The 57,671-nt window shown below is 68.0% G+C and carries 48 protein-coding genes (1 of these 48 running past the window's edge); 13 read left to right on the top strand and 35 right to left on the bottom strand.

Translation table 11 applies throughout. The annotated features are described in order from the left end of the window. A protein-coding gene (locus AC099J_RS27960) for an MFS transporter (protein WP_479618585.1) crosses the window boundary here: on the top strand, positions 1-1,954 show its 3' portion. 449 nt of this gene lie to the left of the window's left edge; the window shows 1,954 of its 2,403 coding nt (coding positions 450-2,403); its start codon lies beyond the left edge, outside the window; its stop codon occupies positions 1,952-1,954. 123 nt (positions 1,955-2,077) lie between these two features. Here AC099J_RS27960 and AC099J_RS27955 read toward each other — a convergent pair whose 3' ends face one another. From AC099J_RS27955 to cyoA, 20 genes are all read right to left on the bottom strand, one after another. Further along, positions 2,078-3,607 carry an alanine/glycine:cation symporter family protein gene (locus tag AC099J_RS27955; RefSeq protein ID WP_479618584.1) on the bottom strand — a complete coding sequence of 510 codons (1,530 nt, stop codon included), beginning with the start codon at positions 3,605-3,607 and terminating at the stop codon, positions 2,078-2,080. A gap of 137 nt (positions 3,608-3,744) precedes the next feature. Further along, complete coding sequence (locus AC099J_RS27950) at positions 3,745-3,909, bottom strand: hypothetical protein (protein WP_479618583.1); 165 nt, start codon at positions 3,907-3,909, stop codon at positions 3,745-3,747. A 146-nt stretch (positions 3,910-4,055) separates the two neighbouring features. After that, a complete protein-coding gene (locus AC099J_RS27945) occupies positions 4,056-5,078 on the bottom strand; it encodes a LysR family transcriptional regulator (protein ID WP_479618582.1) in 1,023 nt (340 codons plus the stop codon). 75 nt (positions 5,079-5,153) lie between these two features. Beyond that, positions 5,154-5,936, bottom strand: a complete 783-nt coding sequence (locus AC099J_RS27940; RefSeq protein WP_479618581.1) for an alpha/beta fold hydrolase — start codon at positions 5,934-5,936, stop codon at positions 5,154-5,156. Continuing rightward, a complete protein-coding gene (locus tag AC099J_RS27935; protein ID WP_479618580.1) occupies positions 5,933-7,234 on the bottom strand; it encodes a TRAP transporter large permease in 1,302 nt (433 codons plus the stop codon). Before AC099J_RS27935 ends, AC099J_RS27940 begins: the two co-directional genes overlap by 4 nt. A 13-nt stretch (positions 7,235-7,247) precedes the next feature. Continuing rightward, entirely contained in the window at positions 7,248-7,754 is a 507-nt protein-coding gene (locus AC099J_RS27930) for a TRAP transporter small permease (protein ID WP_479618579.1), read from the bottom strand. A gap of 6 nt (positions 7,755-7,760) precedes the next feature. Next, positions 7,761-8,759, bottom strand: a complete 999-nt coding sequence (gene dctP / locus AC099J_RS27925) for a TRAP transporter substrate-binding protein DctP (protein ID WP_479618578.1) — start codon at positions 8,757-8,759, stop codon at positions 7,761-7,763. Between the two features lie 27 nt (positions 8,760-8,786). Continuing rightward, a complete protein-coding gene (cuyA, locus tag AC099J_RS27920) occupies positions 8,787-9,851 on the bottom strand; it encodes a D-cysteate sulfo-lyase (protein ID WP_479618577.1) in 1,065 nt (354 codons plus the stop codon). A gap of 194 nt (positions 9,852-10,045) precedes the next feature. Beyond that, positions 10,046-10,984, bottom strand: a complete 939-nt coding sequence (locus AC099J_RS27915; protein WP_479618576.1) for a glycoside hydrolase family 17 protein — start codon at positions 10,982-10,984, stop codon at positions 10,046-10,048. A 182-nt stretch (positions 10,985-11,166) separates the two neighbouring features. Next, positions 11,167-12,171, bottom strand: coding sequence for a glycoside hydrolase family 17 protein (locus AC099J_RS27910; protein ID WP_479618575.1), 1,005 nt, complete (start codon positions 12,169-12,171; stop codon positions 11,167-11,169). A gap of 61 nt (positions 12,172-12,232) precedes the next feature. Then, complete coding sequence (locus AC099J_RS27905; protein WP_479618574.1) at positions 12,233-13,186, bottom strand: glycoside hydrolase family 16 protein; 954 nt, start codon at positions 13,184-13,186, stop codon at positions 12,233-12,235. 16 nt (positions 13,187-13,202) lie between these two features. Beyond that, positions 13,203-14,558, bottom strand: a complete 1,356-nt coding sequence (locus AC099J_RS27900; RefSeq protein WP_479618573.1) for a GH1 family beta-glucosidase — start codon at positions 14,556-14,558, stop codon at positions 13,203-13,205. A 180-nt stretch (positions 14,559-14,738) separates the two neighbouring features. Then, positions 14,739-15,803, bottom strand: coding sequence for a LacI family DNA-binding transcriptional regulator (locus tag AC099J_RS27895; protein ID WP_479618572.1), 1,065 nt, complete (start codon positions 15,801-15,803; stop codon positions 14,739-14,741). A 234-nt stretch (positions 15,804-16,037) separates the two neighbouring features. Next, a complete protein-coding gene (locus AC099J_RS27890) occupies positions 16,038-16,583 on the bottom strand; it encodes a response regulator transcription factor (RefSeq protein ID WP_479618571.1) in 546 nt (181 codons plus the stop codon). Then, positions 16,573-17,913 (bottom strand): ATP-binding protein, encoded by a 1,341-nt coding sequence (locus AC099J_RS27885; RefSeq protein ID WP_479618570.1) that lies wholly within the window; start codon positions 17,911-17,913, stop codon positions 16,573-16,575. Before AC099J_RS27885 ends, AC099J_RS27890 begins: the two co-directional genes overlap by 11 nt. Positions 17,914-17,962: 49 nt before the next feature. Beyond that, positions 17,963-18,697, bottom strand: a complete 735-nt coding sequence (locus AC099J_RS27880) for an SURF1 family protein (RefSeq protein WP_479618569.1) — start codon at positions 18,695-18,697, stop codon at positions 17,963-17,965. Continuing rightward, a complete protein-coding gene (gene cyoD, locus AC099J_RS27875) occupies positions 18,694-19,122 on the bottom strand; it encodes a cytochrome o ubiquinol oxidase subunit IV (protein WP_479618568.1) in 429 nt (142 codons plus the stop codon). Before cyoD ends, AC099J_RS27880 begins: the two co-directional genes overlap by 4 nt. Positions 19,123-19,180: 58 nt before the next feature. After that, a complete protein-coding gene (gene cyoC / locus AC099J_RS27870) occupies positions 19,181-19,864 on the bottom strand; it encodes a cytochrome o ubiquinol oxidase subunit III (RefSeq protein WP_479618567.1) in 684 nt (227 codons plus the stop codon). Then, a complete protein-coding gene (gene cyoB, locus AC099J_RS27865) occupies positions 19,857-21,863 on the bottom strand; it encodes a cytochrome o ubiquinol oxidase subunit I (RefSeq protein ID WP_479618566.1) in 2,007 nt (668 codons plus the stop codon). The genes cyoC and cyoB overlap by 8 nt, the downstream gene beginning before the upstream one ends. Positions 21,864-21,869: 6 nt before the next feature. Continuing rightward, on the bottom strand, positions 21,870-22,868 hold the full coding sequence (cyoA, locus tag AC099J_RS27860; RefSeq protein ID WP_479618565.1) for a ubiquinol oxidase subunit II: 999 nt from the start codon (positions 22,866-22,868) through the stop codon (positions 21,870-21,872). A 188-nt stretch (positions 22,869-23,056) separates the two neighbouring features. On the opposite strand from cyoA, the gene AC099J_RS27855 reads away from it, so the two are divergent. Continuing rightward, entirely contained in the window at positions 23,057-24,388 is a 1,332-nt protein-coding gene (locus AC099J_RS27855; RefSeq protein WP_479618564.1) for an MFS transporter, read from the top strand. A gap of 266 nt (positions 24,389-24,654) precedes the next feature. Further along, positions 24,655-25,527 (top strand): pirin family protein, encoded by an 873-nt coding sequence (locus AC099J_RS27850; protein WP_479618563.1) that lies wholly within the window; start codon positions 24,655-24,657, stop codon positions 25,525-25,527. A gap of 39 nt (positions 25,528-25,566) precedes the next feature. Here AC099J_RS27850 and AC099J_RS27845 read toward each other — a convergent pair whose 3' ends face one another. Together AC099J_RS27845 and AC099J_RS27840 are read right to left on the bottom strand one after the other, a co-directional pair. Then, positions 25,567-25,872: a YkvA family protein gene (locus AC099J_RS27845; protein WP_479618562.1), complete on the bottom strand. Its 306-nt coding sequence runs from the start codon at positions 25,870-25,872 to the stop codon at positions 25,567-25,569. Positions 25,873-25,959: 87 nt separating this feature from the next. Then, positions 25,960-27,966: a diguanylate cyclase domain-containing protein gene (locus AC099J_RS27840; RefSeq protein WP_479618561.1), complete on the bottom strand. Its 2,007-nt coding sequence runs from the start codon at positions 27,964-27,966 to the stop codon at positions 25,960-25,962. A gap of 313 nt (positions 27,967-28,279) precedes the next feature. Here AC099J_RS27840 and AC099J_RS27835 point away from each other — a divergent pair, with 313 nt between their 5' ends. Then, entirely contained in the window at positions 28,280-28,654 is a 375-nt protein-coding gene (locus AC099J_RS27835) for a YbaN family protein (protein ID WP_479618560.1), read from the top strand. Between the two features lie 213 nt (positions 28,655-28,867). After that, complete coding sequence (locus tag AC099J_RS27830; RefSeq protein WP_479618559.1) at positions 28,868-29,863, top strand: SGNH/GDSL hydrolase family protein; 996 nt, start codon at positions 28,868-28,870, stop codon at positions 29,861-29,863. Between the two features lie 125 nt (positions 29,864-29,988). On the opposite strand, the gene AC099J_RS27825 is transcribed toward AC099J_RS27830, so the two are convergent. From AC099J_RS27825 to AC099J_RS27805, 5 genes are all read right to left on the bottom strand, one after another. Further along, the gene (locus AC099J_RS27825) at positions 29,989-31,461 is read right to left on the bottom strand and encodes an efflux transporter outer membrane subunit (protein ID WP_479618558.1); all 1,473 of its coding nucleotides are present in this window, start codon (positions 31,459-31,461) and stop codon (positions 29,989-29,991) included. Between the two features lie 5 nt (positions 31,462-31,466). Then, positions 31,467-34,598 (bottom strand): efflux RND transporter permease subunit, encoded by a 3,132-nt coding sequence (locus AC099J_RS27820; RefSeq protein WP_479618557.1) that lies wholly within the window; start codon positions 34,596-34,598, stop codon positions 31,467-31,469. A 34-nt stretch (positions 34,599-34,632) separates the two neighbouring features. Further along, positions 34,633-37,851 carry an efflux RND transporter permease subunit gene (locus AC099J_RS27815; RefSeq protein WP_479618556.1) on the bottom strand — a complete coding sequence of 1,073 codons (3,219 nt, stop codon included), beginning with the start codon at positions 37,849-37,851 and terminating at the stop codon, positions 34,633-34,635. 2 nt (positions 37,852-37,853) lie between these two features. Beyond that, the gene (locus tag AC099J_RS27810; protein WP_479618555.1) at positions 37,854-39,083 is read right to left on the bottom strand and encodes an efflux RND transporter periplasmic adaptor subunit; all 1,230 of its coding nucleotides are present in this window, start codon (positions 39,081-39,083) and stop codon (positions 37,854-37,856) included. 193 nt (positions 39,084-39,276) lie between these two features. Beyond that, positions 39,277-39,714 (bottom strand): universal stress protein, encoded by a 438-nt coding sequence (locus tag AC099J_RS27805; RefSeq protein WP_479618554.1) that lies wholly within the window; start codon positions 39,712-39,714, stop codon positions 39,277-39,279. A 251-nt stretch (positions 39,715-39,965) separates the two neighbouring features. On the opposite strand from AC099J_RS27805, the gene egtB reads away from it, so the two are divergent. From egtB to AC099J_RS27790, 3 genes are read left to right on the top strand one after another with little or no spacing between them, the layout of a single operon-like run. Next, complete coding sequence (gene egtB, locus AC099J_RS27800) at positions 39,966-41,291, top strand: ergothioneine biosynthesis protein EgtB (protein WP_479618553.1); 1,326 nt, start codon at positions 39,966-39,968, stop codon at positions 41,289-41,291. Continuing rightward, positions 41,288-42,274 carry an L-histidine N(alpha)-methyltransferase gene (gene egtD / locus AC099J_RS27795; protein ID WP_479618552.1) on the top strand — a complete coding sequence of 329 codons (987 nt, stop codon included), beginning with the start codon at positions 41,288-41,290 and terminating at the stop codon, positions 42,272-42,274. The genes egtB and egtD overlap by 4 nt, the downstream gene beginning before the upstream one ends. A gap of 30 nt (positions 42,275-42,304) precedes the next feature. Further along, positions 42,305-42,586, top strand: coding sequence for a DUF427 domain-containing protein (locus AC099J_RS27790; protein WP_479618551.1), 282 nt, complete (start codon positions 42,305-42,307; stop codon positions 42,584-42,586). Between the two features lie 18 nt (positions 42,587-42,604). Here AC099J_RS27790 and AC099J_RS27785 read toward each other — a convergent pair whose 3' ends face one another. Next, the gene (locus tag AC099J_RS27785) at positions 42,605-43,402 is read right to left on the bottom strand and encodes an SDR family NAD(P)-dependent oxidoreductase (RefSeq protein WP_479618550.1); all 798 of its coding nucleotides are present in this window, start codon (positions 43,400-43,402) and stop codon (positions 42,605-42,607) included. Between the two features lie 118 nt (positions 43,403-43,520). On the opposite strand from AC099J_RS27785, the gene AC099J_RS27780 reads away from it, so the two are divergent. Further along, a complete protein-coding gene (locus AC099J_RS27780; protein WP_479618549.1) occupies positions 43,521-44,285 on the top strand; it encodes a 2OG-Fe dioxygenase family protein in 765 nt (254 codons plus the stop codon). A gap of 124 nt (positions 44,286-44,409) precedes the next feature. Further along, complete coding sequence (locus AC099J_RS27775; protein WP_479618548.1) at positions 44,410-45,309, top strand: NAD-dependent epimerase/dehydratase family protein; 900 nt, start codon at positions 44,410-44,412, stop codon at positions 45,307-45,309. Between the two features lie 105 nt (positions 45,310-45,414). Here the strand turns inward: AC099J_RS27775 and AC099J_RS27770 are convergent, their stop codons facing one another. Next, positions 45,415-46,359 carry a LysR family transcriptional regulator gene (locus tag AC099J_RS27770; protein ID WP_479618547.1) on the bottom strand — a complete coding sequence of 315 codons (945 nt, stop codon included), beginning with the start codon at positions 46,357-46,359 and terminating at the stop codon, positions 45,415-45,417. Between the two features lie 111 nt (positions 46,360-46,470). Here AC099J_RS27770 and AC099J_RS27765 point away from each other — a divergent pair, with 111 nt between their 5' ends. Together AC099J_RS27765 and AC099J_RS27760 are read left to right on the top strand one after the other, a co-directional pair. Next, on the top strand, positions 46,471-47,889 hold the full coding sequence (locus AC099J_RS27765) for a M20 family metallopeptidase (protein WP_479618546.1): 1,419 nt from the start codon (positions 46,471-46,473) through the stop codon (positions 47,887-47,889). A gap of 34 nt (positions 47,890-47,923) precedes the next feature. Continuing rightward, positions 47,924-48,898 (top strand): Bug family tripartite tricarboxylate transporter substrate binding protein, encoded by a 975-nt coding sequence (locus AC099J_RS27760; RefSeq protein WP_479618545.1) that lies wholly within the window; start codon positions 47,924-47,926, stop codon positions 48,896-48,898. 43 nt (positions 48,899-48,941) lie between these two features. Here the strand turns inward: AC099J_RS27760 and tssA are convergent, their stop codons facing one another. The 6 genes from tssA to tssJ all read right to left on the bottom strand — a co-directional run bounded on the left by tssA (position 48,942) and on the right by tssJ (position 56,580). Next, positions 48,942-49,976 (bottom strand): type VI secretion system protein TssA, encoded by a 1,035-nt coding sequence (gene tssA / locus AC099J_RS27755; RefSeq protein WP_479618544.1) that lies wholly within the window; start codon positions 49,974-49,976, stop codon positions 48,942-48,944. Positions 49,977-50,022: 46 nt separating this feature from the next. Then, positions 50,023-50,790 carry a hypothetical protein gene (locus AC099J_RS27750; RefSeq protein WP_479618543.1) on the bottom strand — a complete coding sequence of 256 codons (768 nt, stop codon included), beginning with the start codon at positions 50,788-50,790 and terminating at the stop codon, positions 50,023-50,025. 109 nt (positions 50,791-50,899) lie between these two features. Further along, on the bottom strand, positions 50,900-53,650 hold the full coding sequence (locus AC099J_RS27745) for a type VI secretion system Vgr family protein (RefSeq protein WP_479618542.1): 2,751 nt from the start codon (positions 53,648-53,650) through the stop codon (positions 50,900-50,902). A gap of 12 nt (positions 53,651-53,662) precedes the next feature. Then, positions 53,663-54,448 (bottom strand): DotU family type IV/VI secretion system protein, encoded by a 786-nt coding sequence (locus AC099J_RS27740; protein WP_479618541.1) that lies wholly within the window; start codon positions 54,446-54,448, stop codon positions 53,663-53,665. Between the two features lie 44 nt (positions 54,449-54,492). Next, positions 54,493-55,842, bottom strand: coding sequence for a type VI secretion system baseplate subunit TssK (gene tssK / locus AC099J_RS27735; protein ID WP_479618540.1), 1,350 nt, complete (start codon positions 55,840-55,842; stop codon positions 54,493-54,495). A 30-nt stretch (positions 55,843-55,872) separates the two neighbouring features. Then, complete coding sequence (tssJ, locus tag AC099J_RS27730) at positions 55,873-56,580, bottom strand: type VI secretion system lipoprotein TssJ (RefSeq protein WP_479618539.1); 708 nt, start codon at positions 56,578-56,580, stop codon at positions 55,873-55,875. A 257-nt stretch (positions 56,581-56,837) separates the two neighbouring features. Here tssJ and AC099J_RS27725 point away from each other — a divergent pair, with 257 nt between their 5' ends. After that, positions 56,838-57,461 carry a hypothetical protein gene (locus AC099J_RS27725; RefSeq protein ID WP_479618538.1) on the top strand — a complete coding sequence of 208 codons (624 nt, stop codon included), beginning with the start codon at positions 56,838-56,840 and terminating at the stop codon, positions 57,459-57,461. Positions 57,462-57,671 lie beyond the last annotated feature (210 nt).

The following is a 57,671-nucleotide window of genomic DNA, read 5'->3' as shown; positions in this document are numbered from 1 at the left end:
TGTCGCCATGGGCTACGAGATGAGCGATGACTTCCACGAGCGCACCAGCATCATGGCCGTGTCGCAGTGGATCGGCCAGTGGGCCTGGGTGATCGCGCCGTGGTTCTGGGTCGTGATGTACGACCCGAAGTGGTTCGAGAACGCCGACGCGGCCACGCGCACGCTGTCGATCTGGGTCGGCGTGATCTGCATGCTGCTGGCCATGGTGCCGGCGCTGTTCATCCCCAGCCGCTCCAGCAAGGACGACACGCACCTGATCCCGCTGACCTGGAGCAACTTCGGCGGCGGCATGCGCGAGATCCTGAAGGGCTTCGTGGAAGCCTTCAGCTCTGTGCCGTTCCGCAAGCTGTGCTACGCCACCTTCCTGATCTTCAACGCCTTCAACACGGTGGCGGCGTTCTCGTTCTTCATCGTGGTCTACCACCTGTTCGGCGGCAATGCGCCGTCCGCCGGCATCTGGCCAACCCTGTTCGGCAGTGTGGGTGCGCTGATCACCACCTTCGCGGTGATCCCCACGGTGGCGTGGATGTCGCGCAAGATGGGCAAGAAGAATGCCTTTTTGCTGTCGCAGGGCATCTCTCTCATCGGCTACGTGCTGCTGTGGTTCCTGATGGTGCCGGGCAAGCCATACATGTTCATGTTCGCGCTGCCGTTCTTCTCGTTCGGCATCGGCGGCTTGTTCACGCTGATGATGTCGATGACGGCCGACGTCTGCGACCTCGACGAGCTGGCCACCGGCAAGCGGCGCGAGGGCATCTTCGGCGCCATCTACTGGTGGATGGTGAAGTTCGGCTTTGCCATCGCGGGCCTGCTCAGCGGCGCGATCATGTCTTTCGTCGGGTTCACGCCGGGTGTGGCCGTGCAGCCTGACGGCGCCGTCGATGGGCTGCGGCTGTTCTATTCCGGCGTGCCCATCTTCGGCACCTTGCTGGCAATGTGGGTCATGCGCGACTACGACTTGGACGAGCAGCGGGCCACCGACGTGCAGGCCGAGCTTGCGCGGCGCAAGCAGCCTGCCGTCCCCGCGTCGTCGCAAGGCCCCAGCGGGCGCACGTCGCCGCACCTGCAGGCGCTGGACCTGTCGGCAGTGCCAGAGTCGCGCCTGGCAGGCCAGACGCCGCAGCAGATCGGCGCGCTGTTCTCGCAGGTGCTGGCAGGCCGCATGCATGGCCTGTGCTTCAGCCCGTATGCAGAAGGGCAGGGCACGGGCGATCAGTTGAGCGAGGCGCAGATCCGCCGCCGCCTGGACATCGTGGCGCCCAGCACGCAGTGGTTGCGTTCGTTCTCGTGCACCGAGGGCCACGAGCAGATGGCCCGGCTGGCCCGTGCCAAGGGATTGAAGACGATGGTGGGCGCCTGGATCGGCCACGACCGCGCACGCAACGAGCGTGAGATCCTGGCCCTGGTGCGGTTGGCCGAAGAGGGCCTGGTGGACATTGCGGCGGTGGGCAACGAGGTGCTGCTGCGCAGCGAGCTGCCGGAGCACGAACTGCTGGGCGCCATACGCCGCGTCAAGGCGCTGCTGCCGGCCCACATTCCGGTGGGCTGTGTCGATGCCTATTCCGCGTTCCTGGACAGGCCGGCGCTGGTCGAGGCCTGCGACGTGTTGTTGCCCAACTGCTACCCCTTCTGGGAGGGCGCAGACATCGCCTATGCGCCGCTGTTGCTGCAGCACATGCACGCGCAGGTGCGCGACGTTGCCGGGGGCAGGCGCGTCATCGTGGCCGAGACGGGATGGCCCGGTGCGGGGCAGTCGGTCGCCGCTGCCGTGCCGTCGCCCGAGAACGCGATGCGCTACTTCATCGAAGTGCAGGAATGGGCCTGGCGCGAGAGCGTGGAGCTGTTCTACTTTTCCTCGTTCGACGAGCCGTGGAAGCGCGGGCAGGAGGGCGAAGTGGGCACGCAGTGGGGGCTGTGGGACAAGGACGAGCGGGCGAAGTACGGGCGGCGTTAGCCCGGCATCCTGCGGTGGGCCGGCACCTGCGATGGATTCGACCGCGCGCAGGTCGGACCGGCGTCAGCAGACCATGCCGGGTGCGCGCGGGCGCCCGTGGCAGCCGCCCGCGCCCACGGTCGCTCAGCGGTAGCGCCTGACCTCGCCACTCTCGATCTTGGCAAGGAACTGCTTGAGTTCCTGCTTGACGACCGGCATCAGCAGGTACAGGCCGATGATGTTGAAGATGCCCATGGCGAAGATCGCCGCGTCGGAGAAGTCGATCACCGCGCCGAAGCTGATCGAGCAGCCGATCACCACGAACACGCAGAACATCAGCTTGTAAATCAGCTCGCTGGCCTTGCCTTCGCCAAACAGGTAGGTCCAGGCCTTCAGGCCGTAGTAGGACCACGAGATCATGGTCGAGATGGCGAACATGCACACCGCCACCGCCAGCGGGAACTTGAGCCAGTCGAACGTGGCCTGGAACGAGGCCGAGGTCAGGGCCACGCCGGTCAGGCCGGCCGGGTTCGGGTACGGGCCGGCGTTCAGCCCGGCGATGGTGATGACCAGCGCCGTCATGGTGCAGATGATCACGGTGTCGATGAAGGGTTCGAGCAGCGAGACCAGGCCCTCGGTCACCGGTTCGTTGGTCTTCACCGCGCTGTGCGCGATGGCGGCGGAGCCGACGCCGGCCTCGTTGGAGAAGGTCGCCCGTTTGAGGCCCTGGATCAGCGCGCCGATGAAGCCCCCGGCCACGCCTTCGCCGGTGAAGGCGCCGTTGAAGATGGCCGCGAACGCCGGGCCGATCTGGTCCAGGTTGAGCACGATCACCAGCACCGACATGCCCAGGTAGAGCGCAGCCATGAATGGCACCAGCTTTTCCGTGACGGACGCGATGGACGGCATGCCGCCGACGATGACCGAGAACACCAGCGCGGCCAGCAGCAGGCCGGTGACCCAGCCGTAGCCGTCGGGCAGGCCGAAGGTGGACACCAGCATGGCGTTGGCCTGGTTGCCCTGGAACATGTTGCCGCCGCCCAGCGCGCCCAGGATGGTCATGATGGCGAACATCACGGCGAGCACGCGGCCCAGGCCGGCCATGCCGCGCTCGGCCAGGCCACGGCTCAGGTAGTACATGGGGCCGCCGGACACCGAGCCCGAAGGCAGGATGGTGCGGTACTTCACGCCCAATGTGCATTCGGTGAACTTCGACGCCATGCCGAGCAGGCCGACGATGATCATCCAGAAGGTGGCGCCCGGCCCGCCGATCGCCAGCGCCGCGCCCACACCGGCGATGTTGCCCAGCCCGACGGTGCCGGACAGCGCCGTGGCCAGCGCCTGGAAGTGCGAGATCTCGCCGGCCTCCTTCTTGTTCGGGTCGGAGTAGCGGCCGCTCACGATGTCAATCGCCAGTTTGAACTTGCGGATCTGGATCAGCCCGAAATACACCGTGAACACCAGCGCTGCGACCAACAGCCAGCCAGCGATCAGCGGGAAGCTGGTGCCGCCCACGGGCACCGACGTGAAGATCAGCGAGGCGAACCAGCCGAGGTTGTCGTTGAAGAATTTGTCGATGGCAGCATCGATGCCTTGGGCCTGTGCACCGGTGCACCAGCACAGCAATGCCAGGGTGGTGGCAATGGCGGTGCCGGAACGTCGTCCTCGCGTCATGAAAAACTCCTTGTTGGTCTGTTGTATCGAAGTGCTCGCGCACAAGCACTGCCTTCACGAATGCAACCGCCATGCCATGCATGCAACGCTGGCGGCCATCTGTTGGCGTGTGCATTGTGCGAAGCAGGCGCCTGCCGTCACACTGTGTTACGCGCAACTGCAGCCCACCTCAGCGGCTTGCCGGGGTTGGCGGCGGCCACGGCCGCCAAGTCGGCCTGGGTGTGGGCCAGCGCCTCTTCCACCGGCCGGCCTTCCCAGACCGGGCAGCTGTGGACGGACAGGAGATGCAGCTCGGCCTCCACTGGCTGCAGCGTGCGTGGTGCGCCAGGGCACGTGGTTCTCGCACACCGTGACGGGCCGCCGCCGTGCGCGGCCCGCTACAGCAGGCCGCGCGTGGCGGCGGCGATCAGGGATCCATGGCCAGACCTCAGCGTGCAGGGCCGCAGGTTCAGCGGATCCTTGTCGTGCGTGATCGCCTGGCTGGCGCCGTCGGCAGCTTGCCTTTGCCGCCCTGCATGCCGATACCGGCCCGGCGCCGCACCTTGGCCCGGACAGCGGCCACGCTCTGCGGCCGCGCATCGCTACGCAGCAGTTCGAAGCTGCGTCGCAGCTGGTCGCCCTTGTCACCAGGGAGCATGGCAAAGAAGGCGACGATGTCCATCGGGACCGGGCGCCCCAGGCGTTGCAGCGGCAGCAGACGCGCGTTTGCCAGGTCGTCCTGGATCAGCGAGGCCGGCAGCCATGCGGCACCCTGGTCGACCAGGGCCAGTTCTCGCAGCCCCATGGCGAATTCGCTCACGCAGCGCACCGCGACCTGCTGGCGCCGCATCATCTCGGGCAACGCCTCGGTGCGCAGCGCCTGGCCGAAGAAGCTGTCGGGCGGATAGCACAGCAGCGGGACGGTGCCGCCTTCGGCGATCCGCCGCAGGTTCCGGTGCAGTGGCGGGCTTGCCACCAACACCAGCGCGTCCTGCCCGAGCAACTGGCGCGCGGCCAGTTGCTCAGGGATGTGGCAGGGGGACTGGGGTGTTTCGTAGGTGATGAGAATCTCTGCCTCCCCGCGCAGCAGCAGGGCCAGGCCCTCCGCACGGTTGTCCGAGCGGATCCTGAAGTTCTGGTCGGGATCGGTCTGGCGCAGCCGTGCCAGCAGGCCTGGCACGTAGGCTGCTGCCAGCGTGTGTTGCGCGGCCATGGTGATGTCGGCGCTGTCCAGCGATTCGGACTTGAGCACCGCGCGAAACTCGTAGATGCGCGCCACCAGGTTGCGAAATGCGAGCTGGTTGTCCCGCGCCACGGGCGTGAACTGCAAGGGCTTGCGCGTGCGGTCGATCAGGGTGACGCCCAGCCAGTCTTCCAGCATCTGGATGCGGCGCGAGAACGCCGGTTGCGACACATGGCGGCGCGTGGCTGCCGCCGAGAAGTTGCCGGTCTCGATCAGTGCGATGTAGTCGTCAAGCCACTTCAGTTCCATGGTCTGCTGCCCTCCGAGGGACGGCCATTGTCAGCGCGGCCGCCGTTGCCGCTGACGCGGGCCGTGGATCCTGCTTCACCGTGCCGGATCCGGCCGCAGGAACTCCAGCAGCAGCGTGTGGAACAGCGTCGGGCGCTCAAGGTGCAGGGCGTGGCAGCAGTCGGGCAGCACGGCCAGGGCGGCCCCGGGGATGCCGCGCCACAGAGCCTCGATCTGTGGCCAGGTGTAGGAGCGGTCCTGGTCGCCCCAGACCACCAGCGTGCGCTGGCGGATAGTGGCCAGGCGGTGGCGGCCGTCCCAGCCTTCCATCGCATGCAGGCCCGCCAGCGCGGCCTGTTCGCTGGCGCAGGTGGCCAGCAGGGCCAGGGCCTCATAGGCCGGCGATGCTTCGCGATCACGCAGCCAGACGGCGCTGATGCGCCTGGCGGTGCGCTCCACGCCGTCGGCGCCTAAGCGTTCGCGCGAGCGCGCCAGGGTCTCGAAGCGGCCCGGGATGCTGCCCTGCGGACCGGTGGCATAGAGCACCAGCCGCTGCACGCGTGCGGGCGCCTGGTGCACCATCTCCTGCACCACCATGCCGCCCATGGAGTGGCCCAGCAGGTGGAAGCGGTCTACGCCCAGCTGGTCCAGCGTGGCCAGCACGGCACGGGCGTGGTCGGCGATGTCGGTGGGTGCGGCGAGCTGGTTCGCGTCGCCGTAGCCGGCCAGGTCCACCGCGATCACGTCCAGGTGCTGACACAGGAACGCGATCTCGGCCTCCCATTGGCGTGCGCCGCCCAGGTAGCCATGCACCAGCACCAGCGTTTCGCCGGCGCCGGCCCGTCGGTGCGGCAGGTGGGGCAGGAGAGGCGTGGTCATTTCATCGCCGCCGGCAGCCAGATCGCCGTCTCCGGCAGGGCGATCAGCAGCGCGATCAGCACCACCATGCTGGCGATGAAGGGCAGGCAGCCGGTGATCACCTCGCCGATGCTGATGCTGCCCCGGCTGATGCCCTGGATCACGTACAGGTTCAGGCCCACCGGCGGCGTCAGCACTGCGATCTCCATCGTGATGGTGTAGACGATGCCGAACCACACCATGTCGTAGCCGGCCGCCTGCATCAGCGGGAAGATGGTCGGAAGCGTGATGAAGGTCATCGACACCGGCTCAAGGAACATGCCCAGCACGATGTAGAAGGCGATCACGATGGCCAGCACCGCGTAGGGGCTGAGCTGGTAGGACATGAACAGTTCGGTGAACTGCTGCGGCACCCGGTAGTAGGTCATGACGAAGCCGAACAGCACGCCGGCCGACAGCAGCAGGCCCAGGTACCCCATGGTGCGCATGGTGGCCATCAGCGCGGCCTTGAAGCCGGCGATGTCCAGCCCGCCCACGCCAAACGCCAGGATCACGGTCAGCAAGGCGGCCACGGCGGCGGCTTCGGTCGGCGTGGTGATGCCGGTATAGATCGACAGCGTGATGACCAGCCCGATCAGGAAGATCGGCCCGACCGACACCAGCATCTGCCGCAGGCTGGTACGCGCTGCCTTGTCGGCATCGGGAATGTGCGAGGGATGCAGCCGGCCCCAGACGTAGACCACCAGACAGAACAGCAGCACCAGCACCACGCCGGGCACGATGCCGGCGATGAACAGCTCGCCGATGGAGGTGTCGGTGACGATGCCATAAAACAGCAGGATCAGGCTGGGCGGGATCAGCACGCTGAGCGTGCCGCCGGCGGCCAGCACGCCGCTGGACAAGCGGTTGTCGTAGCCCAGCTTCTTCATCTCCGGCAGCGCCACGCCGCCGATCGTCAGCGAGCCGACCATCGAGGAGCCGCACACCGCACCAAAGCCCGCGCAGGCGGCGATGCTGCCGTAGGCTGCCGACCCGCGCACCCGCACGCCGCGGTGCATGAACTGGAACAGGTTGGGCCCGATGCTGGAGCGCCCGATCAGCTCGCCCAGGAACACGAACAGCGGCACTGAGATCAGGATGTAGTCGATCCACACGCCCCACAACTTGAGCTCGCTGCTGACCAGGGCGGTCGACCAGCCCTGGATGTAAAACAGGAACGGCAGCGAGGCCGCCGCCAGCGCAAACGGGATCGACAAGCCGATGCCGATGAACACCACCAGCAAGGCCATCAGACCGATGCCGACGTGATACCACTCCATGAGGACTCCCGATTCAGCCGCGCGGGCCGGATTCTGCGTTGCGGGCCGTCAGCAGGACGGCCAGCTTGACCATGACGTAGAGGGTGAACACCACCAGGGCCAGCGCCCCGGGTGCCCAGAACAGGTAGCGCGGCCAGAGCAGGATCTCCGAGGCCGCACCCGACTCGAACGAGTTGCGCGTGGCGTCGACGGCGGCGATGGCGAAGAAGCCACCGACCGCGGTCATCAGCACCAGGTTGAGCATCTCCAGCCTGCGCCGGCCCCTGGGGCTCAGCGCATCGGGCAGGAAGGTGACCTTGGGGTAGGCGTCTTCCTTCAGCGCAAAGGCCAGGCCCAGGAAGGCGGCAGGGAACAGCAGTAGCGCCGTGGCCTCGGTGACCGTGCCGTCGGGGTCGGACAGCACGTAGCGGCGGAACACACCGTACGAGATCCACAGCATCTGCAGCACGATGATGGCCGCCCCCACGCCGGCCAACCAGACACCCAGCCGCTCGATGCGGACCAGCAGGTTCTGCAGCATGACCGCTTACAGCGCGTTCTGGTCGAACAGCGTGCGCACCTTGTTCGACAGCTCGGGCCCGCAGGCGCCGTCCACCTCGCCCTTCCACTTGGTGGCGATGGACTGCACCATCGCCTTGCGCTTGGCCGGGTCGACCGCTGTGACGGTGCCGCCTTGCTTGACGGCATCGGCGATGCTGGCATCCACCGACTTCTCGTACGCGGGCTTGAGCCAGACCTCGGACTCGCGCGCGGCGGCCAGCACGGCGCTCTGGTCGGCCGGGCTCAGGCCCTCGAACTTGCGCTTGTTGACCATGTAGACGATGTTGCCGTAGAACAGGTTGGACTTGACCATGTGCGGCATCACGCCCCACAGCTTCCAGGCGCTGTAGGTGGCCACGCCCATGTTGATGCCGTCGACCACCCCGCGCTCGGCGGACTGGAACACCTCTTTGGGGGCGATGAACACCGGCTTGCCGCCCCAGGTCTCGATCATCATGGACACCAGCGGCCCGATGGAGCGCACCAGCTTGCCGTCCAGCTTGCCCAGGTCGGCGCCCGGGGTCTTGAACCACCATTCCTGGTCGTAGGAGTAGTTGGAGTTGATCAGCGGCACCAGGCCAGCCTTGGCCGCCTCGGCCTTCATCAGCGCCGAGTAGGCGGCGTCCAGTTCGATCTGCTTGCCCATGTCCACCACCATCGGGTAGAGCGAGGTCATGCGGTAGCACGGCAGGCGCTTGTCGGCCGGCATCCAGCTGATGTCGGCCACGCCGCCCAGTACGGCATCGATGCCTTCGCTCCAGCCATGCAGCGTGGACGAGGCGAAGACCTCGACCTTGACCCTGCCCGCAGTCTTTGCGGCGGTGAGCTCGGCGAACTTCTTGAAACCTTGGTAGCGAATATCCACCTCGTTGACGTAGGTGGACAGGCGCAGCGTGGTCTGGGCGCTGGCCGATGTGGCGCAGGCGGCGGCCAGCAGCGAGAGGGCGCCAAGGCGCAGCAGGGTGGTGGGGCGGCAGTGGGTCACGGTGGTTCTCCTTGGAACGGGCAGATGTCAGGAAGTGGGTAGGCCAAAGGCATCGGGGTAGCTGAACAGTGCAGCCGATCCACCGGTGTGCAGGAACACGATGTTCCGGTCCTTGGCGAAGTGGCCCTTGCGCACCAGGTCGATCAGGCCGGCCATGCCCTTGCCGGAGTACACCGGGTCGAGCAGGATGCCCTCGGTGCGGGCCAGCAAGGTGATCGCCTCGGCCATGCCCGGCGTCGGCAAGCCGTAGCCTGCGCCAACGTAGTCGCAGTTGGCCTGCACCGCGCTGCGCGGCAACTCGCCACGCAGGCCCAGCAGCGACCAGGTGCGGCAGGCCAGGTCGTACACCATGGTTTCCTGCTTGTCGCGTGGCGCACGCACGCCGATACCGAGCAGTCCGATGGAGCTGTGCATGGCCTGCAGGCCGGCAACCAGGCCGGCCTGGGTACCGGCGCTACCGGTGGCGTGGACCAGGTGATCGATGCGCAGCCCCATGTCGGACGACTGGTTCACCAGCTCCAGCGCGGCCTGGGCATAGCCCAATGCACCCAGCGGGTTCGAGCCTCCGCCTGGAATCACGTAGGGGCGGCGACCGGCCTGCGTCAGCCGTGCGGCAACGGCCTGCATTTCGGCCTGCATGTCGCTGCCGCCGGCGCGGCGCTCGACGGTGGCGCCGTGCAACCGGTCCAGCAGCACGTTGCCGTTGTGGACGTAGTCGGACCGGGTGTAGCCGGTGCGGTCTTCCAGCAGGATGTGGCACTGCATGCCGAGCTTCGCTGCGGCCGCAGCGGTCTGGCGCGCGTGGTTGGATTGCGTGGCGCCCTGGGTGATCACCACATCGGCGTTCTGCGCCTGCGCCTCGGCCATCAGGAACTCGAGCTTGCGGGTCTTGTTGCCGCCGGTCGACAGGCCGGTGCAGTCGTCACGCTTGATCCACAAGCGCGGACCACCGAGGGCGCGCGTGAGGTTGTCCATGGGTTCGAGTGGCGTCGGGAAGTGGCCGAGCCGGATGCGGGGGAATTGGGCGATGTCCACGGCGGTGTCCAGGAAGTTGGTACGTGAATAGTCGAGCGTGGTGTGCAGCGTGTCCAATCGTTTGATTGAGGGCTATTTTTCGTTTTGCGCATAGTGCGGCTGGCCCACCGACGACGCGGCGCCGTCGGCTGCTCCGATGCCGCCGCCATGGGCCTGGGCAGTGCGCTGCAGCCATGCCGCGCACACGGTGCGTCGCGCACATGGGGCGCCGGGCGGGACAACGCGCCTGGCGCAGCGAGCGCGTGGGAATGTCAGGCTGCGGCCGGTGCCGTCCACACCCGCATCGCCGGCTTGGCCTGCCGGTCCACGCCGAACACGCCCCAGTGCTTCTCCGGCTCCAGCGGATCGCTCGACCCTTTCCAGGGCTCGTCGAAGGCTTCAAACAGAAAGCACAGCACGCCGGAGGGGCGGCTCCAATCGCGCAGCTGTGCCAGGTAGATCGCCTGGGCATGGGCGCTGGCATGGTGCGCGGGAAAGCCGCGCCCGTTGGCGGCCGTGCACCAGCCCACCTCGGACAGCACCAGCGGCTTGCCGGGGTTGGCGGCGGCCACGGCCGCCAGGTCGGCCTGGGTGTGGGCTAGCGCCTCTTCCACAGGCCGGCCTTCCCAGACCGGATAGCTGTGCACGGACAGGAAGTCCAGCTCGGCCGCCAGTGGCTGCAGCGTGGTGCGCCAGGGCACGTGGTTCTCGCACACCGTGACCGGCTGGGCCACATGTTGCTTCACGAAGTGCACGGCCTCCAGCATGCGCGGCAGCGGTACGAGGTGGTCGGTCCAGTCGACCAGCGCCTCGTTGCCGACGGCCACCGCGAACACGGTCTGTGGGTGGCGTGCGGCCAGGGCCACGAGCCGGTCGAGTTCGGCGTCGTTCTCCAGCCGCTGTTCGGCGAGTTGCGCGTCGGCATAGTGCGCACCCCAGGGGCAGCCTGGGTTGCTGGCCTCGGCGCCCATGTGCGCGCCCAGCAGCACGCGCAGCGGCAGCCTGTCTTCTTCGATGATCTGCAGCACCCGCTCGGCATGCGGGCTGCAGTCGTACAGGCGGAGCAGCTGGAAGTGGGGCGCCAGCAGGTGCAGGTCCTGGCGGATCTCGGCCACGCTGGGGTAGGTGCGGGTGGCAGGGCTCTGGCCTTCGCGGTAGCCGGAGTAGCAGATGGCGTTGCCGCGTGGCAGGTCGAGTGCTTGTGTCGTCATGGGAATACCTCCGGCTTCGCCTGCGGTGCGAGCTTGCCTGGGGCGGCCCGGCGCGCGCTCATAGGAATACCTCCGGCTTCGCCTGCGGTGCGAGCTTGCTTGGGGCGGCCCGGCGCGCGCTCATAGGAGTACCTCCGGCTTCGCCTGCGGTGCGAGCTTGCTTGGGGCGGCCCGGCGCGCGCTCATGCACCGAACTTCCGCCGTGCGTGCTGATCCCAGATGCCCCAGAACGCGCCCACGTCGCCCTCGGCGGCGATCTTCCAGGCTTCGTCAAAAGCCGCGAAGTGAAACCACTCGATGCCCTCGCGCGTGGCCCAGGCGTCGGTGTCCAGCAAATACTGCATGGCAGCTTCGTGGCCGGGCACGGCGGCGTGGAAGGCGCTGCCCTGGTCGGGCCAGCCGGTCTCGCTGATGACGATGCGCTTGCCGGGCGCAGCGGCACGCACGCGCTCGAACATGGTCTGCATGTAGGCCAGTGATTGCTCGCGCGGGCAGCCTTCCCAGAACGGGTAGCAGTTGATCAGCAGCACGTCGCAGGCGGCCGCCACGCGCGGGTGCTTCTCGAACAGGAAGTACGCGTCCACGTAGCCTACCGTCGCGCCGGGCAAAGCCTGCTTGACGCGCTCGATGGTGGCGATGAGCTGGTCTTCTTCCATGTCGCCGCGTAGCAGCACTTCGTTGCCGACGGCGACGATGTCGGCATGGCCGGCACGGGCGACGTCGATCAAGCCCTCGATCTCACGCTCGTTGATGGCGGCATCGGTGCCCAGCCAGCCGCCGACGAGGGTTTTCAATCCCATCTCGTGGGCGATGCGCGGCGTCTGTTCATGGCCGTCTGTGCAGGAGAAGCTGCGCACCCAGCGCGTGTGCGGGCGCACGATGGCCAGGCGTTCGCGGATCTGCGCTTCGCCGATCTGGTCGCCCGGCTGCTGGCCGTCCAGGTAGGGGCTGAAACACAGGCCGTGCAGGCCGCGCTGCAGCAGCGCACCGATGGCGTCATCGAGCTGGGCCCGGGCGCTGGGGCTGAGCGGTGGCGGTGCAGCGGCCGGCCTGGTGCCAGCGTTGGCCATCCCTGGCGCATGGCCGGCTGCGGGGCCGGGTGCGGGGGCCAGTGCAAAAGCGGGCTGCGCAGGGGCCGAGCTGCTGCGGACGGCGGGCTCGGTGGCGAGAGCGGGCGAGGTGAGCATGGTGGACTCCGGAACAAGTGCCCCGCGAAGGGCGGACGGTGCGGGCGCGTGGTCGCCGCGGTCAGTTCGAGCTGCGCTTGCCGGCCAGTGGCACGGCCTGGCGCTCGGCTTCGTGCCCGGGCTCCCAGGGCATCACGCCGGGGCCGCGCGGTGTGGCCGGCCCATAGCCACCGACCTTGTCGTACACGCGCACCCAGTCCACCACCAGCTCGGCTGGAAAGCGGGTCTGCGCGTCGGGCTTGCCGGGAAAGTTGCCACCCACGGCCACGTTCATGAGCAGGTAGAAGCGCTGGTCGAAGGGCGCAGGCCAGGGGTGCAGGTCGGCCTCTGAGGTGGCCTCCAGGCCCTGGCCGCCTTCGGTCAGGCCGCAGCTCCACCAGTGGTCGTAGCGGCAGGTCGGCTCGCCGTCGACGTAGAAGCGGATCTCGCCCGGTTCCCACTCCACGGCGTAGGTGTGCCAGTCGGACACGCGTTGCCCCGGCGGCAGCGGATGCGTGGCGGTGATCAGCGTGCGCCGTGGCGCTGCCGAACCGAAGTGCAGGCTGCTGAGCACCTGCTCGGGCCGCTCGCCCACGATCTCCATCAGGTCGATCTCGCCGCTGGCGGCCCAGCCGCCGTAGGCATCGTCCACCGGCAACATCCACAGCGCGGGCCACAGGCCCTTGCCCCAGGGCACGCGCGCGCGGAACGCGATGCGGCCGTACTGCTTGGCGAACAACACGCGGCCGTCGCGCGCCTTGCTGCGCAGCCGCGCCGATGTGTAGCCGCAGCCATGCAGGGCCGACTTCACCGCGCGGATCTTCAGGCAGCTGTTCTGCACCACCACGTTCTCGGGCTCGCCGGTGTAGTACTGCAGTTCCTCGTTGCCCCAGCCGGGCACCCACACATGGTTGCGGTAGTCGTAGAAGCCGTTGCCGATGTCGAAGTCCCACTTCGTGCGGTCCACGGCATCGCCCTCGAATTCGTCGGCCCAGACCAGGCTCCATTCGGCCGGGCGGGGATGCGGGTCGTTCATGTGCGTTCGTCTCCGTTCAGGCGGCGCGCAGCGCCTTTTGCCGGCGCAGGAAGTCGCGGTACCACAGTGCGCTGGCCTTGGGCGTGCGCTTCTGGGTCTCGTAGTCCACGTGCACGATGCCAAAGCGCTTGGCATAGCCGCTGGCCCACTCGAAGTTGTCCATCAGGCTCCACACCATGTAGCCGGCCATGGGCACGCCATGGGCCAGTGCATCGGCCACGGCGGCAATGTGGTTGGCGATGTACAGCTTGCGTTCCACGTCGTGCACTTCGCCATCGACCAGCTGGTCCTGGAATGCAGCACCGTTCTCCTTGATGTAGAGCGGCGGCAGTGTCCAGTCGCGGTGCATGCGCACCAGCAGGTCGGTCAGGCCCTCGGGCACGATCTCCCAGCCCATGTCGGTCAGGGCCTTGCCGCTGGTGTGCACGCTGAAGGCGCCGCTGGCGCTGGCGACGCCGCGCGTGTAGTAGTTGATGCCGAGAAAGTCCATCGGCGTCGCGATGGCCTGCAAATCGCCCGGCTGCACGGCGGGGGCGTCGGCGCCCAGGTCGTCCCACACGTCCTGCGGGTACTGGCCCTTGAACAGCGGGTCCATGTACCAGCGCACGGAGTGGCCGTCCTGCAGGCGGGCGGCCGCTACGTCCTCGGCACTGTCGGTGGCCGGCACGATGGGCGACAGATTCAGCACGATGCCCAGGCGGCTTTTGCAGCCCTGGGCACGCAGCGCCTGCAGTGCCAGTCCGTGGCTCAGCAACAGGTGGTGGGCCACCTGCATGGCGACGCCACGGTTCTGCACGCCGGGCGCGAAGATGCCCTGCTGGTGGCCCAACACGGCCACCACCCAGGGCTCGTTGTGGGTGGTGATGGCCGCCACGCGGTCGCCCAGGCGGGCTGCGACATGGCAGGCGTATTCGACGAAACGGTGCACGGTGTCGCGCGCCGCCCAGCCACCGGCGTCCTGCAGCGCTGCCGGCAGATCCCAGTGGTTCAGGGTGACGTAGGGCTGAATGCCGCGCGCGAGCAAGCCATCGACCAGCCGCTCGTAGAAAGCCATGCCGGCTGCGTTGAACGCGCCGTGGCCCAGCGGCTGCACGCGCGGCCAGGAGATGGAGAAACGGTAGGCGTCAACGCCCAGGTCGGCGATCAGGTCCAGGTCCGATTCCCAGCGGTGGTAGTGGTCGCAGGCGGTTTGACCGTCGCTGCCGTCGGCAATGGCGCCGGGTACGCGGCAAAAGCGGTCCCAGATCGATTCGCCCTTGCCATCGGCCGTGGCGGCGCCCTCGATCTGGTAGGCGCTGGTGGCCACGCCCCAGACGAAATCGGGCGGGAAATGGTGGGTGCGGTCGGCCAGGGCGGCGGAGTCGTGGGTCATGGGGTCGTTCGTAAGGGGTTGGAGACGGCTCGATGGGGAAGCTCCGAGGGGAAACGGCAGCCATCGAACGGATCCAATTATGAAAGCGCTTTCAAAGTGTCGCGGGCCCGTCTTCAACCGTCAATCTAGGGTTAACGCGTGTGCGGTGGGTGCGGGGGGTTTGGCGGCTGGCTGACGGATTCAGCGCGAGCCCACAGGCGTGCGGGGTGCAGTGGACTCGCGCGCGATGAGCTGCGGCGCCGGCAGGGCCAGCGCGGGCTTCTCACCTGCGAGCAGCTGCAGCATGGCCTTGGCGGCCAGCTTGCCGAGCTCGTGCACCGGGTGGTGCACGGTGCTCATGGGCGGCGTGGCGTAGACGGCCCCGGCGATGTCGTCGAAGCCGACCAGCGAGACGTCCTCGGGCACACGCAACTTGCGTCGGTACAGCGCCAGGGCCGCGCCGAAGGCCATCTGGTCGTTGGCCGCGAAGATGGCGCTGAAGGGCTCGCGGCGCTCGATCAGCCGTTCGGCAGCAGCCAGGCCGCTGGCTTCGGTGAAGTCGCCGCGCTCGACGAGCGCGTCGTCATACGCGATGCCCGCTGCCTCCAGCGCCTCGCGGTAACCACGCAGGCGCTGGGCGCCGTCGGCGTGGCGCAGGTCGCCGGCGATGAAGGCAATGCGCCGGTGCCCCAGGTCCAGCAAGTGCCGGGTGGCCAGGCGCGCGCCCTCGACGTTGTCGAAGTCCAGCGCGAACAGGCCGGGCGCTTGCAGCGTGCGCCCGGTCACCACCACCGGCAGGTCGCGCGCGCAGCGGGTCAGGGCCGCATCGCTGAGGCGCCCGGTCAGCACGATGATGCCGTCCACGCGCCGCGTGCGCAGGGTGTCGATGCAGCGCGCCTCGTGCGTGGCGCTCCATTGCCCGCTGACGAACAGCGCGTTGTAGCCCGAGCGGCCGAGCTGCTCTTCGATGCCGCGCAGCGCGCCGCCGTAGAAGGGGCTGTCGATGGCCTGCGTCACGACGCCGATGCTCAGCGTGCGCCCGCCCGCCAGGCTGCGGGCGGCCGGGTCGGGCACGAAGCCCAGGCGCGCGATGGCTTCGTCCACGGCCTGGCGCTTGTCCTCGCGCACACCTGCCGTGCCATTCAGGATGCGCGACACGGTGGCGGCCGACACACCGGCCGCGTCCGCCACCGCCTGCAGGTTGGGCTTGCCGGCGGTCTTGGACGGGGAGCGACGTCTGCTGGCCCCCGGGGAAGCGCTGCTCATGGCGACGGGCTCTGGCGTCGCGAAGCTCCACCGTACGAGGTGCCGAAGCACGCACGCACGGCCGCTCGGACTAGAAGGCTGCTACACGGTTTCACGAACGTACCGGTCGGGCGTCTCAAAGCAGCGTTGAAGTCATCCATGGGCACGTGTAGTTCTCGGGGGCGCGGGCAGTTTATCCGCAGGGCTTGCGCGCAGTCGACAGGCGCGCAGTGGCCGCCGCCGCCGGGCGCGCCGCTACTTCACCTGCTGCTTTTCCAGCTTGCGCGCCAGCGTGCGCCGGTGCATGCCCAGCCGCCGCGCGGTCTCGGAGATGTTGAAGTCGGTCTCGGCCAGCATCTGGTGGATGCGCTCCCACTCCAGCGTCTTGATCGACGTGGGGCGCCCCGTCAGCTCGACCTCGGTCGTGCCCTCGGCACGGCCGAAGGCGGCTTCGATGTCGTCGGTGTTCGATGGCTTGGCCAGGTAGTGGCAGGCGCCGAGCTTGATGGCCTCCACAGCCGTGGCGATGCTGGCAAAGCCGGTGAGCACGACGATCAACATGGCCTCGTCGCGCGCGCTCAACGCACGCACGCAGGCCAGGCCCGACGACTCGCCGGCCAGTTTCAGGTCGACCACGGCATGCGTGGGTGCGAAGTCCTGCAGCTGCACCAGCAAGGTTTCCAGGCTGGTGGCGGTGCGCACGGCATAGCCGCGGCGATCGAACGAACGGGCAAGCGTGCGCGCAAACGCTGCGTCGTCTTCGACGATCAGCAGCCGGCGTTCCAGGGTTTCATCGTGCATCGTGCGCATCTTCCTCCGGCAGCGCAATGGCTGCCAACGGAAGGGTGATGCGCAGTTCCGCGCCTGCGCTTTCCAGGTTGCGCGCGCTGACGTGGCCACCCAGCGTACGCGCCACGTTGACGACCAGGAACAACCCCAGCCCGCCGCCGGGCCGGCCTTTGCTGGACTGGTAGGGCTTGCCCAGCTGCTGCAGCATGTGCGGCGCAAAGCCGGGGCCACGGTCGCGCACTGTCAGCACCAGCGCGTCGCCTTCGCGCGTGGCCTGGAAGTGCACGGCAGCGGGCGAGGCTTCGACGGCGTTATCCAGCACGTTGCCGATCATTTGCTGCACGGCCGAGTCCGACACCATCGGCAGGTCGGCCCCGAAGCGGTTCTCGTAGACGAAGCCGGCACATGGCCGGCGGCCGCGCCAACGGGCGACGACCTCGTCCAGAAAGGTGTTCAGCGTGGTGGCGCTGGACGACTCGCCACGCGCCTCGCCGGCCGACAGCAGGATGCCGCTGACGATGGCCTTGCAGCGCGCGACCTGGGCCTGCATCTCCGCCACGTCGGTGGCCAGCTCGGGCTCGGAGCTGAAATGCGGCAGATGCTGCCAGTCGCCCAGGATCACGGCCAGCGTGGACAGCGGCGTGCCCAGCTCGTGCGCTGCACCGGAGGCCAGCAGGCCCATGCGCACGATGTGCTCCTCTTCGGCGGCGCGCTGGCGCAGCGCGGCCAGGCGCTCGTCGCGCTCGCGCAGATTGCCGACGATGCGCGCAATGAAGGTGACCAGCAGCACCGCGTTCAGCGCAAAGCACAGCAGCGTGCCCAGCATGTAGGGGCTGGCCAGGCCACGGTGGTGGTCGAGCGGCAGGGCCAGCGGCGGCGCCAGCCAGGCCAGGCCGGTGAAGCACAGCGTGGTGACGGCCACCACCGTCCAGGTGGCCCAGTTGGGCAGCAGCACGGCGCTCAGGATCACCTGCAGCAAGTACAGAAACACGAACGGGTTGGTCGCACCGCCGGACAGGTAGAGCTGGGCCGTGAGGGCGGCGACATCGACCAGCATGGCGAAGAGCAGCTCGGCGCTGGTGACGTGGCGCCCGGTGCGCCAGCGCAGCTGTGACAGCACGTTGAACGCCACCAGCGCGGCCAGCAGTGTCAGCATGGCCTGCAGCGGAATCGCAATGCGCAGCCCGTAATGCACCACCTCGATCGTGAGCACCTGGCCGAACACGGCGATCCAGCGCAGCTGGATCAGCTGCTGCAGGTTCTTCAGGCCGGCGGCCTTGTCGGGGCTGGTGCTGCGGGCTGCGGCGGGCGGCGGCAGGGTGGCAGGTGGGGTCAGCGGCATGGGGGCGGATTGTCACGGCATGCGCCGCAGGGCGCGCAAGCCCGTGGCGTCACTGCGCAGGGTGGCGGCCACTGCGCAGCACGTAGACGCCGGCTGCCGCCACCATCAGTGCCAGCACATACCAGGTCAGCGCATAGACCAGGTGGTTGTCGGTGAAGCGCAGCACCGTCAGTCCACCGGCCGGCCACTGGCCCGGCGGCAGTGTGGATTCGGCATCGACGAAGTAGGGCGCCACGCGTTCGGTGGGCAGCTTGCGCGCGGCGGCGATGGCGGCCACGTCGCGTGAGTGCCAGCGGTCGGCGGCCGGGTCGTTCTCGCGCAGAAATCCGCCACCGGGTTCGCTCAGGCGCAGCAAACCCTCCACCGTGACGGGGCCATGTGGCGCCACGGCTTCGCGGCGGGCGGGATCACGCCGATCCGGCGGCACGAAGCCGCGATTCACCAGCACCACGCTGCCGTCTGCCAAGCGCAGCGGCGTCAGCACCCAGAAGCCGGCGCCCAGGTCGGTGGTGGCCTGCACCAGCGCCTCGTCGGCATGCTGGAACTCGCCCTGCAGGCGTACGCGGCGGTATTCGAAGGCTTGCGGGTCGGCCTGCAGCGCGGGCCAGTCGTCGGAGGCTGGCGGTGCGGCGGGTGGGGCGCCGATGCGTGCCTCGATGCGCGCAATCAGGTCGTGCTTCCAACCCATGCGTTGCAGCTGCCACGTGCCCAGCGCGGCAAACCCTGCGCACAGCATCGCGGCAGCCAACACGACCAGCCAGGGCAGGCCCCGGCCAGGTTTCATTTGGGCCCGTGCTGCTGGTGCTGCAGGTTCTGCTGGTACTGGTCGTGCGAGGGCATCATGTTGGTGTTCATGTGGAACATGACCCACAGCGTGCCGGCAATGGCAATGGCCACGAAGACCACCGTGAAGATGGTGGACAGCATGGTCCAGCCGCCTTCCACCTTGCCGTTCATGTGCAGGAAAAAGACCATGTGCACCAGAATCTGCACGACAGCAAAACCGCCCAGCACCAGCACGGCAACGGTGCGGTTGCTGATGACGTCGGCCATGACCAGCCAGAACGGAATGGCCGTCAGCACGACCGACAGCAAAAAGCCGATCACGTACTCGCGCATCGTGCTGTGCGGCGCGCCGTCATGGTGGTCGTCGTGGTGGTCGTCGTGCCCGTGTCCAGCGTGCGCGTCGTGCGTTGCGTGCGTGCTCATAGATACTCTCCGGCCTTGCGGCCTGCGATGCGAGCCCCTTCGGGCGGCCGGGCGGTGCTCACAGCACTCCCATCAGGTAGACAAAGGTGAAGACGCCGATCCAGACCACGTCCAGGAAGTGCCAGAACATCGACAGGCACATCAGCCGGCGCTTGTTCTCGCGGATCAGGCCGTGCTTCTTGATCTGCACCATGAGCACCACCAGCCAGATGCTGCCGAAGGTGACGTGCAGGCCGTGGGTGCCGACCAGCGTGAAGAAGGCCGACATGGCGGCGCTGCTCTGCGGCGTGGCGCCCACGTGGATCAGGTGATAGAACTCGTAGAGCTCCACGGCCAGGAAGCACAGGCCGAATAGGCCTGTCACGGCCAGCCAGCCCAGCGTGCCGCCTACCTTGTTCTGCTGCTTTTGCAACATCGCAAAGCCGAAGGTGATGGAAGACAGCAGCAGGAAGGCTGTGTTGATGGCCACCAGCTTCAGATCGAACAGCTCGGCACCACCGGCGCCGCCGGCGTAGTTGCGGCCCAGCACGCCGTAGGTGGCGAACAGCGCGGCAAAGATGAGGCAGTCGCTCATCAGGTACATCCAGAAGCCCAGCGCGGTGCCGTTCTCTGGATGCGGTTCGTGCTCCAGGTGGTAGACGCGCACGACCGGCGCAGCAGGTGCGGCCGGCGCACGGTGCGAACCGGCCACGCCGGTGGTGCGGGCGCCGGCCAGGCCGGCAGGGTGGACGAGTTCAGACATGGCGTGCCAGCAGTTGGGTATGCGCGTGTTCGGTCGAAGTCACTTCGTTCGCCGGGATGTAGTAGTCGCGCTTGTAGTTGAACGTGTGCGCAATGGAGGCCACCACGATGGCCGCGAACGAGCCGATGGCCAGCGGCCACATGTGCCAGATCAGCGCAAAGCCCCAGACCAGCGACAGCATCGAGATGACGACACCGGAGGCGGTGTTCAGCGGCATGTGGATGGCCTTGAAGCCCTGCAGCGGACGCTGGTAGCCGTGCTTCTTCATGTCCCACCAGGCGTCCACGTCATGCACCACCGGCGTGAAGGCGAAGTTGTACTGCGGCGGGGGCGACGAGGTGGCCCATTCCAGCGTGCGTGCGTCCCACGGGTCGCCCGTGTGGTCAAGCAGTTCCTCGCGCCGCATGAAGCTCACGACCAGTTGCACCAGGAAGCAGCCGATGCCCAGGGCGACCAGGAAGGCGCCGAGGGCCGCGATCTGGAACCAGATCTGCAAGGACTGGTCTTCGAAGTGGTTGGCGCGCCGCGTGACGCCCATCAGCCCCAGGATGTACAGCGGCGCGAACGCGACCCAGAAGCCCACCAGCCAGAACCAGAACGAGCACTTGCCCCAGAACTCGTCGAGCTTGTAGCCGAAGGCCTTGGGGTACCAGTAGTTGATGCCGGCGAACATCGCGAACACCACGCCGCCGATGATCACGTTGTGGAAGTGCGCAATCAGGAACAGGCTGTTGTGCAGCACGAAGTCGGCTGGCGGCACGGCCAGCAGCACGCCCGTCATGCCACCGATGGCGAAGGTGACCATGAAGCCGACCGTCCACAGCATCGGCACCGTGAAGCGGATGCGGCCGCGGTACATGGTGAACAGCCAGTTGAAGATCTTCGCCCCGGTCGGGATCGAGATGATCATCGTCGTGATGCCGAAGAACGAGTTCACGCTGGCACCCGAGCCCATGGTGAAGAAGTGGTGCAGCCACACCAGGTACGACAGGATGGTGATACACACCGTGGCGTAGACCATCGAGGTGTAGCCGAACAAGCGCTTGCGGCTGAACGTGGCCACCACTTCGGAGAACACGCCGAAGGCCGGCAGGATCAGGATGTAGACCTCCGGGTGGCCCCAGATCCAGATCAGGTTCACGTACAGCATGGGGTTGCCGCCCAGGTCGTTCGTGAAGAAGTTCGTGCCGACGTAACGGTCCAGGCTCATCAGCACCAGGGCCGCCGTGAGGATGGGGAACGAGGCCACGATCAGCGCGTTGGTGCACAGCGCGGTCCACGTGAAGATCGGCATCTTCATGAGGTCCATGCCGGGCGCGCGCATCTTGACGATGGTGACCAGCAGGTTGATGCCCGACAGCGTGGTGCCCACCCCCGCGATCTGCAGCGCCCAGATGTAGTAGTCCAGCCCCACACCCGGGTTCTGATTGCCCAGGTTGGACAGCGCCAGCCAACCGGAGGTGGAGAACTCGCCGATGAACAGCGACATCATCACCAGGATGGCGCCGGCGGTGGTCATCCAGAAGCTGAAGTTGTTCAGGAACGGGAAGGCCACATCGCGCGCGCCGATCTGAAGCGGCACCAGGTAGTTCATGAGCCCGGTGACCAGCGGCATGGCGACGAAGAAGATCATGATCACGCCGTGCGCCGTGAAGATCTGGTCGTAGTGGTGCGGCGGCAAATAGCCCATGTTGTCGCCGAAGGCGATGGCTTGCTGCAGCCGCATCATCACCGCGTCGGCAAAGCCGCGCAGCAGCATCACGACGCCCAGCACCATGTACATGATGCCGATGCGCTTGTGGTCGATGCTGCAGAACCAGTCGCGCCACAGCGGGCCCCACAGGCGGAACTTGGTCAGCACGGCGAGCGTGGCCAGGCCGCCCAGCGCGACCATGATGAAGGTCACCAGAATGATGGGGTCGTGCGTCATCGGGATCGAATCCCAGGTGACGCGCCCCAGCAGCCAGTGGGCAGGCACGGAAGTATTTTCAACAGACATGACGGGTCACTCGATGATGGTCTCGGGCGTGCAGATCGACTGCTCAGCGGCGGCGGTCAGGGCGCGATCGCTGGCGTGGGCACGGTTGCGGGCGGCGTCCTTGGCCATGGTCTCGTGCATGCAGGGCTTGCCATCGGCCACGCACAGGTTCAACACACGGTCGTACAGATCGGCATCGACCGAGGCGAAGCGCACCACGGGGTTGCGCTCGCTCGGGCGCTCCAGTTCCTGGTAGACGGCGCGGGTCAGGGGCTTGCCCTCGGCCTTGGCCTGGGCGACCCATTTGTCGAAGTCTTCGATGCTCAGGCCATGGAACTTGAAGGTCATGCCCGAGAAGCCGGCACCGCTGTAATGCGTGGACAAGCCCTTGTACACGCCGACCTTGTTGATCACGGCATTCAGCTCGGTCTGCATGCCCGGCATGGTGTAGATCATGCCGGCCAGATCGGGAATGTAGAACGCGTTCATCGTGCTGCTGGACGTGAGCTTGAAGCGGATCGGCCGGTCCACCGGCGCGGCCAGTTCGTTGACGGTGGCGATGCCCAGCTCGGGCATCAGGAACAGCCACTTCCAGTCCATCGACACCACCTGCACTTCAAGCGGCTTGATGCCCTCGACGACCGGCTGGCCAGGCGCGATGCGGTCCAGCGGGCGGTACGGGTCGAGCTGGTGCGTGCTGATCCAGGTGACAGCGCCCAGTGCGATCACGATCACCAGCGGCGCCGCCCAGATCACCAGCTCCAGCTTGGTGGAGTGGTGCCAGTCGGGGTCGTACTCGGTCAGGGTGTGCTGGCCATCCTGGCGGTAGCGCCAGGCGAACAGAAAGATGAGGACGATCACCGGGATGATGATCACCAGCATCAGCACCGTGGCGATGACGACCAACTGGCCTTGCTGGGCCGCGATGTCGCCGGCGGGGTTGAGCACGACCAGTTTGCTGCAACCGGTCAGAAGACCGGTGAAGGCGAGCAGAAGCGGTCCTCTGAGTAGATTCTTGAGGCGCATGCTGAGCAGTACAGGGTTATCAAAGACCGCACGCGGGTAACCCCGGGTTGCGATGGGAAGGGCAAATGTATCGCCGCGCCGTACCGAGCGCCATAGGACGTTTTGTCCTATATCAAGGCGCTCGAGCCCATGAGAAGATACGCAGTCTATTGAAGACGTCCGGCCAAGTGCCGTCTGGAGAACGTTCGATGTCCAGCATCAGCCAAGCGACTCATACCGCTCCCGTGATCGAGAGCCCCGCACCACGTTACCCCGAGTCGGAACACCACGTCGACCCTGGCGACATCGCCGTCGGCGTGGTCATCGGCCGCACGTCGGAGTACTTCGATTTCTTCGTCTACGGCATCGCTTCGGTGCTGGTGTTCCCGCCGGTTTTCTTCCCGGACATGGCGCGTCTGGACGGCACGCTGTGGGCTTTCGCGATCTTCTCGCTGGCCTTCATCGCGCGGCCCATCGGCACCGTGTTGTCGATGGCGGTGCAGCGCCGTTGGGGCCGCGCGACCAAGCTGACCATCGCGCTGTTTCTGTTGGGCAGCTCGACGGCCGGCATCGCCTTCCTGCCCAGCACCGCCAGCCTGGGTGTGGCGTCGGTGTGGCTGCTGGCGGCGTTCCGCATTGGCCAGGGGCTGGCACTCGGCGGTTCGTGGGACGGCCTGCCGTCTCTGCTGGCACTCAATGCACCCAGAGGTCGCCGCGGGTGGTATGCCATGCTGGGCCAGCTGGGCGCGCCGGTCGGCTTCATCTTGGCCAGCGGTTTGTTTGCCTATCTGTACGCCAGTTTGTCGCTGGCCGACTTCCTGTCCTGGGGCTGGCGCTACCCGTTCTTCGTGGCCTTCGCCATCAACGTGGTGGCGCTGTTTGCGCGTCTGCGGCTGGTCGTGGCCGAAGAGTACGAAGAGCAGTTGAACCAGCGCGAATTGGAGCCGGTGTCCGCCGCCGAACTGGTGCGCACGCAGGGCGGCAACATCTTCATTGGTGCATTTGCGGCGCTAGCAAGTTACGCACTGTTTCACCTGGTCACGGTGTTTCCGTTGTCGTGGATCCAGCTCTACACCGAGCAGTCCATCGTCGGCTTTCTGATGATCCAGGTGCTGGGCGGCTTCCTGTGCGCCGGCGGCATCGTGGCCTCCGGCTGGCTGGCCGACCGCTTCGGCCGGCGCCGCACGCTGGGCCATCTGGCAGCGTTGATCGCCGTGTTCAGCGGCTTCGCGCCGACGCTGCTGGACGGCGGCACGCTGGGGCAGGACGTGTTCATCCTGATCGGCTTCATCTTGCTCGGCCTGTCCTATGGCCAGTCGTCGGGCACTGTCACGGCGAACTTCGCTCCGCGCTACCGCTACACCGGCGCAGCGTTGACGGCCGACGTCGCCTGGCTGTTCGGCGCTGCGTTCGCGCCGCTGGTGGCGCTGGGCCTGTCGGCCAATTTCGGGCTGGGCTATGTCAGCGTGTACCTGCTGTCCGGTGCCGTGTGCACGCTGGGCGCACTGGGCCTGAACCGGGCGTTGGAATCGCGCGACTGACGGCTTGCCGACAAGCGCCCGACAAGGCCTCGCCGTCGCAAGACGGCGAGGCTTTTTGCTTCAGGCTTTGGATGTCACGTCGATGGCATCGATGCTGTGTGCCACTGGCACTCTCGCACACGCCGCCAGCTTCTTCAGCGCGTGAGGGTTCGTTCCACGCATGGAACGGTCTGGCCGGCCGGCGGCACCTGTGCAAACCTGCCGGCGCCCTCATCTTCACAATCTGTGCTGCAGCCATCGCTGCGGCCGCATGAGGAGAAACAACGATGAAGAAGACCCTGGGCATCCACAGCGCACCGCGCCCGCATTGGGTGGGTGACGGGTTTCCCGTCCGCTCGCTGTTCGGTTACGACGGCCTGGGGCGCGAGCTGAGCCCCTTTCTGCTGCTGGACCATGCCGCGCCCTCCCAGTTCGACCCGGCGCCGCGGCCGCGTGGCGTCGGCGCGCATCCGCACCGCGGCTTCGAGACCGTGACCATCGTCTACCAGGGCGAGCTGGCGCACCGCGATTCCACCGGCGCAGGCGGGTTGATCGGCCCGGGCGATGTGCAGTGGATGACGGCGGCGGGCGGCATCGTGCACGAAGAGTTTCATTCGCCCGCGTTCACGCAACGCGGCGGCACGCTCGAGATGGTGCAGCTGTGGGTCAACCTGCCGGCCAAGGACAAGCTGGCGCCGGCCGGCTACCAGACTTTGCTGGACACGCAGATTCCGTCGGTCGACTTGCCCGATGGCGCGGGCCGCGTGCGCGTGATCGCCGGCAGCTTCGGTGGCGCGCACGGCCCGGCGCGTACCTTCACGCCGATCGATGTCTGGGATGTGCGCCTGGCCGCCGGTGGCACGGGCCGCTTCACGGCGCAGCCCGGCCATACGCTGGCGCTGGTGGTGCTGCATGGCACTGTGCGGGTCAACGGCGGCGAGGCGGCGCGCGCCGGTCAGCTGGTGCATCTGGCGCGTGAGGGCGAGGGCGTGAACATCGAGGCCGAGCACGAGGCCACCGTGCTGTGGCTCGCAGGCGAGCCGATCGAAGAGCCGGTGGTCGGCTATGGCCCGTTCGTCATGAACACCGAGGCCGAGATCCACCAGGCCATTGCCGATTTCAACGGCGGGCGTTTCGGCCGCATGCCGCAAGCGGGTTGACCGTCTGCTGGCGCGGCGCGGGCGCCGGGCAGCGCCTGGTCAGCCTGCCCGGCCGGACATGCTGTCCCCGTGCTGCGCGGCACGCGCCTGCAGATCCGCGCGCAGGCCCTCTGGCAGTTTGCCCAGCAGCCAGCGGATCGCCAGGGGCAGCAGCACCACGTCGTCCATCACGCCCAGGAAGGGGATGGCGTCGGGCAGCAGATCGATCGGCGAGATCAGGTAGAGCACCAGGCCGGCGGTGGCGGCCTTCAACCAGCCGGGGGCGCGCGGGTCGCGCAGCGCCCACCACAGTTTGAGCAGGTCACCACGGACCAGGGTCCACAGCAGGGACAGGCGTTTCCACATCGGCGTTTCCTCATGCGGGCCATGCAGCCCTGAACAGCGGACATGGGGCCACCGGCCCGGCCTGCAAGCGGTGCAGATGTAACGGTCCTAGCGCTGGGCGCTGCCAGCCCGCTTGGCGGCGTACATCGCCGAGTCGGCGCCGGACAGCAGCTGCTCTGCGCTGCGGCCGCTGCGCGGCGGGTAGACGGCGCCGCCGATGCTGATGGAGATGCTGACTATGGCCGCCTCCAGTGCGAAGGGCTCGGCGATGGCGGATTCGATCTTGGCCGCCACCCGCTGCGCGTCGGCCCGTGCATCGGCCACGGGCTCCAGCACCAGCACGAACTCATCGCCCGCCAGTCGGGCCACGGTGTCGGTCTTGCGCACCGAAGCCTTCAGCCGCGCGCCGACCTGGCGCAGCAGCTCGTCACCGGCTTCGTGGCCGTGGCGGTCGTTGACCGTTTTGAAGCCGTTCAGGTCCAGGAACAGCAGGCACAGGCTGTGGTCCAGCCGGTCGGCGCGGGCCAGGGCGTGCGGCAGGTTCTTGAGCAGATAGCGCCTGTTGGGCAGGCCGGTCAGCACATCGTGTGTGGCCTCGGCCTCCAGCCGCTGCTCCAGCTCTTTCGCCGAGGTCACATCGAACACCAGCGCGTGAAAGCCGTCGAACTGGCCCTGGGCATCGCGCCGGGGAATGTAGGTGGCGCTGGTGAACTGGCGCCGGCCGTGCACCGTCATGCAGCGCTCGAATTGCACCTTCTCGCCGCGCAGCACCCGCTCCAGCTCGGGCTGCCAATCGCGCATCGCCTCGTCGCCATACAGCGAGGCCATCGTGTTGCCCAGCAACGCGGCCGGGTCGACGCCGAACCAGTCCTGGTAGGTCTTGTTGGCAAAGCGATAGCGCAGCCCGCGGTCGACATCGGCGACCAGCGCCGGCATGTTGTCCGCCATGGTCCGCAGGCGTTCCTGGCCGATCTGCAGTTCGGCGGTGCGCTCCTCGATGCGGCGCTCCAGGCTGGCGTTCACGCGCTCGAGCTCACTGCGGTGGCGCGTGGTCTCCTCGACGGCCTCGCACAGCGCGCGCGACAGTAGGTCGACCTCGCGGTAGTCGTGCAGCAGGGGCACCGGGTCGGCGCCGCCCTGTGCACGCGCGGCCACGGCGCTGGTGAGCTGGCGCAGCGGGCGCGTCAGCCGGCGTGCCACCAGCGGCGCACACAGGGCCGCCAGCAGACACACCGCCAGGCCGCCGAGCAGCATCTCGCGCTGCAGCTGCTGGTAGTCCGCCAGCGCTGCCTGCCGGGCCTGGCGGACCACCACCGTCCAGCCCAGGCCGGGGTAGTTGCCGTGGCCCACCGTCGGCACGATGGCCGTGGCGTAGTGCTCGCCGTCGTCCCACGCTCGCACGTCCGCACCAGCGGCGCGGCGCAGGTCGCCGGCGCTGGCCAGCGCCAGGGGCTTGTTCTCGGTGCCTTGCGGCCCCAGCAGCACCTGGCCTGCGGTGTCCACCACGAACAGCTGCACGCCGTATCGGGCCCCGGTCGGCGCCATCAGGCTGCGTTGCAGGTCGCGCGCCCACTCCCAGCTGAGGTGCGCGCCCAGCACGTATTGCACGTCCCCCTGCGCATCGGTGACGGGCATGGCGATGTCGACGAAGCGCCAGGGCTCGTCCCGGTCGGGCAGCAGCTTGCTGAGCAGGACGGCCGTGTGCACATCACCGACGAAAGCGCCCTGGACGCCGCGCTGGAACCAGGGCCGCGCGCTGACGTTCAAGCCGGCCAGCATGTCGTTGGTGGCAGCGGCGACCACGCCATCGCGGTGGACGTAGCCCAGCCACGCATACAGCGGAAAGCTCTCCTGCACGCGCTCCAGCACGGCGCGTACCTGCGCGGGCGGCGCACCGGCCTGCAAATCGCGCATGCCGGCGAGGATGCGCAGCTCTTCATAGCGGTAGGCCATGCCGCGGTCCAGTTGGTCCCGCATCTGCCAGCCGATCTGTTCCAGCGCCGAGACCGCCATTCGCGTGGCATGGCGACCGGCATAGCGCTCGACCAGGGCCAGCAGGACCAGGCTGCCGATCAGTACCGCCAGCGCCAACGCGGCCGCGATCCAGACCGCCAAAGCCCGGTGCCGCCCCGGACTGGGGCCGTCCAGCGACTCAGGTGCTCCATTTTCAGACGAAGAATTGACCATATAGGTTTCATAACCGAGCGAATCTGCGCATGCGGCGGCATTGTGCCGAACCGGTGCACCGGGTTGAGGTTTTGGGCGGCGGTGCCGAGGCCACAGCGGGCTCTGGTCCAGAATGGCCGTCCGCATGCCACGACCGAACGCGCCGCCCGCCGACGACACCGCCCCGACGCACGCCCCGACGCCGGCTGGCGCTCTGCCAGCGACAGCCCAGTCATGTGCGACTGTGGTTGGGCCCCGACCCTTGCCGGCCCCCTGGCGTTGGCTGCTGATCCTGCTGGCCTGCATTTCTCTGGCCACAGGGGTGGTGGGTATCTTCGTGCCCGGCTTGCCGACCACCGTGTTCGTATTGATCGCAGCCTGGGCGGCGGCCCGCAGTTCCCCGCGCCTGCACCGCTGGCTGCTGTCGCACCGCGTCTTCGGCAAGCTGATCGCCGATTGGCAGCAAGGCGGGCGTGTCAGCCGGCGCTCCAAGTGGAACGCCAGTGTGGCCATGAGCGTGTGCGCGACCCTGCTCTTGTGGCTGGGGCAACACTGGTGGGTGACCGCCCTGGCCATCGGCTGCATGGCCTGCGTGCTGGTCTGGCTGTGGTGCCGCCCGGAGCCGCTTCGACCCTGATAAGCCTGCCAGCATGGGCGCTGTTTCCTAGCAGAACTCAAAACTTCTGACAAGAAGATAGGGCCGCGACTTTGCGTAAGAGTGTGCCTATTGTTCCCGATATCCCCCAAATTGCGTAACGAATTTGATCGGTTGTTACGTAAGATCGCGCCGCTCCATCGGCCCTTGCGCCTCGGGGGGCGAATCAACACACCCAAAAAATCGGAGGAATCCATGCGGCCCCACATCCGTTCCATCGCGCGAGCACTCAGTCTCGCCGTCTGCGTTTGCCTGGCGCCTGCCGCCTGGGCAGGAAAGGTTCAGTACCCGGCGATCCTGGTCTTCGGCGACAGCCTGTCCGACACCGGCAACGACCTGATCGCCACCACGCCGCTGATGACGCCGGCCATCCCGCCGTCCGTGTCGCCCTATGCCACCTACTGGAACGGGCGCTTCACCAATGGCCCGGTGGCGGTGGAATACCTGTGGCAGTTGATGGGCAGCAACCCCCAAGCCGAAGTGGCGCCGTCGCTGCACCCCGCAGTGCAGACCAAACCCGGCGTGAGCTTCGCGTTCGGCGGCTCGGCCTCGGGCATCTCCAACGTCACGCCCAGCGGCTTCGCCGTGCCTGGCCTGCTGGGCCAGGTGGGTTTGTTCACCCAGGCCCTGGGCGGCAACCGTGCGCGTGCCGACGCGCTGTACACGGTGTGGACCGGCTCCAACGACTATCTGCAGAACATCACCGGCAGCCCCTACCAGGTGGTGGGCAACGTGGCTTTGGCCATCAAGAAACTGTACGCCGCCGGCGCGCGCGACTTCCTGGTGCCCAACCTGCCCAACCTGGGCCGCACGCCGCAGATCCAGGCGCTGGGACAGAGCAAGCATTTCACCAACCTGACACGCGAACACAACGCGCTGCTGGACGTGACGCTGGCGGTGCTGGACCGCACGCTGCCGAACGCCCGCTTCGTGCGGGTGAACGTGTATGAACTGGGCGAGGCGCTGATCGAGAGCGGCTCGGTCATCTCGGACTTGCCTGCCATCGCCTACCTGGTCCCCAACGCTCCCGCCGCGCCGAGCTGCCTGTTCGTCAACCCGGCCGCCTGTGTCAACGTGCCCACGAGCAGCTACCTGCCGTCCTTTCTGTTCTGGGACATCCTGCACCCCACGACCCAGGTGCACGGGGCCATCGGCACCTCGATGTACAAGGCGCTGGCCAAGCAGCGTTGAACAAGCACCGGTCACCCAAGTGGCACGCTCCGCATGCGCAGCCGACGGTCGGCCGGTGAGATCGGACCGGCCGCGATACAAGCACGCTCGCTCTGCAGGCGCTGCTGACGGTCGGCCGCTGAACTTCAGCGGCTGGCCTGCCAGCCGCCCCCCAGTGCCGCGATCAACTGCATGCTGGCGGCCAGCTGCTCGGCCTGCACATCCAGCAGCTCGCGGCGTGCGGTCAGCGCCAGGTTCTGCGCGGTCGCCACTTCCAGAAAACTGATCTCGCCCGCCTCGTAGCGGTAGGTGACCACGCGCTCGTTGTCGCCCGCCAGCTGCACCAGCCGCTGTTGCTGGCGCTCCTGCTCGGCCAGCGTCGCCAGCGAGGCCAGCGCGTCTTCGGTCTCGCGCACGGCGCCCAGCACGCCGGCGCGCCAGGCCGCAGCCTGCTCGTCGTAGACCGCCAGCGCCCGGGCCTCGACCGCGCGGCGCGTACCACCGTCGAGCAGCGTGGCGGCCAGCGCCGGGCCCAGCGACCACACGCGCACCGGCGCATTCAGCAAGCCCGCGAGGCTGCCGGCCTGCAGGCCTGCGCTGGCCGACAGCGTGAAGTCGGGCAGCCAGGCGCTCTGGGCAATGCCCCACTGGGCGTGCGCGGCAGCCAGCAGGCGTTCCAAGGCCGCCAGATCGGGCCGGCGGCGCAGCAGCTCGGCGGGCAGGGCGGCCGGCACGGCTGGCATGGCGGGCAGTGCACGCGCATCCGGTGCGCGGGCGTCGACGCGGTAGGCCGCCGGCGTGCTGCCGGCCAGCAGGGCCAGCGCATTGGCCTGCAGCGCACGTTGGCGCCCAATGGCAAACACCTGGGTGCGCAGCGACTGCAGCTGCGTCTCGGCCTGGATCACGTCGGCGCGGGCCACCAGCCCGGCCTCGTATTGGTGGCGGGTGAGCTGCAGCGAGCGGCGGTAGGCCGTTTCGGCTTCGCCCTGCAGCGCCAGTTGCGCGTCCAGGGCGCGCAGGCGCACATAGCCCTGGGCGGCGGCCAGTTGCAGCGCCAGGCGGGCGGCATCGATCAGCGCGGCCTGGGCTTGCACGCCCGCCTCGGCGGCGCCACGCTGGCGGGCCACGCGGCCCCACAGGTCGGGCGTCCAGGCCAGATCCAGGCCGGCGGCGTACAGCGTGCCGTTGCTGCCCGCGCCGGTGTCCGTGTTGGTGCTGGTGCCGAAGCCGCTGCCGCCGCTGCGCGAGACGGAAGCCCCGGCCCCCAGCTGCGGCAGCGCCAGCGCGCGCGCCGCATCCACCAGCGCCAGCGCCTGGCGCCAGCGCGCCTCGGCCTGGGCCAGCTCGGCGTTGGCGCTGGCGACCTGGCGCAGCAGCGCGTCGAGTTCGGGGTCCGTGTAGACACTCCACCAGGCCGCAGCGATGGTGGCGTCGGCACTCGCAACGGCACTCGCCCCGGTGCTCGCTTCGGCCTTCGCGTCGGAACCAGCCGCGGCTGCGTGCTCGAAGGCGGCGGGCAGTGCGAGCTGCGGCGCCTCGTAGTGCGGGCCGCTGGCGCAGGCGGCCAGCAGCAGAGCGGGCAGGGCGGCGAGGGCGGCGCAAGAGCGAGTCAAAGGCATGAGTGTCAGGCGGTCGCCGGGTCGTGGTGCGCAAAGCGCTGGCGCAGCCGCTCCAGCGCCAGGTAGACCACGGGCGTGGTGTAGAGCGTCAGCAGCTGGCTCACGGCCAGGCCGCCGATGATGGCGATGCCCAGCGGGCGCCGCAGTTCCGAGCCCTCGCCCAGGCCCAGCACCAGCGGCACGGCGCCCAGCAGTGCGGCCAGGTTGGTCATGAGGATCGGGCGCAGCCGGCGCAGCGCGGCCTCGTGGATCGCATCGGCGGGTGCCAGGCCGCGCAGGCGTTGCGCGGCCAGCGCGAAGTCGATCATCAGAATGGCGTTCTTCATGACCACGCCGATCAACAGGAACAGGCCCAGCAGCGCAATCAAGCTGAAGTCGGTGTTCGACAGCCACAGCGCCAGCAGCGCGCCCAGGCCGGCCGAGGGCAGCGTGGACAGGATCGTCAGCGGGTGCAGCGTGCTCTCGTACAACATGCCCAGCACCAGGTAGACACTCACCAGCACCGCCAGGATCAGCCAGGGTTGGCGCTTCAGCGTGGCCTGCAGGCTGTTGGGGTCGCGGCTGCGCTCGCCACTGCTGATGCTGGAGGGCAGCGGCACGCCGGCCACCGCGCGTGCAATCGCCGCCTGTGCCTGCTGCAGCGTGACACCGGGCGCCAGCCCGTAGCCGATGCCGGTAGAGGCGAACTGCGCGTCGTGCTGCACGCGGTCGCGCGTCAGGCCGTAGCGCCAGGTCGCAATGGCCGACAGCGGCACGCGCTGGCCGGCCTCGGTCAGCAGCTGCACCTGGTCCAGCGCGGCCGGCTCGGCGGCGCCGCGCGGGTCGGCCTCCATCACCACGCGGTACTGGTTCAGCGGGTCGTACAGCGTGGCGACCTGGCGCTGGGAGAACGCGTTGTTCAGCGCGGACGCGACCGTCTCCATGCGCACGCCCAGGCGGCGGGCGGCCTCGCGGTCGACGTCCAGCACGATCTGCTGGGCGTCCTCGCCGCCGGGCAGGTCCACGTCCACCAGCTCGGGCAGCGCGCGCAGCGCCTCGGCCACGGGCTTGCCCCAGCGCCGCAGGTCCTGCAGCGAGTCCGACCGCATCACATAGGCGTATTCGCCATCGCCGCCATGGATTTCCAGCCGGATGTCCTGCTGCACCCACAGGATCAGCACGGCGCCGGCCACCTTGGGCGCGGCGGCGCGCAGCCGCGTGACGACTGCCTGGGCCGGCTCTCCGCGCTCGGCCAGGGGCTTGAGCCGCACACGGAACCACGAGTTGCTGATGCCGCCACTGCCGCCGCTGAAGCCGGTCACATCGGCCACCGCAGGGTCGGCCACCAGCAGCCGGCGAAACGCCTCGACCTTGGGCTGCATGCCCTGGAACGAGAAGCCGTCGTCACCCCGCACGAAGCCTCCGATCTGGCCCGTGTCCTGCTGCGGCAGCATGCCCTTGGGAATGGCCACGTACAGCCACACGTTCAGCGCCACGGCGCCGGCCAGCACCAGGAGCGTCAGCACGCGGTGGCGCAGCGCGAAGGCCAGACTGCGCGCGTAACCGGCGCGCAGATCATCCAGCGCCCACAGGAACCAGCGTGCCACGTGCCCGGGGGGCCGGGTCGTGCCGCCCGTGGGCAGGCCGTGTGCGCACAGGGCCGGCGTGAGGGTGAGGGAGACGGCCAATGAGATGAGGATCGCCGCCGCCAGCGTGATCGAGAACTCGCGGAACAGCCGCTCGACCACGCCGCCCATGAACAGCGTGGAGACGAACACCACGACCAGCGCGAGGTTCATGGCCAGCAGGGTGAAGCCCACTTCGCGCGCACCGGTCAGCGCCGCGCGCAGCACGGCCGGCCGACCCAGCGGGCGGCCCTGTGCCGCGGCGCGGGCGCGCTCCAGGTGGCGCTGCGTGTTCTCCAGCACCACCACAGCGTCGTCGACCACCAGCCCTGCGGCCACGATCAGCGCCATCAACGAGAGGTTGTTCAGCGAGAAGCCCTGCCACCACATGACCGCGAACGCGCCGACCAGCGACACCGGCAGCGCCAGCGCCGGGATCAGCGCCGCACGCAGGCTGCCGAGGAACGCCCACACCACGGCCACCACCAGCGCGCACGAGAGCGCCAGCGTGAACTGCGCCTCGCGCAGCGTGGCGCGGATGCCGGGCGAGCGGTCCATCACCACGCGCAGCTCGACATCGACCGGCAGCAGCGCACGCAGCTGTGGCAGCTGAGCGTGGATGGCGTCGATGGTCTGCACGATGTTGGCGTCGGTGCGGCGGCTGACCATCAGACCCACGGCCGGCCGGTCGTTGTGGTAGCCGTTGGCGTAGCGGTTCTCCACCGAGTCCGTGACCTCGGCCACGTCGGCCAGGCGCACCAGGGTCACGCCGCTGTCCGACGTGTCGCGGCGCACCACCAGCTGCGCAAAGTCGGCGGCCGTGCGCAGCGGCGAGGCCAGCGCCAACTGCCAGCGCAGCGCGCCCTGCTCGACCTGGCCCAGCGGGCGCCAGGCGTTGGCGTCCGCAATCGCGCGGCGCACCGCGTCCAGTGACATGCCGCGGTGCGCCAGTGCCTCGGGCTTGAGCTGCACGCGCACGGCCGGCAGAGAGGCGCCGCCCACGCTGACCTCACCGACGCCGACGATCTGCGCCAGCTTCTGCGCCAGGATGGTCGAGGCATGGTCGTACAGCGCCGAGGGCGGCAGCCGCGGCGAGGACAGCGCCAGGCCGAGGATGGCGGACTGCGACGGGTTGACCTTGGCATAGCTCGGCAGGCTGGGCATGCCGGCGGGCAGCTGGCTACGCGCGGCGTTGATGGCGGCCTGCACCTCGCGCGCGGCCTCGTCGATGTCGCGTGCGAGGTCGAAATCGAGCGTCACGCGCGTGGCGCCCTGGTTGCTGCTGGAGCGGATGCTGGTGACGCCGGCGATGCTGCCCAGCGCGCGTTCCAGTGGCGCGGCCACGGTGGCGGCCATGCTCTCGGGGCTGGCACCGGGCAGGCTGGCGTTGACCACGATGACCGGGAAATCCACCTGCGGCAGCGGCGCCACCGGCAGCACGCGCCAGGCCAAAAGGCCCGCCAGCACGATGCTGATGGCCAGCATCACGCAGCCGATGGGGCGGCGGATGAAGAAGCCGGCCACTGCGTTCATGTGTGCTTCGAGTGCTTTGAGGGCGCCAAGTGCTTCACGGCGCGGCCTTGCGGCCCAGCCGGTCGAACGCCAGGTACACCACCGGCGTCGTGAACAGTGTCAGCACCTGGCTGACGATCAACCCGCCCACCATCACGATGCCCAGCGGCTGGCGCAGCTCGGCGCCCGAACCGCTGGCCAGCATCAGCGGCACGGCGCCGAACAGCGCGGCCAGCGTGGTCATGAGGATCGGCCGAAAACGCAGCAGCGCGGCGCGGTGGATGGCCTCGCGTGGCGACAGGCCCAGGCGGCGCTGCGCGTCCAGCGCGAAGTCAACCATCATGATCCCGTTCTTCTTGACCAGGCCGATCAACAGCACGATGCCGATCACCGCGATCAGGTCCAGCGGCCGATTGAGCAGCAGCAGCGCGGCCAGCGCGCCGACTGTCGCGGAGGGCAGGGTGGACAGGATGGTCAGCGGGTGCACGGCGCTCTCATACAGCATGCCCAGCACCAGGTACATGACGACGACGGCGGCCAGCACCAGCCACAGCGTGTTGGCAAGCGAGGTGCGAAAAGCCTCGGCCGCACCCTGGAAGGCCAGCTCCACCGCCACCGGCAGGCCGACCTCGGCACGCACCTGCTCGATGGCGGCCACGGCATCGCCCAGCGCATGCCCGGGCGCCAGGTTGAACGACAGCGTGACGGCCGGGAACTGGCCCTGGTGGTCAATGGCCAGCGGCGCGCGCCGCTCGACCACGCGCGCGACGGCCGACAGCGGCACAGGGCGGGCGGTGGCAGTGGCGGTGCCGGTGGCGGTGCCGGCGTTGCCGGTGCTGCCGGTGGTGCCTGGTGCCGGCTGCACGAAGATGCCCTCCAGCGCACGCAGGCCACCGCCGGCGGCGTCATCGCTCTCCAGCACCACGCGGTACTGGCTCGCATGCGTGAACATGGTGCTGATCTGCCGCTGGCCAAACGCGCTTTGCAGCGCCGAGGCCACGTCGGTCATGCGCAGGCCCAGCCGCGCGGCGGCGTCGCGGTCGATCTCGACGCTGGCCTGCAGGCCATCCTGCTGCAGGTTGTGGGCCACGTCGGCCAGCTCGGGCCGCGCCTGCAGCGCCTGCTGCAGCCGCAGCGTCCACTCGGTCAGCAGGGCACTGTCGGGGGAGCTCAGCGTGAACTGGTACTGCGTGCGGCTGACGCGGTCTTCCAGCCCCAACTCCTGCACCGGCTGGAACCAGGCCGTGATGCCGGCCACCTGCTGCGCGCGCGTGCGCAGGCCCGCGATGACCTCTTGCGCCGAAGTGCTGCGCCCGGCGTGCGGCGTCAGCGTCAGCAGCATGCGCCCGCTGTTCAAGGTGGCGTTGCTGCCGTCCACGCCGATGAAGGATGACAGGCTGGCCACGCCGCTTTGCTGCAGCAAGGCATCGGCCAGCACCTGCTGGCGTTCTGCCATCGCCGCGAACGAGATGTTCTGCGGCGCCTCGGTCACCACCTGGATGGCGCCGGCATCCTGCACCGGAAAGAAGCCCTTGGGCACGGCCAGGTAGAGCAGGGCCGTAAGCGCCAGCGTGGCGGCCAGCGACAACAGCGCCAGCAGCTGGCGCGCCAGCACCCAGTCCAGCATGCGGCCATAGCGCTCGATGGTCGCGCTGAGCCAGTCGCGCGCTGCATGCCGCGGCGGTGCGGTGAGCATGCGCGCGGCCATCATCGGCGTGAGCGTGAGCGAGACCACCAGCGAGATGCCGATGGCCACCGCCAGCGTGACGGCGAATTCGTGGAACAGCCGGCCGACCACGTCGCCCATGAACAGGAGCGGGATCAGCACCGCCACCAGCGAGACCGTCAGCGACACCAGCGTGAAGCCGATCTCGCCGGCGCCCTTCAAAGCGGCCTCCATCGGGGCTGCGCCTTCCTCGCGGTGACGGGCGATGTTCTCCAGCATGACGATGGCGTCGTCGACGACGAAGCCGGTGGCAATCGTCAGTGCCATCAGCGACAGGTTGTTCAGCGAATAGCCCAGCAGCCACATGGCCGCGAAGGTGCCGACCAGCGACAGCGGCACGGCCACGCTGGGGATGATGGTGGCCGGCACCGTGCGCAGGAACGCGAAGGTGACCAGCACCACCAGCGCGATGGCGAACAGCAGCTCCTTCTGCACATCGCGCACCGAGGCGCGGATGCTCTCGGTGCGGTCGGACACGACCTGCACCTGCACGGCGGCCGGCAACGTGGCCGTCAACTGCGGCAGCAGCGCGCGCACCTGGTCGGCCACGGCGATCACGTTGGCGCCGGGCTGGCGCTGGATGTTCAGCAGCACGGCGGGGGCCAGGCCGCAGCCGTCGCGCTGGCCGCCCGCCAGGCCAACGCCGTCCGTCTGGCCATTCGTCTGGCCACGCGTCTGGCCACTGGTCTGGCGTTTCGTTGGGCCGTCCACACAGGCCATGCCAGCCCAGGCGGCGAGAAAGCGGTCTTCCGCGCCCTCGGCCACGTGCGCCACATCGGCCAGGCGCAGCGGCGCGCCGTCCTTCCAGGCCACGATCAGGCGGCGGTATTCCTCGGGCGTGCGCAGCTGGTCGTTGGCGTCCAGCATGGTGCTGCGCAGGGCGCCATCGAAGCTGCCTTTGGGCTGGTTGCTGTTGGCTGCGGCGATGGCCGTGCGCAGCTCTTCCAGCGTCAGGCCATTGGCGGCCAGCGCGCGGCTGTTGGCCTGCACGCGGATGGCCGGGCGCTGGCCACCGGCCAGGCTCACCAGACCCACGCCGGGCAGGCGCGAGAGCTGGCCGGCCATGCGCGTATCTACCAGGTCCACCACGCGCGGCAGCGCCAGCGTCTCCGAGCTGATGGCCAGCGTGAGGATGGGCACGTCGGCCGGGTTCACCTTGCGGTAGATGGGCGGCGAAGGCAGGTCGGCAGGCAGCAGGCTGCCGGCCGTCTGGATGGCGGCCTGCACGTCCTGCTCGGCCACGCCCAGGTCGACCTGTAGCGCGAATTTCAGCGTGATGACGGAGGCGCCGGCCGAGCTCGTCGAGGACATCTGCGACAGCCCGGGGATCTGGCCCAGCCTGCGTTCCAGCGGCGCGGTGACGGTGCGCGCCGTCACGTCCGGGCTGGCGCCGGGCTGGAACGTGAACACCTGGATCACCGGGTAATCGACCTGCGGCAAGGCCGACACCGGCAGCTGGCGCCAGGCCAGGATGCCGGCGATCAGCACCGCCAGCATCAGCAGCGAGGTGGCAACCGGCCGCAGGATGAAGGGGCGCGACAGCGACATGGTCAGCGTGCTGCGGAGGCCGCCGCAGCGGGCGCGGCCAGCGGCGAGGTGGCCGGCAGGTCGGCCGGCTCGACCAGCGTCACCTCACGCCCTTCTTCCAGCCGGTCCAGCCCTTCCAGCACCACGGGCTCGCCGGCCTTCAGCCCCTGCAGCACGACCGTGCGCCCGCCACCGCTGGGGCCGAGCTGCAGCATGCGCACGCGCGCCTTGCCACCTTCGACCACGTAGACATAGCTGCCGCGCGTGCCGTGCTGCACAGCGTCGGCGGTGATGGTCACCGCGCCAGTGAGCGTGCGCAAGGCCAGCCGCACGTTGACGAACTGGTTGGGAAACAGCGCGTCGTCGGCATTGTTGAAACGCGCCTTCAGCTTGAGCGTGCCGGTGGCGGCGTCGATCTGGTTGTCCAGCGTGTCCAGCCGGCCGGTTGCGAGGCGCTGGCGGTTGTCGCGGTCCCACGCTTCGGCCACGGCCGGCGTCGCGGCTGCATGGGCGGCGCGCACGTCGGCCACCAGCGGCTCGGGCACATTGAACAGCACCGACACGGGTTGGGTCTGCGTCAGCGTGAACAGGCCCTCGGCCGCATTGGCGGTGATGAGGTTGCCGGCGTCCACCCGGCGCAGGCCCACGCGGCCGGCGATCGGCGCGGTGATGCGCGTGTAGGAGAGCTGCAGCCGCGCGTTGTCCGTCTGCGCCTGGTCCGCCTGCAGCGTGCCGCGCAGCTGCTGCACCAGCGCGCCCTGGCGTTCCAGCTGCTGGCGCGCGATGGCGTCGCGCTGGAACAGCTGCTGGTAGCGGGCCAGCTCGCTCTCGGCATTGCGCAGCTGCGCCTGGTTCTGTTGCTGCTGGCCCTGGGCCTGGGCCAGCGCCACGCGCAGCGGTTCGGGGTCGATCTCGGCCAGTAGCTGCCCGCGCGTGACCTGCTGACCCTCGCGCACCCGCACGCGCGCCAGCTGGCCATCGACACGGCTGCGCACGACCACCGTGTTGGTGGGCACGACGGTGCCGATGGCACGCGCCTGGACGCTGAAGTCCTCGCTGCGGGCCACCTCCACGCGCACCGGAACCGGCCCGCGCCAGGGGCCGGGCCCGGGAGGCGGCGTCGCGCTCGGCTTGAGCAGGAAGAACCAGACGGCTGCGCCCAGCAGCACCAACAGCACCAGCAACGCGAGCCCACCGAAACGCCGCGGCCGGGCAGGGGGAGGAGGGGTGGGCGGGATGTCCGGTGCGGGCATGAAGAGGAGGCGTTGAACGGCGGTCGCGGTGCGCTGCGCTGCGGAGCCGGGGCCCGATCGGCCGCAGCGACATCGTTTCAAATAATAACAACGCGCCGTGGGCGCACGGTGGCGCGACCGGCCACGGCGGGCCGGCCCGCAGCGGGCGCCGCCACCGCCACCGCCACCGTTGGCGCTGTCGTTGCCGTTGCCGTTAGCGGATGATGACCACCAGCACGCTGCAGTGCGCGTGCTCGATCAACGCACCGGAGATAGCGCCCTGCCACCAGCGCGCGGCCCAGCCGTCCAGGTGCTTGTGGCCGACGACGATCAGATCGGCGTCGATGGCCTTGGCGTGGCGCGTGATCTCGGTGACGGAGTCGCCGGCGACCACTTCACCGCTGGCCTTGTGGTTCGCCGCGGCCAGGCGTGCCAGCCCGTTGTCCAAAATGGCCTGGTAGCGGGCGCGTTCACGTTCTTCGGCGGCCTGGTCGTAGACGCCGACCTCCAGCCCGATCGAGCCCATGTGCAGCGGCATGACGGCGATCAGCGATAGATCGGCGCCGCTCCATTGGGCCAGGTCTGCGCTGTCGAGCAGCGCCTTCTGACCGGCCTCCGAGCCGTCGTAAGCCAGCAGGATGCGTTTGTACATGTCGGTTCTCCCTGAGGTTTGATGGTGTTGGTGGCAGTCTAGGCACGCCAGCCGGTGGCGTCGAATCCGTGAAAGCCCTTGCGATCGGCTCTCCCACCGGGTGAGCCTGTAGGACTGTTCCTGCATCGACGAGGCGCCACCACCTACAAGCCGTGCGGTGCGGCTGGAACAAGCCTGCCACCACACTGGCGTTATGGTGGCGCCTTGTGCGCGCTGCGCGCCAGCACAACACATCCAACACGAGGCTCTGCATGCACGCTCCTTCTGTACCGGCCGGAGATGGCCCGCCGGTCACCGGCCCTACCTTGGCCGCGTCACGAGAGGCCATCGCCCGGCGCTATGCCGAAGTACGCATGCACACCGAGGCGCTGGCAGCGCCGCTGTCGGCGGAGGACCAGTGCGTGCAATCCATGCCCGATGCCAGCCCCACCAAATGGCACCTGGCCCACGTGAGCTGGTTCTTCGAGACCTTGGTCCTGCGCGCGCATAGCCCTGGTTACCGCGCATTCGACGAGCGCTTCTTCTACCTCTTCAACTCCTACTACGAAGCCCTGGGCCCGCGCCATCCGCGGCCGCAGCGCGGGCTGCTGACGCGGCCCTCGGCGGCGCACGTGCAGGACTACCGGCGGCATGTGGATACGGCCATGCAGGCCTTCATCGCCCAAGCCGACGACGCCACCTGGCAGCAGGCCGTGCCCCTGGTGACGCTGGGCCTGCACCATGAGCAGCAGCACCAGGAGCTGCTGCTGACCGACGTGCTGCACGCGCTGTCGTGCAACCCGTTGCTGCCCGCCTATGCACCCGCCGAGTTGCCGCACCTGCGATTGGCCAGCACGAACACGCCGCTGCGCTGGCTGGCGCAGCCCGAGGCAATCGTCGAGCTGGGCCACGCGCCCGATGCGTCGGCGCAAGGCTTCGCGTTCGACAATGAAAGCCCGCGCCATCGGCGTCTGCTGCCCGCCTTCGAGATCGCCGACCGGCTGGTCAACTGCGCCGAATACGCGCGTTTTGTCGACGATGGCGGCTACCGCCGGCCCGAGTTGTGGCTGTCCGACGGCTGGGCCATGGTGCAGGCGCAGGGGTGGCAAGCGCCCGCCTACTGGATCGCGCCGGGCGATGCGCGCGCGCCTGCCGAAGGCTGGCAGGTGTTCGGTCTGCACGGCGTGCGGCCACTGGACCTTTCGGCACCGGTGGCGCAGCTGAGCTTCTACGAGGCCTGCGCCTACGCTGAGTGGGCTGGTGCGCGCCTGCCGACCGAGTTCGAATGGGAGGCCGCGCATGGCCTGGACGGCATGCGCGACATGACCGGCAAGGTCTGGCAGTGGACGCGCTCGGCCTACGAACCGTACCCCGGCTTCAAGCCGATGGCAGGGGCGGTCGGTGAGTACAACGGCAAGTTCATGGTCGGCCAGATCGTGCTGCGTGGTGGCAGTCTGGCCACACCCGCCGGCCACACGCGGCCCACCTACCGCAACTTCTTTCCGCCAGCGGCACGCTGGCAGTTCTCGGGCCTGCGCCTGGCGCGCGACGTGCCGTGCGTGCCAGCGGGCGCGCCTCTGGGAGAGCCGATCGTATGAGTGTGTCCCTGGTCCCCCAGCCACGCCACCTGCGCGTCGTCGGCCGCGCCCCGGTGCCCGACAACGATTTCCACGCCGACCTGCTCAGCGCATTGGCCTCGCCGGTGCGCAGCATCGCGCCCAAATACTTCTACGACGCACGGGGCTCGGCGCTGTTCGATGCCATCTGCGAGTTGCCCGAGTACTACCCCACCCGCACCGAGCTGGCCATCCTGCGCCGGCATGCGCCCGACATTGCCGCGCTGTGCGGGCCGCGCGCGGAGCTGGTGGAGTTCGGTGCCGGCTCGCTCACCAAGGTGCGGCTGCTGCTGGACGCGCTGGATCGGCCGTCCCGTTTCGTGCCGATCGACATCTCGGGCGAGCACCTGCATGGCGCTGCCGAGCGCCTGCGCGCCGAGCACCCGGGCCTGGATGTTGCGCCGCTGGTGGCCGACTACACCGCCCCGCTGCAGCTGCCACCCAAGGCCGCAGGCGCGGGCCGGCGCATCGGTTTCTTTCCGGGCTCGACGATCGGCAATTTCGACCCCGAACAGGCGTTGGGCTTCCTGCGCATGACGGCCGAGCTGCTGCGCGGCGGCGCGCTGGTGTTGGGCGCCGATCTGATCAAGGAGCCGGCCACGCTGCACGCCGCCTACAGCGACGCACAGGGAGTGACGGCGGCCTTCAACCTGAACCTGCTGGCCCGCGCCAACCGCGAACTTGGCACGGATTTCGATCTGAACGGCTTTGCCCACAGCGCCTTCTACAACAGCCCGCAGCAGCGCATCGAGATGCACCTGGTCAGCCGCCGGCGCCAGGTGGTGCGGCTGGGCGCGCGCGCCTTCACGTTCGAAGAGGGCGAGACGCTGCACACGGAGAACTCCTACAAGTTCAGCGTGGACGGTTTGCGCGCCATGGCCGAGCGCGCCGGCTTCACGCCGGGGCCGGTGTGGACCGATCCGCAAAGCCTGTTCAGCGTGCACTGGCTCCAGGCCCCGGCATGATGCGGGCATGAATCAACGAGGAGATGTGAGATGAAAGCAGTCTGGAACGGCGCCGTGATCGCGCAGAGCGACGACCTGGTCGTGGTCGAAGGCAACCAGTATTTCCCGATGTCGTCGCTGAATCGCGAACACGTCACCTTCAGCAACCACAAGACGACCTGCCACTGGAAGGGGCAGGCCAGCTACCTGTCGCTGCTGGTCAATGGCGAGCTGAACACCGACGCGGCCTGGTACTACGCCGACCCGAAGCCGGCGGCAGAAGAGATCAAGGACCGCGTGGCGTTCTGGAAGGGTGTGAAGATCGAGCCCTGATCCAGGGCTGACTGCGGCTCAGCGATCGGTGTTCTTGCGCAGCGTGGGCAGGCCCACGCCTGCGGCCTCGAAGCCGCCGTCCACCGCCAGCACCTGGCCGTTCACATAGCTGGCGGCCGGGCTGCACAGGAAGCCCACGGTGGCCGCGATCTCGTCCGTCGTGCCGTAGCGCTCCAGCGGAATCACGTCGTGGTAGTCCGAACGGATCGCCACGCTGTGCACCAGCTTGGCCATTTCCGTCTCCACCGGGCCTGGCGCAACGCAGTTCGCGCGGATGCCCACGGTCCCCAGTTCCACGGCCTGCTGCTTGGTGAGCTGGATCAGCGCGGCCTTGCTCGTGCCATACGCCACGCGCAGTGTGCTGGCGCGCAGTCCGGAGATCGAGGCGATGTTGACGATGGCGCCGCCCGGCCCGCTCTTGCGCATGTGCGGCACGCAGGCCTGGCTGCAGAGAAAAGCCCCGTCCAGGTTGACCGACAGCACCGCGCGCCATTCGGCAAAGCTGGTCTCACCGATCGGCTTGAATACGGCGATGCCGGCGTTGTTGACCAGCGCGTCGATGCGGCCGAAAGTCTGGGCAGCCTGGTCGATGGCGGCCTGCACGTGGTCAGCGTCCGACACATCGCAAGCCAAGCCCAACACGCGCTGCGGGTCTGCCAGCATGGCCACGGTTTGCTTCAGCGTGGCGCCGTCGATGTCCAGCAGCACCACGCGGTGCCCGTGTGCGAGAAACCACTGCGCGACGGCCAGTCCGATACCGCGCGCACCGCCAGTGATGACGGCCACGCGTTGGGAGGGAGAAGAGGTCGGGGTCATGGGCAGGCTTCCGAAGGGGGTCAGTTTCAAATCTTGATGGCCACGCGCAAGGCAAATCGCTGCATTGCGCTGGGAGTGTCGCCGTTCGACAAGCGGGTGCGGCGGCGGCTTGGGTACCATGCCGTCCCCGCCACCCTCGCTTGAGCATGCCGTGCTGGTTCCTTCGCTGACCCCATCTTCCGACGCCGTGGCCACCGTGCAGCGGCAGGGCTACGCCGTGCTGGGCGCGGCGGCTGTCTGCGAGCTGGCAGGCTGCACTGCCGACGGGCTGCAGGTGCTGGAGCCCGGCTGGGCCGATCTGCCGCCCGACGGCTACCTGAAGGACGGCGGGCGCTACCGGCGGCGGCGGCATTCGTGCTTCGTCGTCGAGGGCGACACGCTGAACCAGGTGGCGCACCGCGCCCACTGGCAGCCGGTGGCCTACAACGCGCTGCACGGCGGCATGGAGCGCTGGTTCGAGCCCATGCACGGTAGCGACGTACTGCAGCCCGCCTGGGCGCAACTGTTGCTGGGCCTCGGTCGGCTGTGCAGCCAGCTGCGCGGCCAGCCCGGTGCGACTTGGTACGTGGAGGCGCACCAGTTCCGCATCGACACCACCGACGGCATCGGCCGCCCGACCCCCGAGGGCGCGCACCGCGACGGTGTGGACTTCGTCGCCGTGTTGCTGGTCGGGCGCCACGGCATCAAGGGCGGTGAGACCCGTGTTTTCGAGGCCGAAGGGCCGAACGGCCAGCGCTTCACGCTGACCGAGCCGTGGTCGCTGCTGTTCCTGGACGATGCGCGCGTGATCCACGAGTCCACGCCGATCCAGCCGCTGGAGCTGGGCGGGCACCGGGACACGCTGGTGCTGACGTTTCGGGCGGGCGGGTTTCAGGGCGTCTGACGCGGCGCGGCGATCACGCCTTGTAGTGGCGGATGCGCGGGCTATGGCGCATACAGTCAACGGCCGCAGTGACAGGCATTGCCGGTCATTTCCACTGTCGCCGTGCAACGGCGGGAAGGCATTCATGAAGGTTTTCATTACCGGTGCTGGCGGCTACATCGGCGGCAGCGTTGCAGCGCACCTGCGTGCGAAGGGGCATGCCGTGATGGGGCTGGTGCGCGACGGCGCCAAGGCAGCCGCGCTGCAGGCCACAGGCATCGAGCCTGTCATCGGCAGCCTGGACGACCACGCGGTGCTGACGCGCGCTGCGCGCGAAGCAGATGGCGTGGTCAACGCAGCGAATGCGGACCATCTGCCGTCCGTGCAGGTGTTGCTGGAGGCGCTGGCCGGCACCGGCAAGCCGCTGCTGCACACCAGCGGCTCCAGTGTGGTGGGCGACGATGCGCGGGGCAACGCGGTGTCGCCAACGGTCTTCGATGAGGACACACCCTTCGTCGTGCAGCCGCTCAAGCAGGCGCGCCACGCGCTGAACCAGGCCGTGCTGGGTGCGGCGGCAAACGGCGTGCGCAGCGTGGTCGTGTGCCCGACGCTGATCTACGGGCAGGGGCGCGGCCTGAATCCGCACAGCATTCAGATCCCGTTCCTGGCCGAGCAGGCGCGTCTGCAAGGCTCGGTGCGCGTGGTGGGGAGTGGGCTGAACCGCTGGTCCACCGTGCACGTCGACGACCTGTCAGACCTGTACCTGCTGGCGCTGGAGAAGGCGGCGCCGGGTTCGTTCTTCTTCGCGGAGAACGGGGAGTCGTCGTTTGCCGAGATCGGCCAGGCGATCGCGCTGCGACTGGGATTCGGGCCGGTGACCGCTGTGCCGGCCGAAGCCGCCGCTGCCGAGTGGGGCGAAGCCAAGGCGTTCTACACCTTCGGCAGCAACAGCCGGGTGCGCGCCAGGCGTGCCCGATTGGAACTCGGCTGGACGCCGCGCCACGGCTCGGCACTGGCCTGGATCCGCGACGAAATGCCTCGTTGAACCAGACCCCGAAGTAGCCGCACGTCGAACCTGCTCGACAGTGGGAACGGCCGCCGGCGCCCGCGGGGCGGCCAGCGCGCTGAGTGCGGCGCGGCGGCGCGCAGGTCACGCTGTGGGCGCCCGCACGGCGCGCCCCAGCTTGCGCCGCGCCGAGCTGGCCACCGCCTGCACCAGCTGCACGACGAAGGCACGTGCCAGCGGCGGCAGGGTGCGGCCTTCCAGTGACAGCGCCTGCAGCCGGCGCTGCTGCAGCATCGGGTCGGCAAAAGGCCTTGTCACGACGGTGCCGGCCTCGATCAGGTGCGCCACGGTCAACTGGCCGGACAACAGGATGTCGCCGTCGCGCAGCACCGTCAGCATCACCGACGAGAAGTTGCTTGCGAATACGGGCTGGTAGCGCAGTCCCTCGGCGCTGCACGCCAGGTCGAACAGCTGGCGCGCGGTGACGCCCCGGTTGCCCAGCAGCAGCGGATGGCGCACCACGTCGGCCAACGCCAGCACCCGTGCACGGGCCAGTACATGACCAGGGCGCATCACGGCGAGCACCGGCGCGGCAGCCGAGTGCTCGACGCGCAGGCCGGGCTCGGGCGCGACGACGTATTTCAGGCCGATGTCGGCATCGCCTTTCAGCACAAGCTGGCTGACCTCGTCTGGCGCGCCGACGTGCAGCTCGATCTGGCTGGCCGGGTGCGCGGCCTGGAAGGCGCGCATCAGAGCCGGCATGAAGCCGCTGGCAAAGCCCTCGGTGCAGCACACGCGCACGCGGCCGGCGGCCTGGTCGCCGAGATGGCGAACCTGCTCGAGCACGTGTTCGGCGTCCAGCACCGCATTGCCCAGGTGCGCGGCCAGGCGCTGGCCCGCAGCGGTCAACGTCATGCCACGCGATTGGCGCTGGAACAGGGGTGTGCCGAGCGTGTCTTCCAGCTTGACGATCTGGCGGCTGACGGCCGACGATGCGACGAACAGCCGCGCCGCCGCCTGGTTGACGGAGCCACTGCGCGCCACCTCCAGGAAATGGCGCATGGGAATGCTGAGGAAGTACGGTGCCATGGATCTCGCCTGTTGCCTTTGAGGCAATGCTAGCCTGCTAAAACGGTGCTGGAAGCAATATCCATCTGGCTTTGTACTTGCAGGTGTTGACCGACTCCATGAGCCATGACCATGACCACACGTGACCACGCACTTCAAACCGCCACTGCCTACTTCGACGACGGCCGTTTCTTCACCGATCTGGAGCGCCGCATCGCGCAGCGCACCGAAAGTGAGCCGGGCAGCGTGCCGCCCGCCCTGGAGGCCTACCTGCGCGACGAGCTGCAGCCGTGTCTGGAGCCGCTGGGATTCGCGTGCCGCGTTCTGCCCAACCCGGTGCCGGGCGCGGGGCCGTTCCTGATCGGGCGCCGTATCGAAGATCCGGATCTGCCGACGCTGTTGAGCTACGGCCATGGCGATGTGGTCAGCGGCCAGGACGCTCAGTGGCGCGAGGGTCTGTCGCCCTGGGCGCTGCGTGTGGAAGGCGAGCGCTGGTACGGACGTGGCAGCGCCGACAACAAGGGCCAGCACACGGTGGCTCTGGGCGCGCTGGCGGCGGTGCTGGCGGCCCGCCGGGGTCGGCTGGGCTTCAACCTGACCTGGCTGTTCGAGATGGGGGAAGAGGCTGGCTCTCCTGGTCTGGATCTGCTGTGCGCACAGGAGCGAGATGCATTGGGCGCAGACCTGTTTCTGGCCAGCGACGGGCCACGCGTGCAGGCGGGCCGGCCCACGCTGTTTCTGGGCTCGCGCGGTGCAGTGAATTTCAGCCTGCGTCTGGCCAGCCGGCCGCGCAGTTATCACTCGGGCAACTGGGGCGGCGTGTTGGCCAACCCGGCCACACGCGTCAGCCATGCGGTGGCCTCGCTGGTCGATGCGCGCGGTCGCATCCTGGTCGAAGCGTTGCGCCCGCCGCCACTCGATGACAAGCTGCGCGCCGCGCTGGCCGACATCACGATTGGCGGCGGCGCGGACGACCCGCAACTCAGCGCTGATTGGGGCGAGCCTGGGCTGTCGGCCGCCGAGCGGCTGGTGGGCTGGAACACCCTCGAGGTGCTGGCCCTGGGCGCTGGGTCGGCCACGCGGCCGGTGAACGCGATCCCGGGTGAGGCGGTGGCGCATTGCCAGTTGCGCTTCGTCGTCGGTACGCCCTGGCAAGACCTGGAACGCATCGTGCGCGCTCACTTGGATGCGCAGGGCTTTGCCGACGTGCAGCTGCAGGTCACCTTGACCGGCGCCGCCACGCGGCTGGATCTGCACAACCCCTGGGTCGACTGGGCGCTGGACTCACTGGCTCGCAGCAGTGGCCAGCGCGCCGACCTGTTGCCCAACCTGGCGGGCTCACTTCCCAATGAGATTTTCGCGGGCCAGTTGGGCCTGCCCACACTATGGGTGCCGCATTCCTACGCCGCCTGCGCCCAGCATGCGCCCAACGAGCACCTGCTGGCGCCCGTCGTGCGCGAAGGCCTGCAGACCATGGCCGGCCTGTACTGGGACCTTGGCGAGCCCGGGGCGCCCTGGGCTGCCGGCGCGCTCGCGGCTGCCAGCGCCTGACCGATCCACTTGTCAACCTAACGCCTCTACCACCATGCCACTGCTCACTTTTGCCCGTTCCGCCGCTCTCGTGCTGGCCTGCCTCGTCCCGTCCGTCCATGCCGATCCGGCCTGGCCAGCCCGTGCAGTCAAAGTCGTCGTACCGTTCCCGCCCGGCGGCGGCACCGACATCGTGGCCCGCGCCATGGGCCAGCAACTGGCAGGGCGGCTGGGCCAGCCGGTACTGGTGGACAACAAGCCCGGCGCGTCCACCATCATCGGCGCGGATGCCGTGGCCAAGGCCGCGCCCGACGGCTACACCTTGCTGCTGTCCGGTTCCACCACCTACAGCGTGAACCCGGCACTGCGGGCCAAGTTGCCCTATGACCCCCTGGTCGACCTGGTGCCGATCGCCATCGTGGCGCGCACGCCGCTGGTGCTGGTGGTGAGAGCGCAGTCACCCTACCAGTCGGTGCAGGATCTGGCTGCGGCGGCGCGCGCCCAGCCGCTGTCCATCCGCTACGCGAGCTTCGGCACGGGCTCGGCGCCGCACCTGACGGGCGAGCTGTTCGGGCTCGCCGTCGGCGCCAAACTGCAGGAGGTGCCCTACAAGGGCGGCGCCCAGAGCCTGCTGGCCGTCATCAGCGGCGAGGTCGAGATGAGCGTCGACACGGTGGCCACGGTGGCGCCGCACATCCGCTCGGGCAAGCTGCGCGCACTGGGCATCGTGGGCACCACCCGTTCGAGCTTGCTGCCCGAAGTCAAGACATTGGCCGAGCAGCAATTGCCCGATGCCACCTTCGATGCCTGGTACGGCCTGGCGTCGCCGGCCGGTACGCCCGCGCCCGTGCTGCAGCGCCTGGCGCACGAGGCCAGCGCGGTGATGGCCGATCCGGCCCTGCAGGCCCAGCTGCGCGCGCAGGGCTTGGAGCCCGTGATGATCGGCTCGGCCGCTTTCAAGGAGCAGATGGGTGCGGAGATCGCACGCTACCGGGCACTGGCGCACCGTGCCGGCATTGCGCCGCAGTAGCGCAGTCCGTCAACCGCTGCGACGTGCGCTGCCGCACGAAATTTCAGGCTTCCGGCGGGGGGCTGACGCCTAGCAACTCGTCGAGCTGGGTCAGCATGGCCTGGTCCTTCAGCACTGCACGCAGCCACAGATGCAGGGGCAGATCGCCCCAATGGGCGGCTTTGTCGGCCAGATAAGCCACAGGGCTGTGCGGCTCGGTGCGGCGAAAGAACTCGGCCACAGCACGCAGCTGCGCCAGGGCCTGGGCGCGGGTCTGGGGCGGGCCGGAAGTGGCGACGGATGCTTGAGTGGCGGCGGCACCACCCGGCACGGCTGCGGGGGCCGAAGACGCGCCGGGCGCGGTGTCGGAAGCGCTCAACCCGCGCTCGCGGATCAGGCGACGCGACAGGTGCAGGGTGTCTTGCAACGCATCACGCGCAGGCGCGAAGGCCGGGCCGTCGGCCACCCGTGCATCCACGGCTGTTTGCAGCCGGGCCAGCGCAGCCAGACATGCGTCCAGTGCATCGGGCAGAGACAGCAGGTGCTGGGCCGGGGTTTGCGCTAGCGCTTGTGCGATGCTCTCGTCCGTTGGCCCCTGGCCGGCGTCTGCGGCAGGCTTGCGGGCGCGAGCCGACTCGATCACGCGCCGTCCGCAGCGCAGCGCAGTGCCTAGCAACAGCGGCCCGGTCTGCGCCGCTTCTGCCACCTGCTGCAACAGCCACGTCAGGTTGCCCATGCGCTGCTCGACATCGTCTTCGTCCGGCAAAGGGTGCAGACCCTGCCAGTACTGGTCGCACAGGGAAGCGCAAAGACCGAGGCCCTGGGCCAGCCCGCTAAATCCATCGGTGCGGGCCTGCGCATCAGCCAGCCAGCCGGCCAGCCGCAGGTCTTTGGTGCGCGTGGTCAGCAGTTCGACGCACAGCGCCTGCACGGCCGGGAAATCGGCCGACTTCAAATCGCGCAGCCACTCACCCTGGTTCAGGCTGGGGTCGTCGGCGCGGCGCAGTTCGGTGATGCGATCGAACTCCGGCGAAAAGGACAGGTCGTCGCCGCAGGGGGAATCGGGGCGGATGGGGGAGAGGAGGGTTTCATTGTTCATGGCTGGTCTCATTGCCGGTTGGCGCTGCGGCCCACGCGGCGTCACGTCATTGCTGATACGTGCCTGGCTTGCCGGGCGGATCGAGGAAGACAGGCGCGCATGGCCACTTGTGGGCGGGCCAGCCGTTGCGCGCAGCCAGGCTTTGATGTCCGGAAGCAGACGGGGCGACAGTCCGGCGGGGCACTCGTGCTGGCAGAACCAGTCGGCCTCTTATTTGCCGATGACGGGCTTGGGTACGGCTTGGGTCAGCAAGCTCTCCAGGCAACATCGCGGCGCCAAGCTCCCGGGCGGCGGTATCTTCCACAGCCTTCTCAGTCTTTTGCGCGACGATAGCGTCCTCATACTCGCTGAACTTTTTTATCTCCCCATGCCGCACTGATGAGACCGTCAAGGTCAGGCTGCCGTTGCCGAGCGCTGCCGTCGAAAGTACCGCATAGCCGCGCGGCAGCATGCGCGGCAGGCCGTCCTGCAGCAGCTTGTGGGCGGTAGCAATGGTGCGTGGGTTGTCTGAATCCGAAAACGTGACGGTCACGGTGCGCGCCGGGTGTCCCGATGCTGCGGGCTCGCTCGCCGAAAATGAGTGGTTCGCCACCCGGGAGTAGGTGGATTTGACGCCCTGCTTGAGTGCGTCGCTAGTGCCGACGGGCATGCGCATCTCCACTTCCGCCGGCGCGCACCTAAAGGGCAACCTCATCCAGACGTCGCCCGTCAGCGGCGCTGCGTGGGTGTGCGAGGTCTTTGCAGCTGCCGCCTTGGTATCGGGCTCGACGTTCCAGGCTGGCGTATCGGCGTCCGTGTGCGTGCCGGCTTTCACGGGGGCCGTGTTGAAGACAGCCGTGGCCTTGCGTGGCGGCGTCGCTGTCACCGATGTCAGTCCGCCTTGAGTGTTCTGCTTCGTCTGGCTGTGGGCGAGGGTACCCACTTCAGCAACCCATCACGGCGTGACGGTCAACAGGCGCCACGGAGCCGGACTGTGTCGTGGAGAACAGACGCACCGGCAGGGCTTTGTATGGCATATCTGGCACGGGTGACCCGCTGATCGCGTTGCGCGCGATGAGCTGCTCGTTGGACAGTTTGGCCAGTGTGTCTGGGAGCACGGGCAACGCCGCTTTGCCTCTGGCCCCACCCAGAAACTCCTTGAACCCGCCCTTGGCCGTCCACGTTCCCGGCGTGGTGAAGGTGATGTCGCCGCCCTCCAGCACGATGGAGGAATCACCCCCGGTGAGTTCGATCTTCGTCTTGGCCAGGATGGTGATCTCGTCACCGACGCTCAGGATCTGGATCTCCTGGTCGGCCAGCAGGCTGAGCGTGTCGGTGTGCGCGCGCAGGGAGACGGGCCCTTCTGCGGCGCGGGCCTGGAGGCCGCCCTGGTGGGTGTACAGGCTGGTGGTGGCGCCGCTGACCTGGGAGGCAGTGTGGGCGGCGGCCAGGTGGATGTCGCCCTGGGCGACGGTGGTGAGGTCTTGCCCTGCGTAGTGGGCGATGCCGGCATCGCTGAGTTGCGCCAGCGCGGCCGGGGTGTCCAGCACCAGCACGGGCTGGGCGAAAGCGGGGACGGCGGTGGTGGGTTCGCGGCCACCGGCGGGGTCGTACCGGGCGTCCTGGCCGTTCATGGGGGCGTCGAGCTTGCCTTGCTGGGCCGGGTCGATCTGGGTGAGCAGGTTCGGTACGGTCTGGCCATCGTCGTGCGCGCTCTGTGGCGCCGCCCCTGCCGCCTGCGCGGCACCGGACAGCCGCTGGCCAAGGTCACGCGCGGCCTGCAGTTGGGCGACTGCTTCTGGCACGTCCATCTGGTTGCCCTGGGCCGAGCCGTAGGTGCCGGCCCGCGCCGTGGTGGACAACAGCATCCCTTGCCCGGCCCGCAGTGCCGCCCAGCCTTGCGTGTTGGCCTCGAAGCCGGCTCCCCTCCAGGCGCCACGCTTGGCACTGGTGTCCTGCGCGATCAGGTGCCCCAGCCCGAGCTCGGCCGCCGTCCAGCTGCAGTGCAGGCGCTGGCGCAGCTGGCCGGTGGCGTCGTCCAGCACCCACTGGTTGAAGCCGGCCCCGTCCAGCGCCGTGCTGTGCCAGCCGCTGATGACGCCGGGGTGGTCGATGCCCGAATCGACACCGGCGGCCAGCGGCGGCGTGTCCTGCCCGTTGTACTGCGCGCCCATGACGACGGGACGGTCGATGTCGCCGTCCTCGAAGGTGACGGCCACTTCGGCGCCGATGCGCAAGGGGAGCACGGCGCCCCAGTCGGCTCCCGCCCAGGGCAGGGCCACGCGGACCCAGGTGCCGGCGGCGTTCGCCGGGGCGTCCCCGCTGGCGTCCTGCCAGGGGAAGCGGATGTGCACGCGGTGGTTGCGGTCCAGCTCGACGGCGACATCGCCACCGCTCTGGGCGGGGGTGCTGGCCACGACGGTGGCGGTTTGCAGGCCCAGCACCTGCGGGCGCGGCCAGTGGCGTGGGCGCAGCGGGGTGGCGGTGGGGGCGCAGTGGATGTGGTTGGTGTAGCTGCCGCGTTCCAGGTCGGCATCGGGGGAGTTCCCACCCGCCAAGTTCCCACCCGCCAGACTCCCACCCGACAGCAGCGCGGCGATGCCGGGGCCCAGGTTGTTGGCGCACTGGTGTTCCACGGCCAGCACGGTGTAGGCGCCATCGGCATCGGGGTGCTCGACCAGGTCGAAGGACGCGCCGGCGGCCAGGTGGCGGGCACTGCCCTGGGCCTCGATGCGCACGGTGCCCAGGGTCAGGCAGGCGAGGGCACGTTCGGCGGCGGCCTGGGCGGCGGCAGGGTCGGCATAGCGCATGGCCCCCGAGCCGTCGTAGACCTCCAGCACCGGTAGGGCGCCCAGCGGGGCCGTGCTGTCCAACCCGGTCAGGCCGGACAGGCGCTGGTGGTCCCACGATCCCAGCGTGACGGCGTTGGCCTGCACCTGGTGCTGGACCATGAAGGCCGTCAGGCTGTCGCGCTGGCCGGGCAGGTTGGCCGTGACGTGGCGGCCGGTGAAACGCAGCGGGCCGAGGGCAGGCACGGCAGCCTCCGCATCGAAGATCACCAGGACGTGGCGGGCGTGGCCGGCCGCATCGGCTTCCTTGGCGAGAGAGCCCTCCAGGTGCTCGAAGCGATACAGCAAGCCTTCCTCGGCCAGCAGCCGGTGCAGGAAGGCCAGGTCGGTCTCGCGGTACTGGGTGCAGCGCGGGCGCACCGGCAGGGGCGCGGCCAGCTCGAAGCGCCAGTGCGCATGCGGATGGTGGTCGGCGAACAGCGTCTCCAGGATCTGGTCCACCCCAAGATCATGGAACATCCGCGTGTTGCGCCGCAGTCCCAGGGCGCTCAGCCAGGGGCGCAGTTCCAGCTGGTAGCGGGCCAGGCCGCCGTCCGCGCCCAACTGGGATGCGCGGTGCACATAGGCATGCCAGGGCCGCTCGCTGCCATCGGGCTGCAACAACCACAGCGACACCTGCTCGCCCAGCAGATCCGCCAGCGGCAGATGGGCCGAGGGCGACAGGCACTGCAACGAGATCTCGAACGGCTGGCCCAGGGCTTCACGCAGCCGCATGCGCTCGGGGACCAGGGACAACCAGGGCAGGCTGCTGCGCATCTGCAGCAGGCGGCCTTGTTGGTGAAGCAGTGGGGGGCGGCCATCAACGTACGCCGCTATGCCGGAGCGCTCAGCTGGGAGAGCGTTCATACGCGGTCCTGGCTAGGGCAAAGTGATCGTGACATTGGCCACCTGCGTGGGCATGCCCACGATCTGGTGGTACGGCGCCAAGTCGGAATCGGTCTGACGCGCAAGGGTCCACTGCAGGCCTGCATACGCCACAAGTCCTAGGAAGGCAAACACCGAGCCCAGCACCCACAGTGGCACTTCGTTGCGCAGTGTATTGAGGATCTGGTCTGGCGGTGCCCAGTGCGGGGCAAAACTGACGCGCTTGCCTTTGATGTGGGCAATCTCATCACCGAGGCGGGCAGTCAGATAGTGCAGCTTTTCCGAGCCGTCAAGCGCGTACTGCCCCCGGAATCCCAACCGTAGGCACATATGAATGACCTCGAGCACTTGAACCCTCGGCGGTACAGCACTGCGTTGTTGCTCCAAGTGTTGAAAGAAGCGTTCACCGGCCAGTTGCTCGCCAAACAGTTCAAGCTGCAACGGACAACGCTCCCAATCGTCGCGCGCAGGGGAAGAAATTGCCAACATGGTCTCGTCGATCAGCGCACAGTAGGCAAATTTGCACGCGTGGACATCTTCGGCCGTGGCGTTCATCGCCAGCGCGCCGCGTTCGAATTCGCTCAAGACGGCGCGGATACGGTCTTTGAAATCTTTTGCGTGTGACGGTCGGTGGCCGTTGTTGAGCATGAAAACTACAAACAAGCCTTCGTACATCAAGTCCAAGAGCGAGCGGGCCTCGCGCACCGCGATCAGTGGAGTTCGGACGCCCCGACGGGCTGGGGTGGCTTGCGAAGTCGGCAGCAACGATGGGGCATTCATGGCGAACAGGCGTATGTAAGACGCAATGTGAGGCGTAAGTGGAATCAGTGGTTCAGCGCGTACAGCTCGAGTTCCAGCTCGGCAATACCAGCCGGTGCATAGATCGTGACGCTTTGAGACTGAAGCATCCGCTCGTACAAGGGGCTACGGGCATCGAGTTCGAAGTAGTAGTTGCCAGGGCGCACTGGGATTGCTGCAGGCACTTGCGGCAAGTGTGTGATGCGAATACCGCCCATCGCCGAGAGCACAAGCTTCTCCACATCGTCCGGAGCACCGGCTTTCAGCCGTACTGGAACGATGCTCACGAGTTCGGAGGGCGGCAGCGCCGCCTTAACCCCGAGCACGAGCGTTGTCTGCGCTGTGATCTTGTCGGTCTCGAGCACGCCGCTGTAGAACGAGGGCTTGTCCATCCGCAGCGCAATTGAGAAGTACCGGGTCGAGATGACCGTTTCAAGCAAGGTATGCAGCATGGTTTCGAGCCGCCCGAAAGCTTCACCGGGGTGCAGGTGGTGGTAGCTGGGTAGATCGGCCAAGGTGAAATTCTTGCTAAACGTCATCAATGCGCCGGCGAGCTGAAGAAGCTGCTGGAACAACCGTTCGGGATGCAGGCCTTGGTGGTGGTGGAAGTGGGACAGCGCGCTGAACGCGCTGCTGGCCGTATGCAGCAGCCAAAAAGACGCGATATCGCCAGAACGGAACTCAATGACATGGCGCGAGGGTTCGCGGTGGAAGCCGTGTAGCGCGCTCACCTTGGCCTGCAAGATGTCGAGAATGCGACGCAGCATGGATTGCAGTGCGTGGCTCGCATCGATCGACGTGCACGGGGGTATGAACCGTGTGTCTAACCCGACTCGACCAGTGGCCGTGCGCTTGATGCGACAGAGCGGAAGGCTCACCAAATGATCGCGTGGTTCGTCGTTAGGCAGTATTCGGGCAACACGGTGCAAAGTTGAGACCTCGCCCTCTGTGGCCTGTGTATACAGGTCAGGCACCACCTGATTCTTCTGAGTGAAGCGGACCGCGCCGTCGCCTGCTCTCTCGTCTGCAGCAAAATTGCTGCCGGTCTTGCGGAGTAGTGCGAGCGCAACGTGGTAGGTCATCTCTGTGACTCCGGGATCGCTGTTTTGAAGCGAGATCGCATCTGGTAGCGGATCGTCCTGTGGAGCATTGAAGATCTCACCATCCTGGAAGATGGCCTGCAGCTGCTCAATTCGCAGCACGCCGTTAGCCAGCGCTTCCGTATCAATCACGAGTTTGCGTACACCCCACGCGTATGGATGTAGGCTGCTCGCCATGTCGGCCAGACGACATTCGTGATAGGCATCTTGTTGCTGGAAGTGTTGGGGACGCAGAAATAGACCTTCTCCCCACAGAACTTTTGATGCTCGAAACATGCGTCTTCCTATGCTGATGGGTGCTGGTGACTAGCGGCAGGTCGTGCCGGCGAGCCGGAGCGCTTCCGGCGGGCTCCCGACCGGAAGTCCTTGGGCAACGCTGAGTGCGCACCGGTGGGCGCCAAGCGTGATCCCCTGCGTAGCCGTTTGACGCGTGTCGAACACGAAGCGCCAACGATACTCTTCGGGTGCTGCGAAAAGTGCGACCACTGCCAAGTGGGTCGTACCGGTGGGAAGACTCTCCTCGACCTCATAGCGCTGGCCGGGAAGCAAGATCACTTCTCGCGATGAAAGCACCTCCGGGCTTTGCAGTTGCGTCTGGGTAAAGGCGGCGTATCCGAGCTGCATGAAGTGCTCGTAGCCTTTGAGCTTGTAGAACTTGACTACCACTGACAACGCTCTGTCCGAGGTGTTGTTGTTCAATTGTTCACCTGCATGCAGGCGCACCGTCATGGTTGTGGGTGGAGCGAGCTTGGCTACAGCCTCTCGTGCAGCTTTGATCTCCGCAGGCACTTCAACTGCCTCCAGTCCTACCAACTTAAGCGCCTGTTCGATCATCCCACCCTGAGCGGGTCTGGTTCCACACCCCGTGAGTAAGCCAACGAGCAGCAGCACTGACGCAGCGTAGAGCCACCGTGTGTACGGAAACCGTGAACAGAATGTGTGGCACTTGGCGACGCCCGATGCGTGTGAGCGCGTGCGGCAAGCGACGCGGCCGAAACGGGTTATGCAATGCATGCGGCTCTGGAAGTGACGTGTGTGAGTGACGTAAAAGATGCATACAGATCGTCTATCGAACTGTTACACGAATACTAACATAGTGGTTGTAGACAAAACACAAAATTCGTGTGACTTATTCACTATGTATACGACTCAACAATGGAGTCATAATGGCAGCCATGAAGTTGAGTCGCACACCTATGACGTGTTTGGTTACAAGGCCAAGTTGCAGTGCAAGGGCCCCACTCCGGTTGGCGCGTAGCGCGACAGCCGCAATGCTCATTCTCGCGCTGGTTGGTTGTACGACCGCACCGGCAAAAGTTGAGGAGGCAAAACCGCTTGCCCCTTCCGTAGAGCCAATCGGGGAGTATCTGAGTCGCGCACAGGCTCTGGAGGCCAGCGAGGCCGGCCGGGGCCAGGCGCGTCAGATCTACCGGTCGGCCGCCAAGGCTTATCCGGCAGACAAACGCCCTTGGTTGCGCCTTGCACAAAGTTACTTCGATGCGCGTGACTATGGCAATGCCGTCTTGGCGGCTGAGGAAGTCGTGCAGCGCGATTCAAGCGATGTCACTGCGCAAAGCTTGTTGGCTGTCAGCGGTCTGCGAATTTCAACGGCTGCGCTCTCCACACTGCGCAGTCCCAGCGAGTTGAACTCGTCAACGCGTCAAGAGGCAGAAGGCATGGCGCAAAACCTGCGCTCGATACTTGGAGAGCCGGTTCTGGTCCCGCAGGCCATCGACGCAGAACTGCATCAGCGCCCCAGGGCTGCCGTGAAACCGCGCGCGAAGTTGCGCACTGCGCCGCCACCTGCTGCGCCTGTGTCGCCGGTTGTGTCTGGCGCGCCGGGCGCGACGCCGAAACCATCAGCATCGTCCAGCCCGTTTGGTGCCTTGAATTAATTTGACCTCATACAACCGATTGGAACAGGAGTCATTAATGGCCAAGAAAGACAGCGTGCACAAGAAGCTCGAGAGGGTTCGTCCGCCGCGCGTGTGCGCATTTCAGCGATCGTGGACGCCTGTTTCAGGCTGATCGTGGACGGCGTTTCAGCGCCATCGTGGACGCGCGGGGGTTGCGCGCAAGCGAGGTGTTCAATGTATCTCAGTCGT

The organism is Rhodoferax sp. RT4P68 (genome assembly GCF_056521305.1).
The sequence above is the reverse complement of the archived record's forward strand: the minus strand, read 5'-3'. Positions and strand labels throughout refer to the sequence as shown.

Excerpts from the sequence above, each read along its gene's own strand:
- AC099J_RS27955 (WP_479618584.1), bottom strand. The coding sequence starts at position 3,607 with ATGACGCGAGGACGACGTTCCGGCACCGCCATTGCCACCACCCTGGCA.
- AC099J_RS27945 (WP_479618582.1), bottom strand. The coding sequence starts at position 5,078 with ATGGAACTGAAGTGGCTTGACGACTACATCGCACTGATCGAGACCGGC.
- AC099J_RS27940 (WP_479618581.1), bottom strand. The coding sequence starts at position 5,936 with ATGACCACGCCTCTCCTGCCCCACCTGCCGCACCGACGGGCCGGCGCC.
- AC099J_RS27935 (WP_479618580.1), bottom strand. The coding sequence starts at position 7,234 with ATGGAGTGGTATCACGTCGGCATCGGTCTGATGGCCTTGCTGGTGGTG.
- AC099J_RS27930 (WP_479618579.1), bottom strand. The coding sequence starts at position 7,754 with ATGCTGCAGAACCTGCTGGTCCGCATCGAGCGGCTGGGTGTCTGGTTG.
- AC099J_RS27915 (WP_479618576.1), bottom strand. The coding sequence starts at position 10,984 with ATGACGACACAAGCACTCGACCTGCCACGCGGCAACGCCATCTGCTAC.
- AC099J_RS27910 (WP_479618575.1), bottom strand. The coding sequence starts at position 12,171 with ATGCTCACCTCGCCCGCTCTCGCCACCGAGCCCGCCGTCCGCAGCAGC.
- AC099J_RS27905 (WP_479618574.1), bottom strand. The coding sequence starts at position 13,186 with ATGAACGACCCGCATCCCCGCCCGGCCGAATGGAGCCTGGTCTGGGCC.
- AC099J_RS27900 (WP_479618573.1), bottom strand. The coding sequence starts at position 14,558 with ATGACCCACGACTCCGCCGCCCTGGCCGACCGCACCCACCATTTCCCG.
- AC099J_RS27895 (WP_479618572.1), bottom strand. The coding sequence starts at position 15,803 with ATGAGCAGCGCTTCCCCGGGGGCCAGCAGACGTCGCTCCCCGTCCAAG.
- AC099J_RS27890 (WP_479618571.1), bottom strand. The coding sequence starts at position 16,583 with ATGCACGATGAAACCCTGGAACGCCGGCTGCTGATCGTCGAAGACGAC.
- AC099J_RS27885 (WP_479618570.1), bottom strand. The coding sequence starts at position 17,913 with ATGCCGCTGACCCCACCTGCCACCCTGCCGCCGCCCGCCGCAGCCCGC.
- AC099J_RS27880 (WP_479618569.1), bottom strand. The coding sequence starts at position 18,697 with ATGAAACCTGGCCGGGGCCTGCCCTGGCTGGTCGTGTTGGCTGCCGCG.
- cyoD (WP_479618568.1), bottom strand. The coding sequence starts at position 19,122 with ATGAGCACGCACGCAACGCACGACGCGCACGCTGGACACGGGCACGAC.
- cyoC (WP_479618567.1), bottom strand. The coding sequence starts at position 19,864 with ATGTCTGAACTCGTCCACCCTGCCGGCCTGGCCGGCGCCCGCACCACC.
- cyoB (WP_479618566.1), bottom strand. The coding sequence starts at position 21,863 with ATGTCTGTTGAAAATACTTCCGTGCCTGCCCACTGGCTGCTGGGGCGC.
- cyoA (WP_479618565.1), bottom strand. The coding sequence starts at position 22,868 with ATGCGCCTCAAGAATCTACTCAGAGGACCGCTTCTGCTCGCCTTCACC.
- AC099J_RS27855 (WP_479618564.1), top strand. The coding sequence starts at position 23,057 with ATGTCCAGCATCAGCCAAGCGACTCATACCGCTCCCGTGATCGAGAGC.
- AC099J_RS27850 (WP_479618563.1), top strand. The coding sequence starts at position 24,655 with ATGAAGAAGACCCTGGGCATCCACAGCGCACCGCGCCCGCATTGGGTG.
- AC099J_RS27845 (WP_479618562.1), bottom strand. The coding sequence starts at position 25,872 with ATGTGGAAACGCCTGTCCCTGCTGTGGACCCTGGTCCGTGGTGACCTG.
- AC099J_RS27830 (WP_479618559.1), top strand. The coding sequence starts at position 28,868 with ATGCGGCCCCACATCCGTTCCATCGCGCGAGCACTCAGTCTCGCCGTC.
- AC099J_RS27825 (WP_479618558.1), bottom strand. The coding sequence starts at position 31,461 with ATGCCTTTGACTCGCTCTTGCGCCGCCCTCGCCGCCCTGCCCGCTCTG.
- AC099J_RS27820 (WP_479618557.1), bottom strand. The coding sequence starts at position 34,598 with ATGAACGCAGTGGCCGGCTTCTTCATCCGCCGCCCCATCGGCTGCGTG.
- AC099J_RS27815 (WP_479618556.1), bottom strand. The coding sequence starts at position 37,851 with ATGTCGCTGTCGCGCCCCTTCATCCTGCGGCCGGTTGCCACCTCGCTG.
- AC099J_RS27810 (WP_479618555.1), bottom strand. The coding sequence starts at position 39,083 with ATGCCCGCACCGGACATCCCGCCCACCCCTCCTCCCCCTGCCCGGCCG.
- AC099J_RS27805 (WP_479618554.1), bottom strand. The coding sequence starts at position 39,714 with ATGTACAAACGCATCCTGCTGGCTTACGACGGCTCGGAGGCCGGTCAG.
- egtB (WP_479618553.1), top strand. The coding sequence starts at position 39,966 with ATGCACGCTCCTTCTGTACCGGCCGGAGATGGCCCGCCGGTCACCGGC.
- egtD (WP_479618552.1), top strand. The coding sequence starts at position 41,288 with ATGAGTGTGTCCCTGGTCCCCCAGCCACGCCACCTGCGCGTCGTCGGC.
- AC099J_RS27790 (WP_479618551.1), top strand. The coding sequence starts at position 42,305 with ATGAAAGCAGTCTGGAACGGCGCCGTGATCGCGCAGAGCGACGACCTG.
- AC099J_RS27785 (WP_479618550.1), bottom strand. The coding sequence starts at position 43,402 with ATGACCCCGACCTCTTCTCCCTCCCAACGCGTGGCCGTCATCACTGGC.
- AC099J_RS27780 (WP_479618549.1), top strand. The coding sequence starts at position 43,521 with ATGCCGTCCCCGCCACCCTCGCTTGAGCATGCCGTGCTGGTTCCTTCG.
- AC099J_RS27775 (WP_479618548.1), top strand. The coding sequence starts at position 44,410 with ATGAAGGTTTTCATTACCGGTGCTGGCGGCTACATCGGCGGCAGCGTT.
- AC099J_RS27770 (WP_479618547.1), bottom strand. The coding sequence starts at position 46,359 with ATGGCACCGTACTTCCTCAGCATTCCCATGCGCCATTTCCTGGAGGTG.
- AC099J_RS27765 (WP_479618546.1), top strand. The coding sequence starts at position 46,471 with ATGACCACACGTGACCACGCACTTCAAACCGCCACTGCCTACTTCGAC.
- AC099J_RS27760 (WP_479618545.1), top strand. The coding sequence starts at position 47,924 with ATGCCACTGCTCACTTTTGCCCGTTCCGCCGCTCTCGTGCTGGCCTGC.
- tssA (WP_479618544.1), bottom strand. The coding sequence starts at position 49,976 with ATGAACAATGAAACCCTCCTCTCCCCCATCCGCCCCGATTCCCCCTGC.
- AC099J_RS27745 (WP_479618542.1), bottom strand. The coding sequence starts at position 53,650 with ATGAACGCTCTCCCAGCTGAGCGCTCCGGCATAGCGGCGTACGTTGAT.
- AC099J_RS27740 (WP_479618541.1), bottom strand. The coding sequence starts at position 54,448 with ATGAATGCCCCATCGTTGCTGCCGACTTCGCAAGCCACCCCAGCCCGT.
- tssK (WP_479618540.1), bottom strand. The coding sequence starts at position 55,842 with ATGTTTCGAGCATCAAAAGTTCTGTGGGGAGAAGGTCTATTTCTGCGT.
- tssJ (WP_479618539.1), bottom strand. The coding sequence starts at position 56,580 with ATGCATTGCATAACCCGTTTCGGCCGCGTCGCTTGCCGCACGCGCTCA.
- AC099J_RS27725 (WP_479618538.1), top strand. The coding sequence starts at position 56,838 with ATGCTCATTCTCGCGCTGGTTGGTTGTACGACCGCACCGGCAAAAGTT.